The sequence below is a fragment of the Caballeronia temeraria genome (genome assembly GCF_001544795.2).
GTDB lineage: Bacteria > Pseudomonadota > Gammaproteobacteria > Burkholderiales > Burkholderiaceae > Caballeronia > Caballeronia temeraria.
In genome coordinates this window covers 171,723-229,393 of record NZ_FCOI02000012.1, presented here as the reverse complement: position 1 = coordinate 229,393, position 57,671 = coordinate 171,723, and the positions used below count along the sequence as shown (strand labels likewise).

General features: G+C 62.1%; 50 protein-coding genes and 1 riboswitch (2 of these 51 cut by a window edge). Of the genes, 26 read left to right on the top strand and 24 right to left on the bottom strand.

Going from position 1 to position 57,671, the window contains the following annotated elements:
* The 4 genes from AWB76_RS19175 to AWB76_RS19160 all read left to right on the top strand — a co-directional run.
* Positions 1-246: the 3' portion of a hypothetical protein gene (locus AWB76_RS19175; protein ID WP_061161708.1), read on the top strand. The gene continues 12 nt to the left of window position 1, outside the view; the window shows 246 of its 258 coding nt (coding positions 13-258); its start codon lies off the left edge, out of view; it ends in the stop codon at positions 244-246.
* Positions 247-284: 38 nt separating this feature from the next.
* Positions 285-542, top strand: coding sequence for a hypothetical protein (locus AWB76_RS19170; protein ID WP_061161707.1), 258 nt, complete (start codon positions 285-287; stop codon positions 540-542).
* 125 nt (positions 543-667) lie between these two features.
* Entirely contained in the window at positions 668-1,369 is a 702-nt protein-coding gene (locus tag AWB76_RS19165) for an SDR family NAD(P)-dependent oxidoreductase (protein ID WP_061161706.1), read from the top strand.
* A 118-nt stretch (positions 1,370-1,487) separates the two neighbouring features.
* A complete protein-coding gene (locus tag AWB76_RS19160; protein ID WP_061161705.1) occupies positions 1,488-2,192 on the top strand; it encodes a GNAT family N-acetyltransferase in 705 nt (234 codons plus the stop codon).
* 4 nt (positions 2,193-2,196) lie between these two features.
* On the opposite strand, the gene atzF is transcribed toward AWB76_RS19160, so the two are convergent.
* From atzF to AWB76_RS19125, 7 genes are all read right to left on the bottom strand, one after another.
* Positions 2,197-3,996, bottom strand: coding sequence for an allophanate hydrolase (gene atzF, locus AWB76_RS19155; RefSeq protein WP_061161704.1), 1,800 nt, complete (start codon positions 3,994-3,996; stop codon positions 2,197-2,199).
* A gap of 44 nt (positions 3,997-4,040) precedes the next feature.
* A complete protein-coding gene (uca, locus tag AWB76_RS19150; protein WP_061161703.1) occupies positions 4,041-7,622 on the bottom strand; it encodes an urea carboxylase in 3,582 nt (1,193 codons plus the stop codon).
* A 161-nt stretch (positions 7,623-7,783) separates the two neighbouring features.
* Positions 7,784-8,428, bottom strand: coding sequence for an urea amidolyase associated protein UAAP2 (locus AWB76_RS19145; RefSeq protein WP_061161702.1), 645 nt, complete (start codon positions 8,426-8,428; stop codon positions 7,784-7,786).
* Between the two features lie 13 nt (positions 8,429-8,441).
* Positions 8,442-9,149 carry an urea amidolyase associated protein UAAP1 gene (locus tag AWB76_RS19140; protein ID WP_061161701.1) on the bottom strand — a complete coding sequence of 236 codons (708 nt, stop codon included), beginning with the start codon at positions 9,147-9,149 and terminating at the stop codon, positions 8,442-8,444.
* Positions 9,150-9,166: 17 nt separating this feature from the next.
* On the bottom strand, positions 9,167-9,940 hold the full coding sequence (locus tag AWB76_RS19135; protein WP_061161700.1) for an ABC transporter ATP-binding protein: 774 nt from the start codon (positions 9,938-9,940) through the stop codon (positions 9,167-9,169).
* Positions 9,937-10,752, bottom strand: coding sequence for an ABC transporter permease (locus AWB76_RS19130; protein ID WP_061161699.1), 816 nt, complete (start codon positions 10,750-10,752; stop codon positions 9,937-9,939). Before AWB76_RS19130 ends, AWB76_RS19135 begins: the two co-directional genes overlap by 4 nt.
* A gap of 30 nt (positions 10,753-10,782) precedes the next feature.
* Complete coding sequence (locus AWB76_RS19125; RefSeq protein ID WP_061161698.1) at positions 10,783-11,847, bottom strand: putative urea ABC transporter substrate-binding protein; 1,065 nt, start codon at positions 11,845-11,847, stop codon at positions 10,783-10,785.
* 58 nt (positions 11,848-11,905) lie between these two features.
* Positions 11,906-12,014: riboswitch (guanidine-I (ykkC/yxkD leader) on the bottom strand.
* Positions 12,015-12,297: 283 nt separating this feature from the next.
* Here AWB76_RS19125 and glyA point away from each other — a divergent pair.
* From glyA to AWB76_RS19095, 6 genes are all read left to right on the top strand, one after another.
* A complete protein-coding gene (gene glyA / locus AWB76_RS19120; RefSeq protein ID WP_061161697.1) occupies positions 12,298-13,545 on the top strand; it encodes a serine hydroxymethyltransferase in 1,248 nt (415 codons plus the stop codon).
* A 102-nt stretch (positions 13,546-13,647) separates the two neighbouring features.
* Positions 13,648-14,262 (top strand): helix-turn-helix domain-containing protein, encoded by a 615-nt coding sequence (locus tag AWB76_RS19115; RefSeq protein ID WP_061161696.1) that lies wholly within the window; start codon positions 13,648-13,650, stop codon positions 14,260-14,262.
* 27 nt (positions 14,263-14,289) lie between these two features.
* The gene (locus tag AWB76_RS19110; protein ID WP_061161695.1) at positions 14,290-14,838 is read left to right on the top strand and encodes a GNAT family N-acetyltransferase; all 549 of its coding nucleotides are present in this window, start codon (positions 14,290-14,292) and stop codon (positions 14,836-14,838) included.
* A 100-nt stretch (positions 14,839-14,938) separates the two neighbouring features.
* On the top strand, positions 14,939-16,069 hold the full coding sequence (locus AWB76_RS19105) for an FAD-binding oxidoreductase (RefSeq protein ID WP_061161694.1): 1,131 nt from the start codon (positions 14,939-14,941) through the stop codon (positions 16,067-16,069).
* A gap of 12 nt (positions 16,070-16,081) precedes the next feature.
* The gene (locus AWB76_RS19100; RefSeq protein ID WP_061161693.1) at positions 16,082-17,287 is read left to right on the top strand and encodes a M24 family metallopeptidase; all 1,206 of its coding nucleotides are present in this window, start codon (positions 16,082-16,084) and stop codon (positions 17,285-17,287) included.
* A gap of 13 nt (positions 17,288-17,300) precedes the next feature.
* A complete protein-coding gene (locus AWB76_RS19095; protein ID WP_061161692.1) occupies positions 17,301-17,903 on the top strand; it encodes a dimethylsulfoniopropionate lyase in 603 nt (200 codons plus the stop codon).
* A gap of 61 nt (positions 17,904-17,964) precedes the next feature.
* On the opposite strand, the gene AWB76_RS19090 is transcribed toward AWB76_RS19095, so the two are convergent.
* Positions 17,965-18,984, bottom strand: a complete 1,020-nt coding sequence (locus AWB76_RS19090; protein WP_061161735.1) for an alcohol dehydrogenase — start codon at positions 18,982-18,984, stop codon at positions 17,965-17,967.
* Positions 18,985-19,259: 275 nt separating this feature from the next.
* Between AWB76_RS19090 and AWB76_RS19085 the strand changes: the two genes are divergently transcribed.
* Complete coding sequence (locus AWB76_RS19085; protein ID WP_244173401.1) at positions 19,260-20,666, top strand: MFS transporter; 1,407 nt, start codon at positions 19,260-19,262, stop codon at positions 20,664-20,666.
* Between the two features lie 36 nt (positions 20,667-20,702).
* Here the strand turns inward: AWB76_RS19085 and AWB76_RS19080 are convergent, their stop codons facing one another.
* The 5 genes from AWB76_RS19080 to AWB76_RS19060 all read right to left on the bottom strand — a co-directional run bounded on the left by AWB76_RS19080 (position 20,703) and on the right by AWB76_RS19060 (position 25,850).
* A complete protein-coding gene (locus AWB76_RS19080; RefSeq protein WP_061161690.1) occupies positions 20,703-22,124 on the bottom strand; it encodes a purine-cytosine permease family protein in 1,422 nt (473 codons plus the stop codon).
* A 78-nt stretch (positions 22,125-22,202) separates the two neighbouring features.
* Positions 22,203-23,366: an acetylornithine deacetylase gene (gene argE / locus AWB76_RS19075; protein WP_061161689.1), complete on the bottom strand. Its 1,164-nt coding sequence runs from the start codon at positions 23,364-23,366 to the stop codon at positions 22,203-22,205.
* Positions 23,359-24,036, bottom strand: a complete 678-nt coding sequence (locus tag AWB76_RS19070; protein ID WP_061161688.1) for a DUF1028 domain-containing protein — start codon at positions 24,034-24,036, stop codon at positions 23,359-23,361. Before AWB76_RS19070 ends, argE begins: the two co-directional genes overlap by 8 nt.
* A complete protein-coding gene (locus AWB76_RS19065) occupies positions 24,033-24,476 on the bottom strand; it encodes a RidA family protein (RefSeq protein ID WP_061161687.1) in 444 nt (147 codons plus the stop codon). Before AWB76_RS19065 ends, AWB76_RS19070 begins: the two co-directional genes overlap by 4 nt.
* Before the next feature lie 33 nt (positions 24,477-24,509).
* On the bottom strand, positions 24,510-25,850 hold the full coding sequence (locus tag AWB76_RS19060; protein ID WP_061161686.1) for a flavin-containing monooxygenase: 1,341 nt from the start codon (positions 25,848-25,850) through the stop codon (positions 24,510-24,512).
* A gap of 176 nt (positions 25,851-26,026) precedes the next feature.
* On the opposite strand from AWB76_RS19060, the gene AWB76_RS19055 reads away from it, so the two are divergent.
* The 6 genes from AWB76_RS19055 (at position 26,027) to AWB76_RS19030 (ending at position 32,628) form a co-directional block, all read left to right on the top strand.
* Positions 26,027-26,953, top strand: a complete 927-nt coding sequence (locus AWB76_RS19055; RefSeq protein WP_061161685.1) for a LysR family transcriptional regulator — start codon at positions 26,027-26,029, stop codon at positions 26,951-26,953.
* A 155-nt stretch (positions 26,954-27,108) separates the two neighbouring features.
* Positions 27,109-28,257, top strand: a complete 1,149-nt coding sequence (locus AWB76_RS19050; protein WP_061161684.1) for an aromatic ring-hydroxylating oxygenase subunit alpha — start codon at positions 27,109-27,111, stop codon at positions 28,255-28,257.
* A 19-nt stretch (positions 28,258-28,276) separates the two neighbouring features.
* Entirely contained in the window at positions 28,277-29,458 is a 1,182-nt protein-coding gene (locus AWB76_RS19045) for an ABC transporter ATP-binding protein (RefSeq protein ID WP_061161683.1), read from the top strand.
* 1 nt (position 29,459) lies between these two features.
* Positions 29,460-30,506: an ABC transporter substrate-binding protein gene (locus AWB76_RS19040; RefSeq protein WP_061161682.1), complete on the top strand. Its 1,047-nt coding sequence runs from the start codon at positions 29,460-29,462 to the stop codon at positions 30,504-30,506.
* A gap of 26 nt (positions 30,507-30,532) precedes the next feature.
* Positions 30,533-31,786 (top strand): ABC transporter permease, encoded by a 1,254-nt coding sequence (locus tag AWB76_RS19035; protein WP_061161681.1) that lies wholly within the window; start codon positions 30,533-30,535, stop codon positions 31,784-31,786.
* A 14-nt stretch (positions 31,787-31,800) separates the two neighbouring features.
* The gene (locus AWB76_RS19030; protein ID WP_061161680.1) at positions 31,801-32,628 is read left to right on the top strand and encodes an ABC transporter permease; all 828 of its coding nucleotides are present in this window, start codon (positions 31,801-31,803) and stop codon (positions 32,626-32,628) included.
* 138 nt (positions 32,629-32,766) lie between these two features.
* Here the strand turns inward: AWB76_RS19030 and AWB76_RS19025 are convergent, their stop codons facing one another.
* Entirely contained in the window at positions 32,767-33,495 is a 729-nt protein-coding gene (locus AWB76_RS19025; protein ID WP_061161679.1) for a Crp/Fnr family transcriptional regulator, read from the bottom strand.
* A 776-nt stretch (positions 33,496-34,271) separates the two neighbouring features.
* On the opposite strand from AWB76_RS19025, the gene AWB76_RS19020 reads away from it, so the two are divergent.
* The 3 genes from AWB76_RS19020 (at position 34,272) to ppnP (ending at position 36,952) form a co-directional block, all read left to right on the top strand.
* Positions 34,272-35,126 carry a class II aldolase/adducin family protein gene (locus tag AWB76_RS19020; protein ID WP_061161678.1) on the top strand — a complete coding sequence of 285 codons (855 nt, stop codon included), beginning with the start codon at positions 34,272-34,274 and terminating at the stop codon, positions 35,124-35,126.
* Between the two features lie 76 nt (positions 35,127-35,202).
* The gene (locus tag AWB76_RS19015) at positions 35,203-36,525 is read left to right on the top strand and encodes an MFS transporter (protein ID WP_061161677.1); all 1,323 of its coding nucleotides are present in this window, start codon (positions 35,203-35,205) and stop codon (positions 36,523-36,525) included.
* A 106-nt stretch (positions 36,526-36,631) separates the two neighbouring features.
* The gene (gene ppnP / locus AWB76_RS19010) at positions 36,632-36,952 is read left to right on the top strand and encodes a pyrimidine/purine nucleoside phosphorylase (protein ID WP_061161676.1); all 321 of its coding nucleotides are present in this window, start codon (positions 36,632-36,634) and stop codon (positions 36,950-36,952) included.
* Between the two features lie 12 nt (positions 36,953-36,964).
* On the opposite strand, the gene AWB76_RS19005 is transcribed toward ppnP, so the two are convergent.
* Positions 36,965-38,131: a mandelate racemase/muconate lactonizing enzyme family protein gene (locus AWB76_RS19005; RefSeq protein WP_061161675.1), complete on the bottom strand. Its 1,167-nt coding sequence runs from the start codon at positions 38,129-38,131 to the stop codon at positions 36,965-36,967.
* Positions 38,132-38,220: 89 nt separating this feature from the next.
* On the opposite strand from AWB76_RS19005, the gene AWB76_RS19000 reads away from it, so the two are divergent.
* On the top strand, positions 38,221-39,171 hold the full coding sequence (locus AWB76_RS19000; protein WP_061161674.1) for a LysR family transcriptional regulator: 951 nt from the start codon (positions 38,221-38,223) through the stop codon (positions 39,169-39,171).
* An 18-nt stretch (positions 39,172-39,189) separates the two neighbouring features.
* Here AWB76_RS19000 and AWB76_RS18995 read toward each other — a convergent pair whose 3' ends face one another.
* The 3 genes from AWB76_RS18995 to AWB76_RS18985 form a co-directional block, all read right to left on the bottom strand.
* Entirely contained in the window at positions 39,190-40,554 is a 1,365-nt protein-coding gene (locus tag AWB76_RS18995) for a type II toxin-antitoxin system HipA family toxin (protein WP_082864470.1), read from the bottom strand.
* Between the two features lie 19 nt (positions 40,555-40,573).
* On the bottom strand, positions 40,574-40,942 hold the full coding sequence (locus AWB76_RS18990) for a helix-turn-helix transcriptional regulator (RefSeq protein WP_208606585.1): 369 nt from the start codon (positions 40,940-40,942) through the stop codon (positions 40,574-40,576).
* A gap of 259 nt (positions 40,943-41,201) precedes the next feature.
* Positions 41,202-42,218 carry a 1-aminocyclopropane-1-carboxylate deaminase gene (locus AWB76_RS18985; RefSeq protein ID WP_061161732.1) on the bottom strand — a complete coding sequence of 339 codons (1,017 nt, stop codon included), beginning with the start codon at positions 42,216-42,218 and terminating at the stop codon, positions 41,202-41,204.
* Positions 42,219-42,362: 144 nt separating this feature from the next.
* Here AWB76_RS18985 and AWB76_RS18980 point away from each other — a divergent pair, with 144 nt between their 5' ends.
* The 3 genes from AWB76_RS18980 to AWB76_RS18970 all read left to right on the top strand — a co-directional run bounded on the left by AWB76_RS18980 (position 42,363) and on the right by AWB76_RS18970 (position 46,849).
* A complete protein-coding gene (locus AWB76_RS18980; protein ID WP_061161731.1) occupies positions 42,363-42,899 on the top strand; it encodes an Lrp/AsnC family transcriptional regulator in 537 nt (178 codons plus the stop codon).
* 83 nt (positions 42,900-42,982) lie between these two features.
* A complete protein-coding gene (locus AWB76_RS18975; protein WP_061161673.1) occupies positions 42,983-45,331 on the top strand; it encodes a penicillin-binding protein 1A in 2,349 nt (782 codons plus the stop codon).
* A gap of 342 nt (positions 45,332-45,673) precedes the next feature.
* Positions 45,674-46,849: a GDSL-type esterase/lipase family protein gene (locus tag AWB76_RS18970; RefSeq protein WP_082864469.1), complete on the top strand. Its 1,176-nt coding sequence runs from the start codon at positions 45,674-45,676 to the stop codon at positions 46,847-46,849.
* Between the two features lie 68 nt (positions 46,850-46,917).
* Here AWB76_RS18970 and AWB76_RS18965 read toward each other — a convergent pair whose 3' ends face one another.
* The gene (locus AWB76_RS18965) at positions 46,918-48,129 is read right to left on the bottom strand and encodes a glycoside hydrolase family protein (RefSeq protein ID WP_061161671.1); all 1,212 of its coding nucleotides are present in this window, start codon (positions 48,127-48,129) and stop codon (positions 46,918-46,920) included.
* A gap of 1,129 nt (positions 48,130-49,258) precedes the next feature.
* Here AWB76_RS18965 and AWB76_RS18960 point away from each other — a divergent pair.
* Both AWB76_RS18960 and murJ read left to right on the top strand, forming a co-directional pair.
* Positions 49,259-49,822: a serine O-acetyltransferase gene (locus tag AWB76_RS18960; protein WP_061161670.1), complete on the top strand. Its 564-nt coding sequence runs from the start codon at positions 49,259-49,261 to the stop codon at positions 49,820-49,822.
* A 172-nt stretch (positions 49,823-49,994) separates the two neighbouring features.
* Positions 49,995-51,380, top strand: coding sequence for a murein biosynthesis integral membrane protein MurJ (murJ, locus tag AWB76_RS18955; protein WP_061161730.1), 1,386 nt, complete (start codon positions 49,995-49,997; stop codon positions 51,378-51,380).
* A 3-nt stretch (positions 51,381-51,383) separates the two neighbouring features.
* Here the strand turns inward: murJ and AWB76_RS18950 are convergent, their stop codons facing one another.
* The 5 genes from AWB76_RS18950 to AWB76_RS18930 form a co-directional block, all read right to left on the bottom strand.
* Entirely contained in the window at positions 51,384-53,321 is a 1,938-nt protein-coding gene (locus AWB76_RS18950) for an acyltransferase family protein (protein WP_061161669.1), read from the bottom strand.
* A gap of 130 nt (positions 53,322-53,451) precedes the next feature.
* Positions 53,452-54,462, bottom strand: a complete 1,011-nt coding sequence (locus tag AWB76_RS18945) for a polysaccharide deacetylase family protein (protein ID WP_061161668.1) — start codon at positions 54,460-54,462, stop codon at positions 53,452-53,454.
* Between the two features lie 5 nt (positions 54,463-54,467).
* On the bottom strand, positions 54,468-55,556 hold the full coding sequence (locus AWB76_RS18940) for a hypothetical protein (protein ID WP_244173400.1): 1,089 nt from the start codon (positions 55,554-55,556) through the stop codon (positions 54,468-54,470).
* 42 nt (positions 55,557-55,598) lie between these two features.
* Positions 55,599-56,618: a hypothetical protein gene (locus AWB76_RS18935; protein ID WP_061161666.1), complete on the bottom strand. Its 1,020-nt coding sequence runs from the start codon at positions 56,616-56,618 to the stop codon at positions 55,599-55,601.
* On the bottom strand, positions 56,618-57,671 hold the 3' portion of the coding sequence (locus AWB76_RS18930; RefSeq protein ID WP_061161665.1) for a glycosyltransferase family 4 protein. 110 nt of this gene lie beyond the right edge of the window; only the last 1,054 of its 1,164 coding nucleotides appear in the window; its start codon lies off the right edge, out of view — the gene reads right to left on this strand; the stop codon is at positions 56,618-56,620. The genes AWB76_RS18935 and AWB76_RS18930 overlap by 1 nt, the downstream gene beginning before the upstream one ends.

The window sequence follows — 57,671 nt, the reverse complement described above, 5'->3', positions numbered from 1 at the left end:
GAATCCCTCGCAGTCAGCAAAGAACTCGACCGTGAAGAAATGGGCGCCATCGTCGGCGGCTCGAGCATCTTCCAGAACAACGGCATCAACTCCAACTACAACGGCGGCTTCTCGTTCGCGAGCCCGCAGACCAATGTCGCGCCGGTGACGCAGGTCGATGCCTCGACCCACACGAACGTCGATCTGACCAATGTCACGAAGTCGCTCGACGCGGTCGGCAGCGTGCTCGGCGGTGTGAAGCTCTAAGCCCTCGTTCAGCCATTCACGTCATCAGGAGAGACATCATGTTGAAAATCGAAAACCTCGCCGTCAGCAAGGAACTGGGTCGTGCTGAAATGGGCGCAATCGTCGGCGGTGCGAGCATCTTCCAGAACAACGGCATCAACGCAAACTCGATCACCGGTTTCGCGTTCGCCAGCCCGCAAATCAATGTCGCTCCGGTCACGCAGGTCGATGCATCGCAGTACACCAACGTCGATCTGACCAACGTCACGAAGTCGCTCGACGCCATCGGCAGCCTGCTGCACGGCGTGAAGGCTTGAAGAACTGAAGGCTTCATCGTCGACGGGAGAAGGAACCATCTCGGTTCCTTCTCCTTTTTCACGTGTCGCGCACCGATTTCGCTTCGCGGCTATCATCGGCTTCACCTCCGTCCGAGCGTGAAACCATGAGCACACTTCCCTACAGCAGCGCCCTCATCATCGGTGCCGGACCCGGCATCAGCGGTTCGCTTACCCGGCGTTTGCGCGCTGAACACATCCCGGTGGTCATCGCGGCGCGCAATGTCGACAAGCTTTCGACGCTCGTCGATGAAACCGGCGCGATCGCGCTGCCCGTCGATGCCTCCGATGCCGGCGAGATGGAAACGCTCTTTGCCGAGACCGAGGCCCGCATCGGCGCGCCGGAAATCGTGATCTACAACGCGAGCGGACGTGTTCGCGGACCCATCGCCGAACTCGATCCGGCCGCGGTCGCGCGGGCCGTCGCGGTGTCGGCGCTCGGCGCGTTCAACGCGGTCCAGCAGGCGGCGCGGCGCATGATTCCGGCGGCCAAAGGCGCGATCCTGCTCACCGGCGCAACAGCGGGCGTCAAGGGTTTTGCGCTGTCCGCGCCCTTCGCGATGGGCAAATTCGCGTTGCGCGGCCTCGCGCAGAGCGCCGCGCGCGAACTGGCGCCAAAGGGCATTCACGTCGCGCATTTCGTGATCGACGGCGGCGTGCGCGCGGAGCATCGCGCCGATCCGTCCGACGCGCCGGACAGCACGCTCGATCCCGATGCCATCGCGCAAACCTATCTCGATGTGCTGCGCCAGCATCGCAGCGCGTGGACGTGGGAAATGGAGTTGCGGCCGTGGGTGGAGAAGTTCTGACGGGCTACGCGCTCGTCTGGCGCGAATGCCCCTAAAAATGTCATTTCCGACAATAGCCGATTCACTCCGTTTTGCCTAAAGTGACCGATACCCGATCACGTCAGCAACCGGAGCACACATGAGCCGTCCGACTCACGCAGCACTCGACCGCCCCATCTGGAGCGCGCTCACCACGAAGCAGGCGCATCTCGGCCAGGGCGACGCGCTCGCGCGGCGTTTTCATCCCGATGTCGCGCCGTTCGCGGCGGTCGCATCGGAAACGCCGGACGCGTGGCGCGCGCTGCACGCGCTCATGCAGCCCGGCGAGCTTGTCGCGATCCTGTCGACGGATACGCTCCCGGGCATAGACGCATTGCAAGCGAAGCGCGTCGGCACGATCAATCAGATGATCGCGACGCAGCGCTTCACGCAGATCATCGACGACAGCGACGTGATCGCGCTCGGCGCCGCCGATGTCGACGACATGCTCGCGCTCGTGCAACGCACGAAGCCCGGCCCGTTCGGCAGGCGCACGCGCGAAATGGGCCGCTACATCGGCATTCGCGAGCATGGCGAACTCGTCGCGATGGCGGGCGAGCGCATGACAACAGACGGTTATGTCGAAATCAGCGCCGTGTGCGTCGATGAACGGTGTCGCGGGCGCGGGCTCGCCGGACGGCTCATGAACATCCTGCGCAAGGAAATCGGCGAGCGCGGCGACACGCCGTTCCTGCACGTGTTCAGTCACAACGAAGGCGCCATCGCGCTGTATGAACGGCTCGGCTTCGGAGTGCGCCACGCGTTCGCGCTCACGCAAGTCGGTCACGCCGCATCCGCCGATTGAACCCTCACGCGGCGCGATCGAGCCACGCGCGCCAGCCGCCGTATCGCGTGATGTCGACGGCGCCTTCGAGCGCGTGCGCCTCGCACACGAAGCCGGTTTCCCAGCGGCCGTCCGCGAGTTCGACCTTGCCGAGCGCGAGCGGCGCGGGAATGCCCGCGAGAAACGAACCGACTTCCGCGCTCGGCAAATCCCAGACTTCGATTGCGATCGCCGCGCCGTTGGCTTCATCGCGCGTCATGCCGGGCCGTGCAATCGCGCCGCCCGCGAGCGCAACCAGCCGATAACGCGGCGCGCTGACGGTCGCTTCGACGAGGCGTGCGCCGCGCGTCGTCAATTGCCCGTTGAGCGGCAGGCCCGCGAGATGCGCGCCGCACACGACGAGCTTCATGCGGTCGTCACGCGCGGCGTGCGCGGGCGCATCCGTATCGTGTCGCGCATGTCCGGCGAGCGGGACGGCGAGCTTGCGATGCAGCGCATCGGCGACGCTCAGCAGATATTGATCCGTGAAAGCGCGTCCAAAGAGCGTCACGCCCCACGGCAAGCCGTTCGCCATGAAGCCCGCGGGCGTCGCGACGGCGGCGTAATCGAGCAGATTCATGAAGTTCGTGTAATGCCCGAGCAGCGAATTCGCGCCGATCGGATCGCGCTCCAGTTCATCGAGCGTGACCGCGCGCGGAATCGATGGCGTCAGCACGCAGTCCAGCTCCGCGAGCACGGCATCGCAACGTTGCTTCGACGTCTGCAGCCGGTATTGCGCGCGGAACGCATCGACGGCGCTCGCGCCCGGCGCTTTCGCGAGGACGTCGCGTATCACGGGCAGCACGGCGCCGGGCTGCGTTTCCAGCAGCACGTCGGTCACGCTGTAGCGTTCCGCGACCCACGGCCCTTCGTAGAGCAGACGCGCGGCTTCGATGAACGGCGCGAAATCGATATCGACCGCCTCGCCGCCGATCGCTTCGAGCGCCGCGCGCGCGTTCGCGAAGAGCGCGGGGCTTTCATCGCACCCGGCGAATTCGAGCTGACGCGGCACGCCGAAGCGAAAGCGCGCGATCTTGCCGAACGCCGCCGCATCGTTCCATTGCGGATTCGCGCGGCTGTACGCATCGGCGGGATCGTGGCGCGCGGTGAGCGCGAGCAGTTCGCTCGCTTCGCGCGCGGTCGCGGTGAAGTACGTCACGCAATCGAGCGTGCGGCACGCGGGCACGACGCCCGCCGTCGACAGCAGCCCCTTTGTCCCTTTCGTGCCGACGAGATTGTTGAGCGCGGCGGGCACGCGGCCCGAGCCGGCGGTATCGGTGCCAAGCGCGAAGCTCGCCACGCCGAGCGCGACGGCCAGCGACGACCCCGCGCTCGATCCGCCCGACGGATAGTTCGCGAGCACGCTGTTGCGGCACTTGCCGTAGGGCGAGCGCGTGCCGTTGAGACCGGTTGCGAACTGATCGAGATTCGTCTTGCCGATGGGCACCGCGCCGAGCGCGATCAATTGCGCGACGAGCGTGGCCGAGCGGCCGGGCATGTACGCGAAGGCGGGGCACGCGGCTGTGGTCGGCACGCCCGCGAGATCGATGTTGTCCTTGATCGCGAACGGCACGCCGTACAGCGGCAGCGCGTCGATATCCTGTTCGTCGAGCGCCGCGAAATACGGCTCGATTTCTTCATCGCTCAGAAGATGAATGAACAGCCGATAGTCCGGGTTCAGCATTGCGGCGCGCTCGCGCAACGTGCCGATGAGTGCGCGCGGCGTCGCGCGGCCTTCGCGATAAGCGGCGCGCAAAGCCGGAAGACGCAAGTCGAATGTGTCCATGTCCGATGATTCCCCAGATGCGTTGTTGTCATGAGACGCGCACGTCATGCGCGCTGCTCGATCACGGCGACGCGCTGCCCCGCGCGCACCGACACGCCCGGCGCGACATGGATCTCGCCGACAGTGCCCGCGCAAGGCGCGATCACGGATATCTCCATCTTCATCGACTCGATGACGACGAGCACATCGCCCGCTTCGACGCTCGCGCCCGGTTCCACGCGCACTTGCCACAGGTTGCCCGCGATTTCGCTGTCGACGGCGATCTGACCATCCGCGAGCGGCGCGATCTCCGCCTCGACGGCGACGGTTTCATCGAGCGTCGCTTCGTCGCTGCCGGCTTCGTGCCAACGCTGCCGCTCCGCCGCGAACGCTTCCTGTTGATGCGCGCGAAACGCCGTGATGTCATCCGCTTCGCGATCGAGAAACGCCTGATAGTCCGCGAGAGACAGCTCTGTCTCCTCGATCTTCAGCGGATAACGACCGAGTGGAAACGTCTCGCGGATGCGCAGAAGTTCATCGGCGGAGACTTCGTAGAAACGGATCTGATCGAAGAAGCGCAACAGATACGGACGGCCCGCGAAATCCGCGACTTCGCGATAGCGGTTCCACATCTGCAGCGTGCGGCCGACGAACTGATATCCGCCCGGCCCTTCCATGCCGTACACGCACAGATACGCGCCGCCGATGCCGACCGAGTTCTCCGCCGTCCACGTGCGCGCCGGGTTGTACTTCGTCGTCACCAGACGATGACGCGGATCGAGCGGCGTCGCGACCGGCGCGCCGAGATAGACGTCGCCCAGGCCCATCACGAGATAGCTCGCATCGAACACGACGCGCTTCACGTCGTCGATCGAATCGAGACCGTTGATGCGGCGAATGAACTCCAGATTGCTCGGGCACCACGGCGCGTCCTTGCGCACGGTGGTCATGTACTTGTCGATGGCGAGCCGGCACGCGGGATCGTCCCACGACAGCGGCAGATGCACGACGCGCGACGGCACCCGCAAATCCTGTTGCAGCAACACGCCGCGCCATGCGCTAGCGATGTGTTCGAGCAGCGTGTCGAGCGGCAATCGTTCCGGCTGATAGTGAATCTGCAGCGAGCGGATGCCGGGCGTGAGATCGACGACGCCGGGCAACTGCAACGCTTCGAGCGATTGCATCAGCGCATGGCCGCGAAAGCGCAGCACGAGATCGAGCTCGGACGGACCGATTTCGAGCAGCAGATGCGTGTCGCCGGAAAGACGCGCGACGAGCCGTTCATCGCCCTCGTTGATATCCGATACGATCGGCGATCGCAATGTCGTTTGCGGCGCCGCAGCTGCGTCGGCGGGCCACGATGAAACCGCCGCGCGCGCCGACGCGATATCGACCGGTACGAAGCGCACTTTGTCGCCTGCCTTCAACTGCCCGATTTGCCACAGATCCGCTTCGATCACGGTGACCGGACACACGAAGCCGCCGAGACTCGGGCCGTCCGGACCGAGAATCACGGGCATGTCGCCGGTGAAATCGATCGCGCCGACCGCGTACGGATTGTCGTGAATGTTCGACGGATGCAGCCCTGCTTCGCCGCCATCGGTGCGCGTCCATTCCGGCTTCGGTCCGATGAGACGCACGCCCGTGCGGCTCGAATTGAAGTGGACTTCCCACGCCGTATTCAGAAAGCGCTCGATGTACGGCGCGCTGAAGTATTCCGGCGCGCCATGCGGTCCGTAGATCACGCGCAACACACGCACGTCGTCGAGACGATGCGCGAGTGCATCGGGCAAGGCCGCGCCTGCATCGCGATTCGTGAGTGCGTGCAGATGCAACACGTCGCCCGCACGCAGCGCGCGCCCGCCATGCCCGCCGAACTGGCCGAGCGTGAAGGTGCTGCGGCTGCCGAGATAGCGCGCCACATCCAGCCCGCCGCGCACGCACAGATACGCACGCGCACCCGCGCCGCGAATCGTGCCGAGCGCGAGCGTCGAGCCGGCCGCGATGAAGAACGTCGTGTTCATCGGCTGCGCGATGTCATCGAGCATGACGGGCAGCGTCGCACCCGTCACGACGACCACCGCATCCGTGTTGAAGCGCAGCGTGGGACCGCTCATCGTGATTTCAAGCGCGGCGGCATCGTCGTCGTTGTCGAGCAGACGATTGCCGAGGCGCAGCGCGCGATCGTCCATCGGTCCCGATGGCGGCACACCGACGGCCCAGTATCCCGGACGGCCCGGATAGTCCTGCACCGTCGTCTGCGTGCCGCCGCTCACCACTTCCATCGTCGATGCGCGATAGCGCAAGTCTTCGAGACAACGCGTCCACGGATGTCCGCTCGCGAAAGGCGCATCCGCGAGAATCTGCCGCAGATAAGCGCGATTCGTTTCGACGCCATAGATGCGCGTTGCTTCGAGCGCGGCATCGAGCGCGTGGCGCGCTTGGTCGCGCGTCGGTTGCCATGCGATGAGTTTCGCGAGCATCGGATCGAACCACGGCGGCACTTCGCAACCGGCTTCGATCCATGTGTCGATGCGCAGCGCGCCGCCATCGGACGATGGGAACGACACGTCGGTCAACAGCCCCGGACAAGGCTTGAAATCGCGGCCCGGATCTTCTGCATAGAGACGCGCCTGGATCGCATGGCCGCGCGGCGCGAGATCGCGCATGAGCGTATCGAGCGGCGGCAAAACGCCCGCCGCGAGCTCGATCATCCAGCGCACGAGGTCCACGCCCCACACCTGTTCGGTCACGCCGTGCTCGACCTGCAAGCGCGTATTCACTTCGAGAAAATAGAAGCGCGCCGCCTCGCTATCGTAGACGAATTCGACCGTGCCCGCCGAGCGATACGACACCGCGCGCGCGAGGCGGATCGCGGCATCGCAAAGCGCGGCTTCCATGCCATCGGGAAGATTCGGCGCGGGCGTTTCTTCGAGCACCTTCTGGTTGCGCCGCTGCACCGAGCAGTCGCGCACGCCGAGCGCGATGGCGTCGCCCTTGCCATCGCCGAACACCTGCACTTCGAGATGCCGCGCGCGTTCGATGTACTTCTCGAGAAACACGCCCGCATCGCTGAAATTGTTCTGCCCGAGCCGCCTGACGATATCGAACTGCGCGGCGAGTTCGTCACCGGAACGGCACACGCGCATGCCGATGCCGCCGCCGCCCGCCGTGCTCTTGAGCATCACCGGATAGCCAATGCGTTGCGCCGCTTCGAGCGCCGCGCCGATATCGTCGACGAGGCCGGTGCCTTCGAGCATCGGCACGCCCTGTTCGGCGGCGATCGCGCGCGCGGTGTGCTTCAGGCCGAATGCGCGCAATTGCGCGGGCGTCGGCCCGATGAACGCGACGCCCGCCGCTTCGCATGCTTCCGCGAACGCGGCGTTCTCCGACAGAAAGCCGTAGCCCGGATGAATCGCCTGAACGCCGTGTTCGCGCGCGATGTCGAGAATCTTCGCGATGTCGAGATAGGTGACGCTCGCGGCGCCGTCGCCGAGGCTGCATGACGTATCGGCGAGATTGACGTGACGGCTCGCGCGATCCGCCTTGCTATAGACGGCCACGCCGTGGACGTTCAGTTCGCGCAATGTGCGCAGAATGCGGCACGCGATCGCGCCGCGATTCGCGATGAGGACTGTGTCGAACATGAGTGGATGTTCAATGCGTGGGCGGGCCGTCCCGCCACGTGGGCATGCATGCCGGGGTCGTCCCCGGCATGTCGATGTTCAGTGCTTCGCGCGGCGTTCCATCGGCAGAAGACGTTGCGCGCGTGCCTTCATCATCGTGTAGAGCCAGCGGCGCAAGGTGCTCAGTTCCATATCGTCAGCTCCGCCGGCGTCGGGTTGTACGCGTTGCATGGATTGTTCAGTTGCGGGCAGTTCGAGATCAGCACGATCACGTCCATCTCAGCGCGCAGCTCGACGTATTTGCCCGCACCCGAAATGCCGTCCTCGAACGTGAGGCCGCCATCGGAGGTCACCGGCACGTTCATGAAGAAGTTGATGTTCGCGGCGATATCGCGCTTCGAGAGGCGGCCATCGTGCGCGCACGCGCGCAGATAGTTGTCCCTGCAACTATGCATATAGCGCTTCTCCAGCGCGTAGCGAACCGTGTTGCTTTCCTGCGCGCATGCGCCGCCGAGCGTGTCGTGCCGGCCGCACGTATCGGCGACGATCGTCAGCAGCGGATTGCCGAGATTCGAATAGAGCACCGTGCCCGTCGTCAGATACAGGCTTTGCTGGCGTCGCAGCGTGCGCTGCGCGTCGTAGCGCTCGCGCGGATCGGCGGCGTTATAGAAGAGCGTATCGATGGCCTGATTGCCTTCGACATCGCGAATGCGCAGCGTCTGCCCCGCCTTCAGTTCCTTGAGCCACGGCTCGCCTGCGGGCAAGGTTTCGCGAAAGGCCGCGTCGGCGGGATCGAGCGTGCTGGCCGTGAGTGTGGATGTCGTCATGCGCGTCGCTCGCTCAGAGAAAGAATCGTTCGGTATTGATGAAGCCGCGCGTGTTTTCATCGCACGACGTGCGGCAGATTTCCGCCACATCCGGCGACGCGTTGTTCAGCGTGAGCTTCACCGGCTTCGGCGCGTATTCGGGATTCGGATCGAGCGGATGCTGAATCGCGGTCAGCACGACGAGCGTGTTCATCGGCGCATACAGTTCGATGTAATCGCCCGCTTGCGAGTTGCCTTTAACGAAGCTCAACGCGCCCGCATCGGTTACGTCGACGCGGCTGAAAAGATTCAGCGTCATCAAAAGATCCGCGATGCCGAGTCCCCACTTGCCGAGTTCGACGAGCAAGTTGTCCGTTCCGTTGCGATGAAACGCGTTGCGCATTTCCTGATAGCGGCCTTCGCCATATTTCTCGAACACTTCCGCAGCATTCGATACACCCGCGAGGCTGTCATGCCAGCCGCACGTATCCGCGACGATCGCGGCGAGCACGCGGCCCATGTCCGAATAAAGGCAGTGGCCTTTCGTGAGCTTCGCGGTGTGCTGGCACTTGAGCGTGTCGGGCAGATTCAGGCGCTCGCTTTTTTCGGTTGCATTGAACATCAGCATGGCGACGTTCGCGCCGCCGCGCACATCCGTGATGCGCAGCGACTGGCCGCGCTTCACGATCAGCGACGCATGACCGCCGCCGGGAATCGTCTCTTCGAGCAGGGTTTCGTTCATGTGTTATGTCCTTTCGTTCATGCGGGCACGGCGAGCAGCGAAGGCATGTCCATCGCCGTCTGCGGTGCGCGCACGCCGTTGCGTTCGAGCGGAATGTCGTACGTGATGCGCGCGCCGTATGCCTGCGGCGCTTGCGGGTCGATGCGCACCTTGTCGAAGACGAGCACGCGGCTACCGAGCGTGAAGCCTTCCTTCAGATCATGCGTGACCATGAAGACGGTCAGCTTCGCTTCGCGCCACAGGCTCGTGAGCAGTTCGTGCATGTCGCGGCGAATGCCGGGATCGAGCGCGCCGAAGGGTTCGTCGAGCAAGAGCACGCGCGGCTTCATCACGAGCGCTTGAGCCAGCGCGAGACGTTGCTGCATGCCGCCGGAGAGTTGATGCGGATACTTGTCGAGCGAATCGGCGAGGCCGACACGCGCGAGCATCGCGACGGCTTCATCGCGTGCGAGACGCCTGCGCGTGCCGAACAGCCGTCCCGTGAAGCGCGCATGCGGCAGTTCGAGGCCGAGCATTACGTTGCGCAGCACGGTGAGATGCGGGAACACCGAATAGCGTTGGAACACGACGCCGCGATGCGGGTCCGGCTCGCCCGGCAGAGGCTCGCCGTCGAGCAAAATTTCACCGCGCGTCGGGCGTTCCTGGCCGAGCAAGAGGCGCAGGAAGGTCGACTTGCCACAGCCCGATGCGCCGACCATCGAACAGAATTCGCCTTCCGCGATACGCAGATTGAGCCGCTCCAGCACGACCTGATCGTCGTACTGCTTCCAGAGGTTGCGTATCTCGATCATGCGCGGCCTCCGTTGTACCAAGGGAACGCCCATTGCGTGAGACGGCGCAGCGCTTCGTCGATGAGCCACGCGAGCAGCGTGATCCACGCGACATACGGCAGGATCACGTCCATCGCGAGGTAGCGGCGCACGAGGAAGATGCGATAGCCGAGGCCGTCCGTCGATGCGATCGCTTCCGCGGCGATTAGAAAGAGCCACGCGGAACAGAGCGCAAGACGCAGCGCGATCAGAAGACGCGGCAGCAGTTGCGGCACGATCACGCGCAGGATCAGCGTCCAGCTCGACGCGCCGAGCGTCTGCGCCTTGATCCACAATTCCTCCGGTATTTCGCGCGTGCGCTGCTGCAGATCGCGGATCATCATCGGCGTGATGCCGATCACGATCAGCACGACCTTCGACAGCTCGTCGAGGCCGAACACGATGAAGAGAATCGGCAGCACGGCGAGCGGCGGGATCATCGATATCACCGTGATGAACGGCGAAAGCGTCGCGCCCGCGAGCGGGATGCTGCCCGTCACGATACCGAACACGAGCGCGATGGCCGCACTCGCGACGAGCCCGATGCCGAGCCGCTTCATGCTCGATATCGTGTCGCTCAGCATCAGATGCTCGCCGGTGCGCTTGTCTTCGGTGAACGCGTATTCGTTGAGCGCCTCCTTCATCTGCGCGGCGGACGGCAGCAGTTTGTCGTCGGGATTCGTCTGCAGACGCAGCGACGAGCCGGTGAAGTACACCGCCACGAGCACGATGAAGGGCAGCAGCAACAGCATCAGACTGCCGGTGCGGCCGGGATGTCGGTTGATGAGCCGCATGGGCCTCTCCTCGTCAGAATGCAGCGGCGCTCACAGCTTGCCTTGCGCGGCCATGCGCACATAGGTCGGATCGAAGCGCAGCTTCAGGTTGCTCTTGCTGCCGACGACCACGTTGTTGTCGAACGCCATGCCGACCGCGCCCGCATTCGGCGCGCCCTTGCCGAGCAGACCGTGATCGAACGAGAACTGCGCGACGCGCGTCATGATCTTCGGCATGTCCGGGCTCGTCGCGAAGTCGAGCGCCTGTTGCGGCGTGTAGAAGAGCGCGGTGGTCGAGAGCTGCGACCTGTAGCCGGCGAGATCGGTGCCCGAGGCTTTCGCCATCGACGTGAGCGCGGCTTCGCTATCCGGCGACGATCCGTGCATCGTCTGCATGATCTCGAACCATGCGCCCGTGAGTGCTTTCCCGAGCGCGGGGTTGTCGTGCAGCGTCTTCGTGTTCACGACCATCATGTCCATGATCTCGCCCGGAATGCGGCTCGAATCGAACACTTCGGTGACGTTGGGCTTCGCCTTCAGATCGGCGAGCATCGGGTTCCACGTGACCGCGTTGTGCACGGCGGTCGTCGCGAATGCGCCGGAGATATCGGCATCGGACGTATTGACGGTCTTGATGTCGCGTTCGCTCATGCCCGCCGATTCGAGCGCGCGCGCGAGCAGATAGTGCGACACCGAAAGCTCGACGAGATTGACCGGCTGGCCCTTGAGATCGGCGACCTTCTTGCCCGCGCCCTTGACGAGCACGCCGTCGTTGCCGTTCGAGTAGTCGCTGACGATCAGCGCGGTGCTGTCCACGCCGCCCGTCGCGGGAATGGTGAGCGCGTCCATGTTGGTCATCGCGCAGCCATCGAACTTGCCGGCCGTGTATTGATTGATCGATTCGATGTAGTCGTTGAGCTGCACGACATCGACATTGATGCCGTACTTCTTCGCCCACTTGGACATGATGCCCTGCGTCTTCGCGTAGCCCCACGGCATCCAGCCGGCATAGATGGTCCAGCAGACCTTGAAGTCCTTGCGGGCCTGGGCGAACGAAGGCGTGGAGAAACACAGGGAGAGAGCGACGGCGGCAGCGCCGAGAAAGCGAATGCGCATGAGGTTGACCTCGCAGGAAACGGTTATCGACGGCAGGAGCGGCGCGACGCATCGCGTTCTCTCCCGGGCTTTTGTCCCGCCGTGTAACCTCGTTCGAGGTCGACAACTCTCGGACCAGCGTCGCGCATCGAACGTCGATGCGGACCGGAACCCTAGTCGTCCATTTGCCAGATTGTGACTACTAAACCGGATGCTGCACCGGCTCCTGAAACGCACTATGCGATAAGCGTGCCAACGCCGAAAATACGTGACCTTGGCGCACTGAGGGCCTCTTTCATGCACTGATGCGGCGCGCAGCCATCGACGCGCACAGGCACGGTGCACCAGCCAGGTGCCTGCATTCCAGCGCAATGTCGAAATTCTTCTATCCGCGCGCGCCGGCTTTCGATGGAATACGGGACAGTCACGCGTTCCGCAGCAACCCGCTTCTCTCTCACTTGGGTAACCATCATGTTCAATCGCGCATCCAGCAGAGTTGAAAACGTCGATCCGGAACTCTGGGCGGCCATCACGAATGAAAACCGACGCCAGGAAGATCACATCGAGCTGATCGCGTCGGAGAACTACACCAGCCCCGCGGTGATGGCCGCGCAAGGCTCGCAGCTCACCAACAAGTACGCGGAAGGCTATCCCGGCAAGCGCTACTACGGCGGTTGCGAATATGTCGACGTGGTGGAGCAGCTCGCGATCGATCGCGCGAAAGAACTGTTCGGCGCCGAGGCCGCGAACGTGCAGCCGAATTCCGGATCGCAGGCCAACCAGGGCGTCTTCTTCGCGATGCTCAAGCCCGGCGACACCATCATGGGCCTGAGCCTCGCGCACGGCGGCCACCTCACGCACGGCTCGCCGGTCAACATGTCGGGCAAGTGGTTCAACGTCGTGAGCTACGGTCTGAACGAAGCCGAGGACATTGATTACGAAGCGGCCGAGCAGCTCGCGAACGAGCACAAGCCGAAGCTGATCGTCGCGGGCGCGTCGGCGTTTGCGCTGAAGATCGACTTCGAGCGTCTCGCGAAGATCGCGAAGAGCGTGGGCGCGTATCTGATGGTCGACATGGCGCACTATGCCGGCCTGATCGCGGCGGGCGTATATCCGAATCCGGTGCCGCACGCCGATTTCGTCACCACGACCACGCACAAGAGCCTGCGCGGCCCGCGCGGCGGCGTGATCCTGATGAAGGCCGAATACGAAAAGCAGATCAATTCCGCGATTTTCCCGGGCATTCAGGGCGGTCCGCTCATGCACGTGATCGCCGCGAAGGCTGTCGCGTTCAAGGAAGCGTTGTCGCCGGAATTCAAGGAGTATCAGCAACGCGTCGTCGACAATGCGCGCGTGCTCGCTGAAACGCTCGTGAAACGCGGCCTGCGCATCGTGTCGGGCCGCACGGAAAGCCACGTGATGCTCGTCGATCTGCGTGCGAAGAAGATCACCGGCAAGGCTGCCGAAGCTGCGCTCGGCGCTGCGCACATCACGGTCAACAAGAACGCGATTCCGAACGATCCGGAAAAGCCGTTTGTCACGAGCGGCGTGCGCCTCGGCTCGCCGGCGATGACTACGCGCGGCTTCGGTACGAAGGAAGCGGAGATCGTCGGCAATCTGATCGCCGATGTGCTGGAAAGCCCGGAAGACGCGGGCAATCTCCAACGCGTTCGCGAGCAGGTCGCCGAATTGACGAAGCGTTTCCCGGTCTACGGCTGATCCGAATCCACGTAGTGCCATCGACGGGCTCCGCTGTCATCGTGCAGCGGAGCCCGCTTTCGCTTGACACGGCGATCTAGTTTATTGGAAACTGCATCCACTATGCTAGATACAGCCCGGCACACTCCCGACGATACCGCCGAAAGCGACATCAACCAGCGCATTGCGGACCGCGTGCGCGCGTTACGCGCGGCGCGCAGCTATACGCTCGACGCGCTCGCGGCGCGCTGCGGCGTCAGCCGCTCGATGATCTCGATGATCGAGCGCGGCGCGGCCAGCCCGACGGCCGTCGTGCTCGACAAGCTCGCGGCGGGGCTCGGCGTATCGCTCGCGAGCCTCTTCGGCGGCGAGCAGGAAGGCGCGCCGGCGCAACCGCTCGCGCGTCGCGGCCAGCAACTCAAATGGCGCGATCCGGAATCCGGATACACGCGCCGAAATCTTTCTCCGCCGGGCTGGCCATCGCCATTTCAACTCGTCGAAGTCGACTTTCCGGCCGGCGCGCGCGTCGCCTACGAAACGGGCGGGCGCGACTCGACCATGCATCAGCAAGTCTGGGTGATGAGCGGACGCATCGACATCGTGATCGGAGACGCGCTTCACGCGCTCCAGCAAGGCGATTGTCTCGCGATGCGGCTGGATCGGCCGCTCATCTTCAGCAACCCGGCATCGAAAGCGGCGCGCTACATTCTCGCGATCGGCGACGCGCCCGCGACCTGATTCATCTTCAGCCTGAACGGATATCGAATGAACACCACCGAACCGCGCGACCACGTGCGTCTCATCGACTGCAACGAGGCCGAGCACGCGCCGGCCATCCTCGAGATTCTGAACGAAGCCATCGTCAATTCGACCGCGCTGTACGACTACGTGCCGCGCCCCGCCTCGGCCATGTCGACGTGGTTCGCGGCGAAGCGCGCGGGCGGCTTTCCGGTCGTCGGCGCGGTCGATGCATCGGGCAAGTTGATGGGCTTCGCGAGCTGGGGCACGTTCCGCGCGTTTCCCGCCTACAAGTACACGGTGGAACATAGCGTCTATGTGCATCGCGATTGCCGTGGCCTCGGACTCGGCGAGCGTTTGCTACGCGAACTGATACGGCGTGCGAGCGAAGCGCAAGTGCATGTGCTCGTCGGCTGCGTCGATGCGACGAACGCTGGCAGCATCCGTCTCCATACGCGGCTCGGCTTCAGGCACTCGGGCACCATCACCGAGGCGGGCTTCAAGTTCGGCCGCTGGCTGGATGCGGCGTTCTATCAGCTCAATCTCGAAACGCCCACGGAGCCGGTCGACGGCTGACGCATAACATGAAGTAATGGAAGACGGAAAATAAAGCGCGTTGACGGTGTTTCTACGCGAATCGATACTGCGCTCATCGCAATCGCACTCGTTTCGCGCCATGAATTCGGTCGACAGAATCTTCGCTCCCGCACTCGATCTCGACGATCGCCTCGCCGATGCCGCCACGTGGGAACACGGCGGCAGGCTCTGGCCGAGCGCCGAACAGCAGACGCTGACGTGCTGCCGCGTCATCGACGAAACGCACGACATCAAGAGCTTCGAATTCCGCACCGCCGATGGTTTGCCCGTGCGCTTCGAGCCGGGCCAGTTCATGACCGTGTCGGCGAACGTGCATGGACAATCGGTCGAGCGCTGCTACACGATCTCGTCCGCACCGACGCGCCCGTTTCTGCTATCCATCACCGTGAAGCGCGTGCCGGGCGGAATCATGTCGAACTGGCTTCACGACAACATGAAGCCCGGCTGCCACTTGCGCGCATACGGCCCTTCAGGCGCGTTCACGCCGACCATCGCGCCCGCGGCGAAATCGCTGTACTTGTCGGCGGGTTCGGGCGTCACGCCGCTCATGTCGATGACGCGCGCGAGCATCGATCTCGGGCTGGATCGCGACATCGTTTTCATCCATAGCGCACGCACGCCTGCCGATATCGTATTTCGCGATGAACTGGCGCGATTCGCGAAGCTTTCGCCGCGTCTGCGCGTGTTCTTCGTGTGCGAAGGCATCGGCGACGATGCAGCGTGGAACGGTCCGATCGGCCGACTGAGTTTGCAGTTGCTTATGCAATGGGCGCCCGATTATCTCGAACGCGAAGTCTTCACCTGCGGTCCGGCCGGATACATGAGCGCGGTGCGTACGCTGCTTCGCGAAGGCGGCCACGATCCGGCGCGCTATCATCAGGAGAGCTTCGATATCGGCGCGGGAGTTGCACCCGAACCCGCACAAAAGGAAGCCGGCGCGGCACAAGAAACCTTCACTGTCAAACTGTCGCGCTCATCGAAATCATTCACGATGAATGCTTCGCATACCGTATTATCGGCCGCGAAGAAGGCGGGCGTTGCGGTGCCGTCGTCGTGCAGTCAGGGCATGTGCGGAACCTGCAAGACCAAGGTGCTCGAAGGCACTGTCGACATGAAACACAACGGCGGCATCCGCGACAGGGAAGTCCAGAAGGGATTCCGTCTGTTGTGCTGCAGCCGCCCGACTTCGGACCTCGTGCTGGAACTGTGAGGAGACGCATCAATGGCGGAAGGGCAACTCATCGAAGATCATGCACGGACCCTGCGCGACGTCAGAACCTATCGGCTCGCGCGCGTGCTGGAGCAATTGAAACGGCACGAATGTCCGGCGATTCTGCTATACGACCCGGTCAACATCCGCTATGCGACGGACACGTCGAACATGCAGATCTGGACCGCGCGCAATCCGTCGCGCTACATCATGGTGTTCGCCGATGGCCGCATCGTCGCGTGGGAGTTTCATCGCTGCGAGCATGTGTGGGACGGGATTGAACTGAACATCGAAATGCGCGGCGCGGTGAGCTGGATTTATTTCAGCGCGGGCAACGAGACCGAAAGCCGCGCTGAAGTCTGGTCGAACGAAATCGTCGATGTATTTCGTGCGCACGCACGCGGCGACTGCCGGCTCGCGGTGGACCGGCTCGATCCGATCGGCGCGGCGCTGCTCGTGAAGAGCGGCCTCACGCTGCTCGACGGCCAGGCGATGATGGAAGACGCCCGCGCGATCAAATCGGCGGGCGAACTCGTGTTGATCGGGGAATCGCTGCGAGTGTGCGAGCAAGGCATCGAACGCATGCGTCGCGAGCTTCGGCCCGGCATGACCGAGCAGGAGCTATGGGCGCATCTGCACTTCGAGAACATCCGTCACGGCGGCGAGTGGATCGAGACGCGGCTGCTCTCATCCGGCGAACGCACCAATCCGTGGATGCGCGAATGTTCGTCGCGCGTGCTGCGAAACGGCGATCTGCTCGCCTTCGATACCGACATGGTCGGCCCGTACGGTTACTGCTCGGACATCTCGCGTACGTGGACCGTGGGCGATACGCGTCCATCGGACGAGCAGCGCAAGCTATATGAACTGGCGTATTCGCAAATCCATTTCAACATGGATCTGCTGCGTCCCGGCATGACGTTTCGCGAGTACTCCGGGAAAGCGTGGACGATTCCCGAGCCGTATGTGAAGAACCGCTATAGCTGCGTGGCGCATGGCATCGGCATGGTCGATGAATGTCCGGCCATCGCGCATCAAGTCGATTGGGACAGCGCGGGTTATGACGGCGTATTCGAAACGGGCATGACGCTTTGCGTGGAAAGTTATATCGGCGCGGAGGGCGGATGCGAGGGCGTGAAGCTGGAGCAGCAAGTGGTGCTCACCGAGCACGGTTGCGTGCCGCTCACGACATGCAGCTTTGAAACCGACTGGTTGTGATGGAGAGCGCTTGATGACTTGTCGTGCCGGGAATGTGGCGGCCTTCATCGCCATAGCACAGAAGCTGTTTCAGTCGGAGAAGCTGCCGGAGGCCGGACGCGGCGTCGCGGCGCGCGTGTTCGAGCGGCTGCAGACACCATCCGATGACGGCACGCGGTACGACACACGCTATCCCGCATGCGATTGGCTCGACGCGGCGCTCGCGCCTTTCATCGGCGACGACAGCGGCTTCGGCGCGGCCGCGCGCGCGATCAAGGCGCTCGGACCGGATATCGGATGGGCGCGCCGTTCATCGGGCGTCAACGGCAGCGACGGGTATATCGACGCACACGTGAACGGCATGATCTGCGGTCCCGGCGGCGCGGAAAGCCGCTATGACGTGCAACTCGGCTTTTCGCTGATGGTGCCGCATACGCGCTATCCGGATCATAGCCATCCGCCCGAGGAAGCTTATGTGCTGTTCACGCCTGGCGAGTTTCGGCAGAACGGTGGCGAGTGGTTCGATCCGGGCATCGGCGGCGGGATTCATAACGTTCGAAACAACCCGCACGCGATGCGCTCGGGCGATGTGCCTTTTCTCGCGATATGGTGTTTGTTGACGAGGGACGATGATTAAGTCGTCTTTCCTCGGCTACATCGCTTGACTGAAGCCCCGCCAGGCGGGGCATCGGCCAACTTCACTTTCCCGGCGTCAACACGACCCTGAAGCGCGCCTTGCCGCTCATCATCCGCTCATATGCCTCGGCCGCGCGCGATAGCGGGAATTCCTCGATCATCGGCTTCACGCCCGAGAGCGCGCTGAACGCGAGCGTTTCCTGCGAATCCGCCGCCGTGCCGGACGGCCAGCCCTGCACCGAGTTGCGGCCCATGATGAACTGCGTGATCGGCACCTCGACCGGTTCCTCCGATATCCCCACCATGATGAGCTTGCCATTCAGCCCCAGCCCGCCGATGGTCGCGCTCATCGCCTTGCCGCTCGTCGCCGTCGCGAGAATCACGCGCGCGCCGCCGAGTGCCTTGAGCGCGTCGGCGACGTTCTGTGCTTCGCTGTCGATGTAATGATGCGCGCCGAGTTGCTTCGCGAGCGGCGCCTTGTCCTGTCCGCGCGCAATGGCCACCGTCTCGAAGCCCATCTTGCGCGCGAATTGCACGCCCAGATGACCCAGCCCGCCGATGCCGAGCACCGCGACCACGTCGCCCGCGCGCGCGCCGCTGTTGCGCAGCGCATTGAAGGTGGTGATGCCCGCGCAAAGGAGCGGCGCGGCATCGACATCGGAGAGATCGTCGGGCATGCGCGCGAGCGCTTCCTGCGGCGCCACCATGTAATCCGCGTAGCCGCCGTCGTAGCTGATGCCCGGCACGAGCGCGCGCTGGCAAAGCACGAAGTCGCCGTGGCGGCAATGTTCGCAATGGCCGCAATGCCCGCCGTGCCAGCCCACGCCGACGCGCTGCCCCTTCTCCCAGCCCTCCACGTCCGCGCCCAGCTTCTCGATCACGCCGGCGATCTCGTGGCCCGGCACGCGCGGAAATTGCAGACCCGGCCATAGCCCTTCGACGGTCAGCGAATCGCTATGACAGATTCCGCACGCCTGCACCTTGATGAGCACGTGTCCGGCGGGCGGCTCCGGCACCGCGCGCTCGACGACTTCCAGCGGACCATTCGCTTTCGTTACCTGCACTGCCTGCATCGTTGGCATCGCTTGCTCCTTGTGATGGGAGAAATACGCGCGGCGCACCTCGCGCGCCGCAGTCGGATGACACGGCCCGGCAAATCGCACTCCCGACCGTATCGTCGAGAAAACGTCGGAGATTGCGATTGTGACAGGGATCGGCGCAACGCATCGGTCACGTGCGCGGCGACCCGAAGCATGCGGAAACAAAAAGGAACATCGGAGAGCGCCGGAGGCGGTTACCATCGTCGTTCGCAGTACGCGCCGAAACCGCAATTATGAGAGCGACCTCCAAGGCTGTCATGTCGAAAATCGAAGACGCAACTACAGACGTTCACGCAAGCGATTCATACGAGACACGCGAGACATACGAAACACACGACGAACCGAACGGCGAGACGAACCCGGACTCCGAAGCGTCGGCCGTCGTGCGCACCGGCCCGCTGACCGAAGCCAAGCTTTTCGGCCGCCAGACGCCGCCCGCAGCAACCGCCCCGGCCGATGCCCTGCCGCACGTTCAACACGTCGCCGGAAGCAGCTATCGCGCGTTGACAGGACTTCTTTGCAGCTATGCGCTGCTGATCGTCGGCAACGGTCTCTTTCAGACGCTGATCCCGCTGCGCATTCTGCAATCCGGTTATCCGACGATCGTCATCGGTCTGGTTCAATCGTGCTACTACGCCGGCTTCATTCTCGGCGCGGTGTTCAATCGCAGGCTCATCGACCGGATCGGGCAGCATCGGACGTTCGTCGCGTTCTCGGCGGCTGCGTCCATCCTCGCGCTCGCGTTCGGCGCCGCGGAGTCGCCGTGGACGCTCGGCGCTGTGCGTCTCTTGACCGGATTCGCGTTCATGGGGCTGTACACGTCGATCGAAAGCTGGCTCAACGGCACGGTCGAGAATGAAAAGCGCGGCCAGGTCTTCGGCTCGTATGCGGCCATCAACTATCTCGCGGTGGGCACGGGACAGTTCCTGCTCATTGTCGGCGCGGGATCGGGCGGGCAGCAGTTCTCGATCGCCGCGGCGCTCTTCGCCGCCGCCGTCATGCCGGTGACGTTGCTGGAAGGCTGGCCCGTGAAAGTCGCGGATGAATCGCTGCATCGCGTGCCCGCGCGCACGTGGCGCGAAAGCGTGCGCGAGATGATGGCGTCAGCGCCGCTCGCCGTACCGGGCTGCATCCTCGCCGGCCTCATCTACAGCAGTTTCTACTCGATGATGCCCGTCTATCTCAAACGCGCGGGCTTCTCGACGAGCGAACTCGCGACCTTCATGGGCATCGCGCTCATCGGCGCGCTCGTGCCGCAATGGCCGATGGGCCGCCTCTCCGACAGAATCGACCGGCGTCGGCTCGTCTACTGCACGGCATCGATTTCGGCCGCGTTGAGCCTCGTGCTCTTCTGCTTCGACGTGCGCGCGATCACCTGGGTCGCGACACTCGTCTACGTGGCCGTGACGTTCACGCAGTACGGGCTCATCGTATCGCACGTGCAGGATCGGACTGAGCCGCAGCATCGCGTCGCCATTTCCGCGTTGCTGCTCGTGTTGTTCTCGTTCGGCGGCATGTCGGGACCGGCGCTCGCATCGACATTGATGACGATCGTCGGACCGAGCGGGCTCTTTCTGTTCAATGCGCTGTCGTGCGCGCTGCTTGCGTTGAGTGCGCGGCGCGCGCTCGGCATTCACTTGCGATCGTCGCAAGCACAAGCATAAAGGGGACGATGCCGAAGGCATCGTCCGTATCTTCACTTACCGCGCGGCATTCGACGCCACGTGCGCATTGTTCTGCCTGCGCCGATAACTCGTATCGCGCGACGCGAGCCAGTAATAAACCGGCGACGTCAGCAGCAAGCCGACGACCCACGAAAGATCCGCGCCATCGAGATACTTCGGCACCGGGCCCGCGTACATTGGCGTATTCATGAACGGAATCTGCACCGCGATGCCGATCGCATACGCAATCAATGCCTGCGGATTGAAGCGTCCATAGATGCCGCCATCCACCTGAAAGATCGACTGGATGTCGTACTTGCCCTTGTGGATCACATAGAAGTCGATGAGATTGATCGCGGTCCACGGCACCAGCACGACGAGCAATGCAAGCACGAGATCGACGAGATTCCCGACGAAGTTCGTCGACGCACCGATCGCGCCATAGCAGCACGCGACGAGAATCACCACCGACAACACGGCGCGCGACTTTGCCGTCGGAATCCAGCGATACGCGAACGTCTGCAACGACGTAATCACCGCGAGCACCGCGCCATACAGATTCAACGCGTTGTGGCTGATGACGCTCAGGAGAAACAGCACGAGCATCGGCAAGCCGAGCGGTCCGGTGGCGAGCTTCACGGCGTCCATCGCATCCGCGCCGGGCGGCACTGCCAGCACCGCGACCGCGCCGAACACGAAGGCCAGCGTCGAGCCGATCGTGCAGCCGAGATATGTCGCCCAGAACGTCGATGCAACGCGCACATTCGCGGGCAAGTAGCGCGAATAGTCGGACACGTACGGCGCGAATGCGATCTGCCACAGCGCGGAGAGCGAGACCGTCGCGAGCCAGCCGGCGAAGTTGAAGCCGCCGCGCGTGAGGAAATCGGTCGTCGTGACATGCGTGAGGATGTACCCGAAGCCGATGACAATGCCGATGCCCAGCACCCATGTACCGATGCGGTTCAGAATATGAATGAACCGGTATCCGATGATGCCGATCAACCCCGAGCCCAGCGCGCCGATCACGATGCCCACGGGCACCGACACCGTCGACTCGATGCCATGCAGCGATTTCCCCGCAAGCACGATGTTCGACGCGAAGAAGCCCACATACATGACGCCTGCAATGACGGTCACGAGCAGCGCGCCCCACGAACCGAACTGCGCGCGGCTCTGGATCATCTGCGGGATGCCCATTTGCGGACCCTGCGCGGAATGCAGGGCCATCAGCACACCGCCGACCGCCTGACCGACGATGATCGCAACGATGCCCCACAACAGGTTCAGATGAAAGATCTGCACGCCGAGCGCGCCCGTCACGATAGGCAAGGGCGCGATATTGCCGCCGAACCATAACGTGAACAGGTCGCGCACTTTACCGTGGCGATCCTCGGGCGGCACGTAGCCGATGGTGTGCTTCTCGATCAACGGAGAAGCATTGCGTTGGGCAGTAGTCAAAGTCGTCTCCAGTTTGTTCGCGGCAAAGCAATGCCCTGACGCGCGAAGCGCCGGTTTCCTCTGCGGCGTTTTAGAAAATCAGGCTGTGGTCGAGAGATGGTCCGCGAGCCGAATCAGCATCGCGTCGCAATCGTGGAGTTGTTCGAGCGTGACGAACTCATCGGGCTTGTGTCCCTGATCCATGCTTCCAGGACCGCATACGACGGTCGGAATGCCCGCTTCATCGAAGAGTCCGCCTTCCGTGCCGAACGCAACCGTGCCGAATTCCGCCGATCCGCTCAATAGCGCGACGAGACGCGCCGCTTCGCTTTCCGGCGATGTCGCCAATGCCGGATATGCGGAGAGCGGTTCGAGGCGGATGTCGGTATCGGACTTCACGGCGCGCATTTTCGGCAGCAGCTCATATTTTGCATAGGATTCCAGATCATTGGCGACTGTGTTCGCATCGAAGCCCGGAAGCGCGCGTACTTCGAAATCGAATTCGCATTCGGCCGGCACGATATTCAGCGCCCGACCGCCTTTGATGACGCCCGTCTGCACCGTCGAAAAAGGCGGATCGAAACGCTCGTCGTGATGCTCGGGCTGCGCCAGTCGCTCGCCCATTTCGTCGAGACGATTGATGAGGCGCGCCGCATATTGAATGGCGTTCACGCCGTACGGCGCATACGCCGAGTGACAAGCCGCCCCTTTCACCTGACAACGCATCGCGAGCTTGCCCTTGTGTCCGAGCACCGGCTTCAACGACGTCGGCTCGCCGATCAGGCACAACACAGGTTTGTGCGCACGCTTTGCGAGTTCCGCGAGCATCGGACGCACGCCGAGACAGCCAACTTCCTCGTCGTATGAAAAGGCCAGATGCACGGGTAGCCTCAGTTCGCGCTTCATCAACATCGGCACCGCGACCAGCACCGATGCGAGAAAGCCCTTCATGTCCGCCGCGCCGCGGCCAAACAGCCGGCCATCCTTTTCGGTGAGACGAAAGGGATCGACGGTCCACGGCTGGCCATCGACAGGCACGACATCCGTATGACCCGACAGCACGATGCCGCCGCGATCGCGCGGACCGATCGTCGCGAAGAGATTCGCCTTCGTGCGCTCCGCGTTATAGAAGAGCTCGCTTTCGACGTCGAATTGCGCGAGGTAATCGCGTAGGAACTCAATCAGCGCGAGATTCGAATCGCGGCTGACGGTCGCGAAGCCGATCAGCTTTTCGAGCAGATCGCGGCTCGTCATGTCACTCATCGCCCGGCACTCCGTAGCTCGGCGCGGCGGTCGGGTTCAATGCGCGCGTTACGTAATCCTGCATCTGCGGTTTATATGCCTGCCAGAGGCCGTCCAGCTTGCCGATAGGATGGTCATCGGCCCAGTCGACACGCAGATCGACGAGCGGCCAGCTTTGCTCGCCCGCGATCTTCAAAGCCGCCGAGTGCACCGGCCCCGCTTCGCCGCCCGCCGCGACGGCCGCGTGCATCGCCGCGAGCAGTCGATCGGCAAGCTGGCCCGATGCGTTCTCGAATGCGGGAATCATCGCTTCGATCACATGGACGCCCGCAAGCATGTTGCCCGCCGCGACGCATTGCTTTCCCGCGACCGCGTGATACGTGCCGAGCGCCTCCTTGCCGCTGAAGAACGCGGTGCGGCCTTGCGCATCGACCACCGTCACCTGCCGATACTCGCTCCATTGGTTCACGCTCAGTGCGCGATCGAGCGCCTCGACGGGATTGAGCTTCGCGCCTTCCATATGATCGAGAATTTGCGGACCGAGCGCGGGCAGCGTGACGTTCTGCGTCGCGACCACGCCGACGCCCGCACGCACCCACGGACAACGCGCACCCACCGCGATGCTCGATGAACTGATCGCGATGCCGAGCTGGCCGGTCTCTTCACATCGTCCGACGATGGAAAATGTCATGCGCGCTCCTGAGACGGCGTCCATCCATCAGGAATGACGGCGATCACATCGATCTCCATTAACCATTCGGGCTGACCGAGCGCGACGACCGTAAGTCCCGTCGATATCGGGAACACGCCCTTCAGCCATTTGCCGACTTCGCGATACACCGGTTCGCGAAAGCGCACATCGGTGAGATAAGTCGTCGTCTTGACGATGTGCGAAAGATCGCTGCCCGCTTCTTCGAGCAATTGCTTCACGTTCTTCATGGCCTGTTCCGCTTGCGCGCGCGGATCGCCGAGACCGACGAGATTGCCGTCGAAATCCGTGCCGATCTGACCGCGCACATAAACGGTATTGCCCGCGCGCACGGCCTGGCAAAGATCGTTATCGAGCGTCTGATTCGGGTACGTATCCTTCGTGTTGAACATGCGGATACGGGTATGCGTAGGTTGGCTCATCGAATGCACCTTGATACTGGATGTGTTGTTTGATCAGCTGACGCCCATTTCGCTGACCTTGTGGACGCGCGATGCATCCGGCACGGTTTCCTCGCGCTTCGTTTCCACGCGACGTTGCGGCTCGTCGTAATAAGCCAGGTATTTGCGCTGCGTGACGATGTGATCGGCAATATGCTTCGCGTCGTGCCAGACGCCCCAGATGAATGCGGAGCCGCGACGCGAAAGCCACGGCAAGCCGAGGAAATAGATACCCGGCTCTTTCGCGACGCCGCGCTGATGTTTCGGCTTGCCCTTTTCGTCGAATGCATCGACTTGCAGCCAGGTGAAATCGACGGCATAACCTGTCGCCCAGATGATCGACGTGACGCCTGCTTTCGCGAGATCCAGCGACAGCAGCGGATGGGTCATGCATTCCGGATCGGCGGGAATCGTGCGCGCTTCAGGTTCTTCGGGAAGATCGAGGCCGTTGCGTTGCGCGTAGGCATCGGCGGCGTCGAGCAATGACAGATAGTTTTCGTCGCCGCGGCGAATGTTATCGGCGAGATCGGATTCGAACGTGACGAGCGTATCGTCGAACGATTTCGTCAGACCAACGAGCGTGATGCCCTGATGCGCGAGACGCCTGAAGTCCACCGTATGACCGCCACGCGCCCCGCTTACCGCGATCGTCACATGCTCGCGGCCGGGCTTCATCACTTCCGCGTCCCATTCGCCCAGCACGCCGAGCCACCAGCAGAAGTCGCGTCCGCGATATCCGCGCGGCGGACGATCATGCGCGCCGACCGACAAATAGACGTTGCGGCCCGAGCGCTGCAATTCATCGGCGATCTGCACGCCCGACGAACCCGCGCCCACCACGAGCACGCCGCCTTCGGGCAATTGCTGCGGATTGCGATAGTCAGCGGAATGGATTTGCGTGAGCTTCGCGGATGTCGGCGCGATCGGCGGAATCACGGGACGTTGAAAGGGCCCCGTCGCGACGACGACGCGATTCGCTTCGATCGTTCCATCAGACGTATCGACGGTAAAACCCGGACGTCCGGCATTGCGCACGACCTTTTTGACTTCCACGCCGGTGCGAATGGGCGCATCGAATTTTTTCGCGTACTGCACGAAGTATTCCGCGACCTGTTCTTTCGCTGCGAAACCATTGGGGTCGAACTCCGCGAACTCCAGATTGGGGAAACGATCGTGCCATGCGGGACCATTGGCGACGAGCGAATCCCATCGGCCCGTGCGCCAGCGCTCGGCGATACGATCGCGTTCCAACACGAGATGCGGTACGCCGAGCTTGCTCAGATGTTCGCTCATCGCAACACCGGCCTGGCCGGCGCCGACTACGAGCGTGTCGATAGACGTTGTTTCCACTGTCATGGCTATGTCCCTTCTGAAAGGCCGTTGTATCCGTGATGTCTTCGTGAAAATCTACGCGTCTCTATCGAATTCGAAAAATATATTTAAAAAATGCACGGCATCGGATTTAGCTATGCAATGATTTTTGAGCACTTCACAATGCGGTCCATCGAAGCCCGATTTCTGGAATGTCATCGATGGAAAGTCATCCTCTGCGCTATTCGCTGCGGCAGTTGCGCTATTTCGTGGTCGCGGCGGAAGCGTTGTCCTTCACTGCCGCCGCGAAAAAACTCCATATCTCGCAGCCGTCGATATCGACCGCGCTCGCCGATCTCGAAGCATCCTTCGGCGTGCAGCTATTCATTCGCCATCATGCGAGCGGCCTTTCGCTCACGCAAGCCGGTCGCGATCTGCTCGGGCAAGCGCGCAATCTGCTGAAGATCGCCGAAGAACTGCAAATGGCCGCGAAGGAAATGGATGGCGGCATGACCGGTTCCATCGCGCTCGGCTGCCTCGTGTCGCTTGCGCCGCCGTTGATGCCGGGTCTCATCAGCCGCTTCACGGCCGGGCACGCGGGCATTTCGTTTCGCACGGTCGAGGCGCATCAGGACGGCTTGTTGCGCGGCCTGCACGACGGATCGCTCGATATCGCGCTCACCTATAGTCTGGACCTGACCGAAGACATCGCCTTCACGCCGCTGCTTTCGTTGCCGCCTTATGCGATCTTGCCGAAGACGCACAGGCTCGCGCGGGCGCGCAAGGTTTCACTCGCCGATTTGCAGTCGGAGCCTTACGTGATGCTGGATTTGCCGCACAGCCGCGAATATTTCGCCGCGCTTTTCGATGCGGTCGGCAGCCGCCCGGTGCCGGCATTCCGTTCATCGCAGCCTGAAGTCGTGCGCGGCATGGTGGCGAACGGTCTGGGCTATAGCATCCTCAATTTTCCGCTCAAATCGAATCGCACGGTGGACGGCGAGGACTTCGTGATTAAGCGCTTCAAGGACAACGTCAACGCGACGACGCTGGGCATCGCGCAATCGCGCACGATGCGTCCACGGCAAGTGGTGCACCGCTTCACGTCGTTCTGCGAGAACTACATCAGGCGACTGCATATCGACACGTGAAGTTATCCGGGCTGCATAGATAAAAGCTTTGCTTTGTATCCGAAAACAATATTTTGGCTGGCAATTTGGCTTGATAGATTGGTGTCCATGTCGAGCGCAACGCGGCGCAAACCCGCACTAGCCCGCTCTCACGGACCAGAATCAAGGAGCGCTTCATGGCCAGTCCGGCAAGCACGATCGCAGCGCAAACACTCGTCGGCCAATTGCGGTCGAATTGTGAACGATCATTCAGCGATGCGCGCGCCATGCCGCCCGGTGTCTATACGTCGCCCGAGTTTCTTGCTCTTGAAGAACACGAAATCTTTGCGCGCGAATGGCAATGCGTCGGCCGCGCAAGCGCACTGAAGGAACCCGGCGATTATTTGACGGCACAGATCGGCGCACAGCCTATCGTCGTATTGCGCGACGAGCACATGCAACTCAAGGCGATGTCGAATGTATGCCTGCATCGCATGTCGGTGCTGCTCGAAGGGCGCGGCAACAAGCGCCGTATCGTGTGTCCGTATCACGCGTGGAGCTATGGTCTCGATGGCGAATTGAAGGGCGCGCCGCTCATGGACCGGCAAGAAGGCTTTTGCAAGGAAAGCTATAAGCTGCCTGCCGTACGCTGCGATGAATGGCAAGGCTGGATCTATGTGACGCTCGATGAAAACGCGCCGCCCGTCGGAAAACAGCTCGCCGAATTAAGCGAGCTTATCGGCGCATATGGCATGACGGACTACATCGAAACTTTCTATGAAGAGCACGTGTGGGATACGAACTGGAAGATCCTCGCGGAAAACTTCATGGAAAGTTATCACCTGCCGATGCTGCATCGCGCAACCGTAGGGCCGCATTCGAAACTCGAAGAGATGGAATGTCCGCCGGGTTATCCCGCGTTCAACTATCACTGGATCACGAAAGAAGCAAGCTTGCCTATCGGCAATGCGCATCCGGATAACACGCGTTTAACGGGTCACTGGCGCAAGACGACTGCATTGCTCGCGATCTATCCGACGCATCTCGTCGCCCTCACGCCGGGCTACTTCTGGTATCTCGTGCTGCAGCCGCGCGGCGTGGGGCAAGTGCATATCCGTTTCGGCGGAGGTCTCGCGCCTGAATTCATCGCCGATCCTGAAGCAAACGCGCACATGTCGACATTGAAGAAGCTGCTCGACGAAGTGAACGCGGAAGACAGGCGTGGCGTGGAAGCGGTGTTTCGCGGCGTGCACGCGCCGCTCGCGAAGCCCGGCAATCTGAGCCATCTCGAACGGCCCAATTTCGACTTCGCGCGCTATCTCGCGGCGAAGCTCGCACAGCACTGAAAGACAGGACGCGAACACGATGTCAGACCCTTCCTTCATCTCCTTCTCGGGCGTGAGCAAATCGTATGACGGCGCGCATTACGTCGTGGAGGACTTGAACCTCGACGTGCGCAAAGGAGAGTTTCTTTCGCTGCTCGGACCGTCGGGCTCGGGCAAGACGACCACGCTCATGATGCTCGCGGGCTTCGAAACGCCAACGCAAGGCGAGATCCGTCTCGATGGCAGGCGTCTCGACGACAAGCCGCCGCATCAGCGCGACATCGGCATGGTGTTTCAGAACTACGCGCTCTTTCCGCATCTGACGATTGCGGAGAACGTCGCGTTTCCGCTTTCGGTGCGGCACGTGAGCCGCGCCGAGCAGAAGACGCGTGTGAAGCGCGCGCTCGAGATGATCGAATTGCCGCATCTCGCGAACCGGCGTCCCTCGCAGCTTTCGGGCGGTCAGCAACAGCGCGTCGCACTGGCACGCGCGCTCGTATTCGAACCGAGCGTCGTGCTGATGGACGAGCCGCTCGGCGCACTCGACAAGCGCCTGCGCGAAACGATGCAATACGAAATCATGCGGCTGCATCGCGAACTGTCACTGACGATCGTCTACGTGACGCACGATCAGGCCGAAGCCCTGACGATGTCGGATCGCGTTGCCGTCTTTTCCGATGGCCGCATTCAGCAAGCCGCGACACCAAGCGAGCTATACGAGAACGCGCAGAACGCATTCGTTGCGAACTTCGTCGGCGAGAACAATGGACTCACGGGGCGCGTCGTCAGTGCGAACGACGAATGGGCGACGCTCGCGCTATCGGATGGCAGCGTGATTCGCGGACGATGCGAACACGGCCTGCGCGCCGGCGACGAAGCGATGCTCGCGCTGCGCCCCGAACGCGCGCACATTCCCGGCGCGGAGGGCACGCAACCCGACGAGCACAGCAACGTCGTGCGCGCCTGCGTCGAAGAACTCGTGTATTGCGGCGATCATCATCGCGTGCATCTGAAGCTCGGCTCGCGCGATTCCATCGTCGTGAAAGTGCCCAATACGCAGCGTCACGCGTTGCCCTCGGCGGGCAGCACGATAGATATCGCGTGGCGTCACGACGACTGCAAGATTCTCGCGATGATGGCGCCGAAGAATGCCCCCGCGATTGCCCCGAGCACACCGCCCTCACCTTCTCTCATCTCGACCGCACCCGCAGGAGCCAACTGACATGCGCACTCATATCAAAGCACAATGCGCCGCACTCACAGTATTTGCATTTGCCACTATCTCGACACAGGCAGCGGAAACGCTGTCCGTCGTGACATTCGGCGGCGCATACGAAGCCGCCGCGAAGAAAGCCTGGTTCGAACCGTTCACGCAAGCGACTGGCGTGAACTTCTCGACCGAATCGTATGACGGCGGCCTCGCCAAGCTCTCCGCGATGGAGCAGGCGAAGAACACGACGTGGGACTTGATCGACCTCGAAACCAACGACGCGATCACCGCGTGCGATGAAGGCCTGCTGCAGAAGTTCGACAAGAAGACGCTCGGCAAGACGAGCGATTTCATTCCCGGCTCGATCAGCGATTGCGCGGTCGCGAGCATGGTGTGGTCCACGGTCTATGCCTACGATGCGAGCAAGCTGAAGACCGCGCCGACCACCGTCAACGACTTCTTCGATTTGCAGAAATTCCCTGGCAAGCGCGGTCTGCGCAAGTCGCCGAAAGTGTCGATGGAATGGGCGCTCATCGCCGATGGCGTCGATCCGAAAGATGTCTACAAGGTGCTCGGCACGCCCGCGGGCGTCGATCGCGCATTCAAGAAGCTCGACACGATCAAGAAGAACATCGTGTGGTGGGAATCGGGTGCGCAGGCGCCGCAGCTGCTCGCCGATGGCGCGGTCGTGATGGTGCAGGCCTATAACGGCCGTATCGACGATGCCGCGAAGAAGGACAACAAGCCGTTCAAGGCCGTGTGGGACGCGCAAGTCTACGACTTCGAATGGTGGGCGATTCCGACCGGCGCGAAGCACGCCGATACGGCCGCGAAGTTCATCGTGTCGCAAGCTCAGCCGAAGGCATCGGCGGAACTCTCGAAGTACATCGCGTATGCGCCGCCGCGCAAGGATGCGGTTGCGCTCGTCGACAAGCAGCGTCTCGCCGACATGCCGACCGCGCCGGACAACTTCAAGCGCGCCGTGCAGATCAACGCGAATTTCTGGGCCGACAACGCGGACCAGATCAACAAGCGCTTCCAGGTGTGGCTCACGCAATAACGCGATTCAAGGACTAGAGGAACGCCATGCCTGCATCGATCCACGCGCACGCCGCCGGTTCTCCGACGAGAGCCGATGGCCGCGCCTCGTATCAAAGAGCGCGCCGCCGCGCATCGGTGCAGGCGTTGTTGCTTGCCTTGCCGCTGATCGTTTTTTTGCTGTCGACGTTCATCGCACCGATCGCGTTGTTGCTTGCTCGCAGTGTCGAGAACAAGGAAGTGCCGGACAGCATGCCGGCACTGACGCGCGCGCTCGATGCGTGGGACGGGCGCGGCGTTCCCGATGAACACACCTTCGCGCTGCTCGCTGCGGGCCTCAAGGATGCGCAGCAGAGCGGCCAGCTCGGCACCGTTGCGCGCAGGCTCAATTTCGCGCTGCCTGAGTTTCGAAGTCTACTGATGCGCACTGCGCGCTCCGTGCGCGACGAGACGCCGCCCGCGTGGAAGCCCGCATTGATCGAGATGGATGAGCGATGGAATGCGCCGGAAACATGGCGTCTGCTGAAGCGTGCGGCCGCATCGCCGACGCCGGACTATCTGCTCGCCGCCGTCGATGCGCAAGTGACACCGCAAGGCAATGTCGCGTTCGTGGCGGATAACGCGTCGGTGTATCGGCAAGCCTTTTTGCGCACGATATCGATCAGCGCGTCCGTCACGCTGTTGTGCCTCGTGCTCGGTTATCCGGTCGCGTGGCTGCTCGCCAATCTGCCGGCGCAAAGCAGCAACCGTCTGATGCTCTTCGTGATCGTGCCGTTCTGGACTTCGCTGCTCGTGCGCACGACGGCGTGGTACGTGTTGCTGCAACCGGGCGGCGTCATCAATGGTCTGTTGATGGGACTCGGCCTTGCGACGCATCCGGTGCCGCTCATCTTCAATCGCACGGGCGTGTTGATCGGCATGACGCACGTGCTTCTGCCGTACATGATTCTCGCGATCTTCTCGGTGATGAAGGGTGTATCGCCCGTGTATCTGCGCGCGGCGCAGTCGCTCGGCGCGCATCCGTTCACTGCGTTCGTGCGCGTGTATATACCGCAGACATTGCCGGGCGTCGGCGCGGGTTGCTTTCTCGTTTTCGTGCTCGCGCTCGGCTACTACATCACGCCTGCTTTGCTCGGCGGTGCAGGCGATGAAATGATCAGTCAGCTTATCGCGCTGCAAACGAATACGCAGCTCAACTGGGGACTTGCGGGCGCGCTCTCGGCGTATCTCGTGATCTTTACCGCGATCTTCTATTTTCTGTTCAACCGCATCGTCGGCGTCGACCGGTTGCGCTTCGGTTAAGGAGCCTTTCTTCCATGGCGGAAAAACGCAACAAGGTGCTGACCGAACGCATCGCATCGCGATGGGTGCGCGTGCATACCGCACTCGTGCTGTTCTTTCTCGTCGCGCCGATTCTCGCGATCATTCCTTTATCGTTTAATTCGGGGTCTTACTTTTCTTATCCTTTGCAGGGCTTTTCGCTGCGCTGGTATGAGCAGGCGCTCACTAGCCCGGACTGGCAGCGCTCGTTGTTGAACAGTATTGGCATCGGCGCGGCATCGACGGTGATCGCAACATGTCTCGGCACGCTCGCCGCGCTCGGCCTCTCACGTTCGCAGTTTCCGCTGCGCTCGGTGATCATGCCCATCATCATTTCGCCGATGATCGTGCCGATTGTTGTCGTCGCGGCCGGGTTCTATCTGATCTTCGCGCCGCTCGGGCTCGTGAATTCTTATCCCGGCGTGATTCTCGCGCATGCGGCGCTTGGAACGCCTTTTGTCGTGATTACCGTGACGGCTTCTTTGCTGTCGTTCGATCAGAGCCTTTTGCGCGCTGCATCGGGTCTTGGCGCGAAGCCCTGGACCGCGTTCAGGCGCGTGACTTTGCCGCTTATTACGCCTGCTGTGGCTACCGGTAGCGTATTCGCGTTCGCGACCTCGTTCGATGAAGTGATCGTGATTCTTTTTATCGGTGGGCCGGATCAGCGGACGGTGCCACGTCAGATGTGGAGCGGTATCCGCGATTCCATCGATCCTTCGATTCTCGCCGTTGCGACGATGTTGATCGTGTTTGCCGTGGTGCTGTTTGCGAGTATCAATTGGTTGCGGGGGCGGGCGGCGGCGGCCAGTCGTGCGCTTGGGTGAATTGGGCTTTTTATCTTCGCAGTGGTTTGCTTTTTTTCGCTGGATCCCGGTTTCTTTTTGGTTTATTAACACTGCCCCTGTGCGGGGCAGAGCTAATAAACCAAAACGAAACGGGATCCGGCAACAAACAAAAAACCCTCAAACAACAACCTCAGCCCGTCTCGGCAACATCCGATCAAACTCACGCTTGACGATGCCATAACACTCACAGGCCCGCTCTTCGAGCCCAGCCCGATCCAGAATCTTGATACAGCCACGGCTATGATGAATGAGCCCGGCATCGTGCAGCTTGCCGGCTGCCTCAGTGACACCTTCACGGCGCACGCCAAGCATATCCGCGATCATCTGCTGCGTCACACGCAGTTGATCCGACGGCGTGCGATCCGTCTGAATCAGCAGCCAGCGGCACAGTTGCTTCGACAGCGAGTGATGACGGTTGCATGCAGCCGTCTGCGCCACTTGCGTGAGCAGGGCTTGCATATAAAGCAGCATCACGCGGCGCAAAAAGTCCGAACGGCCGAAGTGCTCGCGCAGCGCCCCCGCGCTCATGCGATATGCGAAACCCGCGCATTGCACCTGCACGCGCGTCGGCATGGTGTCGCCGCCCGTCAGTACCGGAACGCCCGACATGCCTTCGCGTCCCACTGCCGCGACTTCAACGGAGCCGCCGTCTTCCATCGTATGCAGCAGCGAAATGATCGCCGTGGTCGGGAAATAAACGTGGTGAATGCGTTGACCGGAATCGCACAGCAACTGCTCCGTGCGCAGTTGAACAAGTTCGAGATGAGGCGCGATGGCCTGCCATTCCTGCGCCGGAAGCGCGCCCAACAGATGATTGCCGTGCAGATCGGATTGAAGAGTCAACATTTTTTTAGTCTCGTGCGTGTGCGCTTCGCGCTTTTGATTTCTTCTGGCTCGCAACAGGATTCGCGTATGCATCTGACGGCGTACATCGAACCCTGTTGCGACCAGCCCCGTAGCACCAACACGCCGTTTGTTCTTTGTTCGGTATCGCGGCGATGTTCGTGCGTGGTCATACATTAGCGAGAGGTGTGCCAGCGACCGCCAATCCTTATACCAACAGGACTTTGCGCGATTCCCCACGCAACGCGCCCAGAACGTGCGCTCAAGTACGAAGAAAATTGATTCAAACGTGAAAAGCGACCTTCATACGGATCGCGCTCGACAGCCGACGAATGCCAAACGTTTTCGTCTGGCTAATGTCCCGCCAGTACAGGGGTCTCGTCAGTGGGTCGATCGGCCGATATACGTTGCGAGCACGTCCGAAAGCCTTGTCGTACCAGAAATCGGCCATGCGCGAAAAATGTTGCAAAGGTGGTTAACGGCGGCCCGCGCTATTTTTTAAGCCCTTGAGCATCGCAACCCGAAAGCCTTATGCGGCGGGGCTTCGCGGGATTTATCGATGTTCTTCGCTGCACGCGCACATGCTCCTGAACGGTTTCGCGACGCAGCGAAAAATGTTGCATCGCCTGAACCTCGACGGATTTCGATTTAAGCGCGCGTTTCAGATTAACGATGCATGAATGTGACTCATGCAACGTTGAACAACGTTCGTTTGTGCGCAAGCATCGCTCGCGGCACCATGCGTGACATACCTACTCTGATCCGCATGGAGCGAAAAGATGAGCGACGTCATGGAGACACCCGCAAAGACCGCCGAGCAAGCCATCGACCTCAAGGGCCGCGTGTCGATCTATCAACCCGAGCAGGAAGGCCTGATTTTCCCCGAGCTGCCGGCGTTTTCCAGCCACGCCGAACATCGACAGTATTTGAAGGAGCGTCTCGTCGCCGCGTGCCGTGCGTTCGCGCTGCAGGGCTTCGACTACGGCTTCGCGGGCCATCTCACCGTGCGCGATCCGGAGCATCCGTCGCTTTACTGGACCAATCCGATGGCCGTCCACTTCGCGCAAGTGAAAGTGTCGAACCTGATTTGCGCCGATCATCAGGGCAATGTGGTGGAAGGCAGCTACGCGCTCAATCGCGCGGGCTTCGTGCTGCATGCCGCGGTGCATGAGCAGCATCAGGACATCGTCGCGATGTGTCACGCGCATACCGTCTACGGCACCGCGTTCGCGGCGCTGGGCAAGCCGCTCATTCCGATGTCGCAGGACGCGTGCGCATTCTTCGAAGACCACGTCGTGATCGGCGATGAAGCCGGCAAGGTCGCCGTCGAAGTGAAGGGGGGCAACAAGGTCGCGAATGCGTTCAAGGGCGTGAAGGCCGCGATTCACCAGAACCACGGCCTGCTCACGGCGAGCCGTCATAGCATCGATTCTGCGGCGTTCTGGTTCATCGCGCTCGAGCGCTGCTGCCAGCAACAGTTGATGATCGAAGCGACGGGCATCACGCCGAAGCTCGTCCCCGAAGACCGCGCGCGCTACAGCCGCGAACATGTGGGCAGCGATTACATCGGCTGGCTGCACTTCCAGACGATCTGGAACGATCTTGTCGCGACGCAGCCCGACATGTTCGACTGACCTTCCCTTTTTATTGCAGCACCTCGCCTTCGGAGAAAGGCGAGGCGATTCCCACATAAGATTCGGAGACATCCCCATGAGTACGTCGAGACCAGCGTTCCCGGCGTCGCCTGAGTATCAGCGCGCGGACAACTCGGAGTCCGCGCTCTACGCGAAAGTGACGTGGCGCCTCATTCCCCTGCTGTTCCTCTGCTACGTCGCGGCGTATCTGGACCGCGTGAACGTCGGCTTCGCCAAGCTGCAGATGCTGAAGGATCTCGGCTTTAGCGAAACGGTGTACGGACTGGGTGCGGGCATCTTCTTCATCGGCTATTTCATCTTCGAGGTGCCGAGCAACATCATCTTGCATAAGGTCGGCGCGCGGCTCTGGATTGCACGCGTGATGATCACCTGGGCGATCATCTCCGCCGCCATGATGTTCGTGCAGACGCCCACCACGTTCTACGTCCTGCGCTTCCTGCTCGGTCTCGCCGAAGCGGGCCTTTTTCCTGGCGTCATCCTTTATCTGACGTACTGGTATCCGTCCGCACGGCGCGGCAGGATCATCGCGCTCTTCATGACGGGCATTCCGATTTCCGGCGTGATCGGCGGTCCGCTGTCGGGCTGGATTCTTCACGCGATGAGCGGCACGCACGGTCTCGCGGGCTGGCAATGGCTTTTTCTGCTCGAAGCGATTCCGTCGCTCGTGCTGGGCTTCGTCATCATCTTCATGCTCGACAAGGGTATCGAGCAGGCGAAGTGGCTCACCGATGACGAGAAGAAAGTGCTCACCGCCAACGTCGCGGCCGATGCGGACGGCGTCGAATCGCACTCGTTCAAGGACGGCTTCACGAACCCGATGGTCTGGGCGCTGTCCGTGATCTATCTGTTCTTCATCATGGGCCTGTATGGCGTGGGCTTCTGGCTGCCGACGCTCATCAAGGGCTCGGGCGTCAAGGACCCGCTTGCGATCGGCATGCTCACGACGCTGCCCTATGCGGCCGCCGCGATTTCGATGATCGTCGTCGGACGCAGCTCGGATGCGCGCCGCGAGCGTCGCTGGCACGTCGCGGTGCCGGGTCTGATCGGCACGGCGGGATGGATTGCGGCGGTGATGGCGGGCAGCGGCAACGTCACGCTCGCGATGGTCGGCCTCACCGTCGCGACGATGGGCGTCATGACCACGCTGTGCCAGTTCTGGTGCCTGCCGACCGCGATCCTCGCGGGCGCCGCAGCGGCGACGGGCGTCGCGGTCGTGAACTCGTTCGGCAATCTCGCGGGCTTTATCAGTCCGTATGTGATCGGCTGGATCATCGACAAGACGCATTCGACGGATCTCGGCGTGTACACGCTCGCGGCGTGTCTCACGATCGGCGGCCTGCTCGTGTTGCTGATGCCGAAGCGGCTGGTGAATCGCTGATTTTTCCGGCAGCGCTTGCCTGAGTCGGGCGATGCGGAGAAGGCCGCATCGTCTTTTTTTGTATGATGGCGGACCATTCCTCGCAACCAACGAAAGGACCACCACCATGACCGCTGCAACGCAATTCGACCAGGTTTCCGTCATCAAGCGCGCCAACGTCTACTTCGACGGCAAGTGCGTGTCGCATACCGTTCTCTTCGCCGACGGCACGAAGAAGACGCTCGGCGTGATCCTGCCCGGCACGCTCAACTTCGGCACCGACGCGCCCGAGCTCATGGAAGTGCAAGCCGGCCAATGCCGCATCCGCCTCGACGGCAGCGACGAATGGAAGACGTATGGCGCGGGCGAATCGTTTTCGGTGCCGGGCAAGAGCCGCTTCGATATCGACGTCGTGGAAACGCTCGATTACGTTTGCAGTTATCTCTGATTCTGATAGACCTTACCCGGCAATCTTCCGCATCTCTGCGATGAGATCCGCCTTTCCCTCGAATCCGATGCCGGGCAGATCCGGCATCGTGATATGGCCGTTCTCCACCTTCACGCCATCCGGAAAGCCGCCATACGGCTGAAACAGATCCGGATACGATTCATTCCCGCCCAGCCCGAGTCCCGCCGCGATATTCAACGACATCTGATGCCCGCCGTGCGGAATGCAGCGGCTCGCCGACCAGCCGTGCTGATGCAGCATGTCGAGCGTGCGCAGATATTCGACAAGCCCGTAACTCAGCGCGCAATCGAACTGGAGCCAGTCGCGGTCGGCGCGCATGCCGCCGTGGCGGATCAGATTGCGCGCGTCCTGCATCGAGAACAGATTCTCGCCGGTGGCCATCGGCTTGTCGTAATAGTTGCGCAAGGTCGCCTGCAACTCGAAATCGAGCGGATCGCCCGCTTCCTCGTACCAGAAGAGATCGTATTGCGAGAGCGCTTTTGCATAGCGGATCGCGGTGTCGAGATCGAAGCGGCCGTTCGCATCGACCGCGAGCTTCTGGCCGTCGCCGAGCACGCTCAGGATCGAATCGATACGGCGCAGGTCTTCATCGAGCGACGCGCCGCCGATCTTCTTCTTCACCACCGTATAACCGCGATCGAGATAGCCGCGCATCTCGTCCTTCAGCTTTTCGTGATCCTGTCCCGGATAGTAATAACCGCCCGCGGCATACACGAAGACCTTGCGATTCGGCTCGCCGTTGCCATAGCGATCCGCGAGCAACTGAAACAGCGGCTTGCCCGCGATCTTCGCGACCGCGTCCCACACGGCCATGTCGATGGTGCCCATCGCGACCGAACGCTCGCCGTGACCGCCGGGCTTCTCGTTCCTGAACATCGCTGCCCAGATCTTGTGCGGATCGAGATTGTCGCCGTGCTCGTCGATGAGCGTATCGGCCTCGGCTTCCAGCACGCGCGGGATGAAGCGTTCGCGCATCAGCGTGCCTTGTCCGTATCGGCCATTCGAGTTGAAGCCGTAGCCGATGACAGGCTTGCCGTCGCGGATGACGTCGGTCACCACGGCGACGAGGCTGATCGTCATCTTGCTGAAGTCGATATATGCATTGCGGATGGGCGAGCTGATCGGAACGGTCTTCTCGCGGATTTCAACGATTCTCATGTCTTCGCTTCCAGTGTGTTGGCCAGACTAGGATAGCCCCGTCCGCGAGCGTTAGAATTCACTGAATTTCATTTCATATTTCACCGAAAGTGAATAGCGACGCCGCTTCCGACTTCGATTTTTTTATCCTGCTCGCGAAGCTCAAGAGCCTCTCGGGCGCGGCGCGCGCGCTCGATCTCACGCCGCCGGCCGCGACGAAGCGGCTCGGGCTGATTGAGCAAAGACTTGGCGCGCGGCTCGTCAATCGCACGACGCGCAGCGTGAGCCTCACGCCCGAGGGCGAAACGTATCTGCGTTACGCGCTCCAGATTTCGGGCCAGGTACGCGAGATGGAAGAAGCGATCTCCGGCGCGCGCACCGATCCGAAGGGTCTGTTGCGCGTGAACGCGACGCTCGGCTTCGGACGCACGACCATCGCGCCGCTCGTGTCGGAGTTCGCGAAACGCTTTCCCGCCGTCGAAGTCCAGTTCGAAGTGACGGATCGTCCGGTCGATCTCGTCGAAGGCGCGTTCGATCTCGCGATACGTTTCGGCGAGCTGCCCGACAGCCGGCTGAGTGCGCGTCGCATCATGAGCAATCGGCGGTTTCTGTGCGCATCGCCGAAATATCTGGAGCGTTTCGGCACGCCGGAAAAGATCGAGGATCTCGCGCGGCATCGCTGCATCATTCATCGGCAAAACGACGACGCGTATGGCGTGTGGAAGTACATGCGCGGCGACAGCATCGAAGCGCTGAAGGTGAAAGGGACGTTGTCGAGCAATGACGGCGATATCGTGTTGCGCTGGGCGCTCGACGGCCACGGCATTTTGATCCGCTCGGAATGGGATCTCGCGAAGTACGTGCAGAGCGGGCGGCTGCGGCTCGTGCTGCCGGAAACGGTGCTGCCGTCGGCGGATCTGTTCGTCTACTATCCGAGTCAGAGGAATCAGACGGCGCGGGCGCGCGCGTTCATCGATTTTCTGGTCGAGCGGTTCAGGGCGCCGTTCGTGCCGGTGGAAGTGGGAAAGAAGCGCGGCGGGCGCAAATCGCCCGGTTTGTAATGACGTGGACTCTTCCGTTCAGTCGAGAAGCAGATGCTGCTTCTGACGAAAAGCCATTTCGTCCTCTGGAAGATCGGCTTGATCGGCAAACTCCGGCCATCTCCGGATCGCCATGCGCACCTCGTCGATGACGGACCTGGCCGTGCCGACCTTGAAGCGGTCCGCTTCCACGAGCAGATCGTCGACCGTGAAATCCCTGAACTTCCCGTTCACCGACATCAAATGCTGGCTCGTCCACTCGCCTGACGGGTTGTGAGCAAACGTGACGTCATAGGCGGGCGCGAATTCCCAGCTTGCGCTTCCCTCGCGAAGCAGGAACGAGAAGTTTTTCGTGTGGTCGTCGCAGTTGCGCCCCATCACGTTGAACACCATGCGGCGGAATGCTTCCTCCATGGCTTCATAGGGCAGGTTCAGTTGCGTCATGACGGAGAAGAGCTGCGAATACGAGTTGGTGCCCTTCGTCTTGTAGTCGACATGCGCCATCGCGCATAGTGTCTGCATGTGATTGCGCCCGCTCTTTCCCTCGCGGTCGAAGCGTCGCGTCATGAAATGGGCGCGTCCGTTCTCTCGCAACAGGCGGCAATCGCTCATGCTGATGCCTGCCGCGCGCGCCATTAAATGATAGGCATACTCGACACGGCCGTAATGCTGCGACGCGCCCAGTTCGTGGTCATCGCCCATTCCGTCGAACTTCAGCAGCCAATGCTCGAAGCCGTCCGGCGCGTCGAGCTGGCCGGAGCGGATTTCACCGGTTTCCGGATTCAGCGCGATGACTGCCTTGGCGCGCGCGCCGCCCGCGGAAGTGCCCACGTCGATGATGCTGCGCAGCGCGGCGTTCGAGTGGACATCGTCATCCATGACGCCCTTGACCGCCCGGCGCGCTTGCTCGACGAGCGAACTAAGCTGTATTGCGGTGGGTTTGTGCGTCGCCGGACCGCGCGCGGGCTTGAAAACCAGCGCTCCCATCGCACGATTGCTCATATAGGCCAGCCGGTCCAGCGCGGTCACATCCCTTGCGGCGATACCTTGATCGGCCATGTATCGATTGATCAGCGCATTGCCGAAATCGTCCGGCAGCGCGTCGCTCAACATCGCGGGCAGCCGCTTGTAGGTCGCCTCCGGCAGGTCCGTGAAGATGTAGCTTTCGTCCGACACCGGCATCTGCAACGGCGACGGCTCTATACCGTTGGCCGCAAATTCCGGGGTATAGCCGAACACATAGAAGCCGTACTGCGGGTCGAGCGCGACCGAGCCGATGTGCTGATTCCACAAATGCACTTCCACCAGATCGACGTGCCGGAAAGGACGCGTCCTCTGCGTCGCTTTCTTCGGCGCGGTCTTCGTCGATGTTGATTTTTTCGTTGCGGGCTGTTTCGTGGCCATGCGTTCCCTTGCCGGTGAGCTATCGGTCCTCAGGCTTCTCGTCATCGGTCCTCGATGCAGCGGCGCGCGTCCGCCCGGCCGCCCGGAGCTTGACCGCGGGACTCGTTGCGCGAATACGCTGCGAGGCGCGGGTGGTCATCGTGAGCGGATTGATCGTTGCGACCGGCGCGACCGTTTGCAACCATGACTCGCGACCGAGCGCACGCACGATGCTCAGAAGCGTCTTGACCGTCGACCCCTGACCCGCCTCGAGATTGCGCAGGGCGCGCACACTCACTCCCGCTCGTTCGGCAAGCGTTTTCTGGTCCCAGTTCTTGTTGAGCCGGAGGCGTTTGAGCTTCTCGCCCAAGTCGGCTTCCATCTCACCCAACGTCTGGTTGACGTTCATGGTTGCTCCAACGATGACTTGCCCTCGTGGCAAGGTTTCGACGTGAAATGCCTGTACTTGTCTCCTATGATAAACCGATCGACAAAGAGGAAAAATCCTAAAGGCAATTTCTTGCCTCTTAACCGCAAAAATCGCGGTTAAGAGGCATATTTCCATCTTTTATGAAAACGAGTTAGTTTTCGATAGACAGGCACAAATTCGCCTCTTAACTCGGAAATTGATCGTTAATCGGCATATTTCTGCCTCTTATGATCCAACATCAACCATTGCGAAACAGATAGCTATAAGCATTGAGCGCAGGCACGCCGCCGAGATGCGCGTACAGCACCTTCGAGCCTTCGGGAAACTCGCCGTTGCGCACCATTTGGATCATGCCGTCCATCGACTTGCCTTCGTAAACAGGATCGGTCAGCACGCCTTCTAACCGCGCGCACAGACGGATCGCCTCCAGCGTGCCTTCGTTCGGCAGGCCGTATTCAGGACCGCCGAAGCGCGTATCGAGAATCACGTCATCGCGCGTGATGTCCTGCCCGAGATCGACGAGTTCAGCCGTGTGCTTCGCGATGCGCAGAATCTGCTCGTGCGTCTGCTCCGCTTTCGCCGATGCATCGATGCCGATCACGCGCCGCGCCCGCCCATCCGCCGCGAAGCCGACGACCATGCCCGCCTGCGTGCTGCCCGTCACCGAGCACACGACGATGTAATCGAACTTGAAGCCCAGCTCCGTTTCCTGCGCGCGCACTTCCTCCGCGAAGCCGACAAAACCGAGACCGCCCAGCGGATGCTCCGAGCAACCCGCCGGAACCGGAAACGGCTTGCCGCCCGCCGCGCGCACGCTTTCCATCGCGTCCTGCCAGCTTTTGCGGATGCCGATATCGAAGCCATCGGCGACGAGGCGCACGTCCGCGCCCATCATCCGCGACATCTGGATATTGCCGACGCGGTCATAGACGGCATCGGAGTAATTGACCCAGTTTTCCTGCACGAGCACGCACTTCATGCCGAGATGCGCCGCGACCGCCGCAACCTGGCGCGTCTGGTTCGACTGCACGCCGCCGATGGACACGAGCGTGTCGCAGCCTTCCGCGATCGCCTCGGGAATCAGATATTCGAGCTTGCGCGTCTTGTTGCCGCCGAACGCGAGGCCGCTGTTGCAGTCCTCGCGCTTCGCATACAACTCGACCTTGCCGCCGAGATGCGCGGAAAGACGCTTGAGCGGCTGGATGGGCGTCGGTCCGAAGGTGAGCGGATAACGCGGGAAACGTTGCAGGTTCATGGTCGGCATCCTCGTGATGGTGGGACTGCATGAACGGAATCGTAGAGATTCTCGTGTTCGGCCGGGTTGCAAAAAAATTGGCTTCAGCCTAACGTTTTCTTATGCAAACGCCCGTTGGCCGACTTTTATTTCGCATCGAAGTACATTGAAGCAATGAAAAAAACCACACCCGCCCCAAACCCGCATCCGGCAAGCGTCCAGACGGATCGCGTCGATCGGGCGATCCTGCGTCAGTTGCAGCGCGATGCATCGATCTCGAACGTCGCGCTCGCGGAGAAGGTCAATCTGAGTCCGCCCGCGTGCCTGCGCCGCGTCGAACGGCTGCGCGAAGCGGGCCTCATCCGCGCGACCGTCGCGCTGCTCGATCCGAAAGCGCTCGATGCCGGCATGCTCGTTCTAATCGGCGTGATCCTCGACCGCTCGACGCCCGACTCCTTCGACGCCTTCGAAAAAGCCGCGCAGAAAGTGCCCGGCTGCATGGAATGCCACGTCGTCACGGGCGAGTTCGACTTCTTCATGCTGATCCGCACGCGCGACAGCGAGAGCTTCAACCGCTTGCACGCCGAAAAGCTGCTCTACCTGCCCGGCGTGCGGCAGATCCGCACTTTTGTCGTGCTGCGCGAGGTGCTCTCGACGACGGCGTTTCCGATCGGCGAATCGGCGGGAACGCGCGCGGTGTAGCGTCAAAGACACTTTTGCAAAAGACCTGCTGAAAAATTACGCTACGATTCAGGGTTTTCCATGTCTGGGCAGCCCGTTTCGTTGTGACCGCGTCCGATTTCAAAGCCCTGGCCAAGGCGATTCTGGCTCGCCTCGCGTCGCGGCTGCGTCCGCATCTGCGTGCGCGCACGCTGCTCCTGTTGCCCGCGCTCTTTCTTCTCTACGTGCTGGTGCTGATTCCGTTCACGCCCGGCATCCGCGATATCCGCAAGGCCAAGGTCGACCAGCCCGCGCAGATCTATTCCGCCGACGGCAAGCTGCTCGCCGAATTCAAGCCGACGCATCGCGAATGGGTGAGCCTCAGGCAGATATCGCCGCAAGTGATCGACGCGCTCATCGCGACGGAAGACCGGCGTTTCTATCAGCACCACGGCATCGATTTCCGGCGCACGGCGGGCGCGGCGCTGCATACGTTCTCGGGCGACCGGCAAGGCGGCTCGACGCTCACGCAGCAGCTCGCGCGCAATCTGTATCCCGAGGAAATCGGCCGCTCGCAGACGATCACGCGCAAGCTGAAGGAAGCGATCACCGCGTTCAAGATCGAGGCGCTCTATTCGAAGGACGAGATCCTCGAAACCTATCTGAACACGGTGCCGTTTCTCTACAACGCGTACGGCATCGAAATGGCCGCGCGCACGTACTTCGACAAATCCGCCGGCCAGCTCGACGTGCTCGAGAGCGCGACGCTCATCGGCATGTTGAAGGGCAACAGTTACTACAACCCGGTGATCAATCCGGAGCGCGCGCTCGACCGGCGCAATATCGTGCTCGGGCAGATGGTGAAGTTCGGCCACTTGCCGGCGGCGAAGCTTGATGCGCTCATGAAACGTCCGCTGCGCATCGACTTCGAACGGCAGACGGAAGAGCCAGGCCGCGCGCCGCACTTCGCGCAGCAGTTGCGCAAATGGCTGATCGGCTGGGCCGACGACAACGACTACAACATCTATTCCGATGGTCTCGTCGTGCGCACGACCATCGATTCGCGCTTGCAGTCGATGGCGACGAGCGCGCTCGCGCTGCAAGGCAATCAGTTGCAATCGATCGCCAATGCGGCGTGGGGCGGACGCGCGGGCTGCGCGAATGCGAACGCGGATCTCGCGCATGCGTTCATCCGCGAGTCGGACCCGTATCGCGCGCTGCGCACGAGCGGAGAAAGTGACGCCGACGCCGTGAAGAAACTCGGCTCGGACCGCGCGTTCATGCAGGCGCTGTGCGAGAACAAGACGCGCGTGCAGGCCGCTTTCCTCGCGATCGATCCGCGCAACAGTCAGATTAAGGCGTGGGTCGGCAGCCGCGACTTTACGCAGGACCCGTTCGATCACGTCGCGCAGGCGCGCCGCCAGCCCGGCTCGACCTTCAAGCCCTTCGTCTACGGCGCGGCATTCGAGCGCGGCGCGAAGCCGACCGACACGTTCGTCGATCAGGCCGTCGAAATTCCGATTCGCGGCGACGAAATCTGGCGCCCGACCGACGACTCGCCGCCGTCGGGCCGTCCCGTGAGCCTGCGCGACGGCATCGCGTATTCGAAGAACCGCATCACCGCGCAACTGATGGAACAGGTCGGGCCAGGACGCGTGGCGCGCCTCGCACGCGACATGGGCGTGCGCGAAAGTCATCTCGACGTGGTGCCGTCGCTCGCGCTTGGCACGAGCCCGGTCACGCTGAAGGAGATGGTGTCGGCGTACGGCACCATCGCGAACGACGGTAGTTATATAGAGCCGCTGCTCGTCACGCGCATCGAGAACAAGGACGGCGAGGTCCTCGCGCAGTTCGAGAGCGCGCCCGAGCGTGCGCTGTCCGTCGATGCGACCCGCAAGCTCGTCGACGTGATGCGCGACGTCATCAATCGCGGCACCGGCACGACGATCCGCACGCGCTTCGGCATCCGCGCGGACGTGGCCGGCAAGACCGGCACGACGCAGGACAACGCGGACGGCTGGTTCATCCTGATGCATCCGCAGCTTGTCGCGGGCGCGTGGGTCGGCTTCAACGACAGCCGCGTCACGCTGCGCAGCGATTACTGGGGACAAGGCGCGCATAGCGCACTGCCGATCGTCGGCGATTTCATGCAGCGTTCGCTGCGCTCGCATCTGATCGATGCACGCACGCGCTTCGACACGCAGGAAACGCCGGGCATCTTCCAGACGATGCTCGCGAGCGTCACGACCTGGTTCGACGAGACGTTCTCGAAAGCGCCGAAACCGGCCAAGCCGAAAACGGCTCAGACGACGGCGCAGCATCCGGTGCGGGCGAAGCGCGCGCCTTCGGAGCCGGTAGCCGAAGTGACCGAAGAACCGCCGCAGCCGCCGGTCTTCACGACGATGCCGCCGATCCTGCCCTCGCCCGATGCGAGCGCAAGCGATGCGGCGCCCGCCTCCGCCGCCCAGCCGTAACGTTCACGATGCCCGCATATGAAGCGGGCGTCAGAACGAGACGGTTAGTTGCAGCGTATCCATGCAAAAAATCGGCTTTCCTCCGATATGAGCGTGCGCGCACAGTTCACGCGCGCAAATGGTGCTCCGATTCACCAAGGCGAAACAGAGCAACGCACGATTTCGCCGCGCACAACGGCGTGATGTGGCCACACACGCCGGTCAAACGAGTGGAAACCGGTCCCGCCGAGCTTCCCCTTACCGCAGACGGCCTTCGCGTGACGCGAAACCGTCCACTTTCTACCCGACTGGGTTTCGGAGAACAAGTTGAACAAGCGATTTCCTCGCCTCAGGCGAGCCCTCGTGGCCACGGCGCTCACCTTGCCCGTTGCATCGTCCAGTTTCGCGCAGAGCATCAGCGCCACCTTGCCGTGGACCGGCACCTGGAGCACCGCGCCGATGATCACCGGCGACGGCGGCTTCAACAATCAGACGATTCGGCAGGTCGTGCACACGAGCATCGGCGGGACGGCCGTCGGCGTGCAATTTTCGAATCAGTACGGCAGCGACCCGCTCGTGATCGGCGACGTGCACATCGCATTGCGGGCGAGCGGCAAGCGCACCGTGGCCGGCACCGACAAGGCCGTCACATTCAGCGGTCAGTCCTTCGTCACGATCCCGCCGGGCCGCGTGATGATGAGCGATCCGGTCGCCTTTCAGGTGCCCGCGCTCACGGACATCGTCGTCAGCGCCTATCTTCCGCAACAGACGCCGATGGAAACGACCGGTCACATCGAAGGCCTGCAGGACGTGTACATCGCGCCCGGCGACGTGAGCGCCGACACCGAGTTCACCGGCGGCGTGGTGAATGCGCTCGGCGCGCAGTCCTACTACTTCCTCACCGATGTCGTCGTGCAGAACGCCAGCACGACGGGCACGGTGGTCGCGTTCGGCGCGTCGATCACGGACGGCATCGCTTCGTCGCCGAACACCAACGGCCGCTGGCCCGATCTGCTGGCCGCGCGTTTGCAGCAGGCCGGCATGACGATCGGCGTGTTGAATCAGGGCATCTCCGGCAACGATTTCTTCACGAACGGCGCCGGCGATGCAGGCCTCACGCGCTTTCAGCGCGACGTGCTCGACCAGTACAACGTCAAGTGGGTCATCATTTCCGACGACGCCGTGAACAACCTGATCGGCGGCTCGCCACCGACCGCCGCGCGCCTGGAGAGCGCGTTCGCGCAACTGACGCAGAGCGCGCACGCGGCGGGCGTCAAGGTGATCTGCTCGACGCTCACGCCGTTCGAGGGCGTGTCGTCGTGGACGGCGGACATCGAGGCGACGCGCGCGGCGGTCAACGCGTTCGTCGCGACATCCGATAGCGGCTGCGACGCCGTGCTCGATCAGGCCGCCGCGCTAGGCGATCCGGCCAATCCGCCGGCGATGCTCGGCGCGTACGACAGCGGCGACCATCTGCACCCGAATCAGGCGGGCTTGCAGGCCATCGCCAATTCGGTGAATCTCGGCTGGTTCAAGTAAGCGGCGCGAAAAGCAAAAAACGCCATGCGGAAAACCTTCCCGCATGGCGTTGTTCCTTTCGTCGCCGATTACGACTTGACGATCGTCGGATTCTGAACGTTGATCCGCGGACCGTTGTTGTCCCACTGCTCGACGATCAGCGGGTACTTCCACTTCGGATTCGTGCTGCTGATCTGGCCGTTCACGATGTAGCCGTTGAGCGACAGACCCTGCACAGCGAACGAACCGCCCTGGCTCGTCGTGTCGACGTGGTTGTTGATCGCGATCGTGACCGTCTTGCTGATCGGACCCGGCAGCGAGCCGAACCACACGTTGATGCCGCCGCCCTTGCAGTTCGCCGTCGTCGGGCTGTTGATCGTGATGCTCTTGAACACGGCCGAGTTGTCGTTCGGTTCGAAATCGAGACCGCATGCCGGCGCCGTGCCGTTGATGTTCTGCCACACCGGGCTGTTGAACGTGATCGTGTCGCCCGAGATGATCGACACGCCCTGACGGCGGCAGCCGTCGGCTTTGTGGTTGTCGACGAGCAGGTTGTACGTCGGCGTGTTCTTCTTCGTCTGGCTGTCGTTGATGTAGATGCCGTCGCCCCACGTGTTGATCGTGGTCGGCGCGATCAGGTGCACGTTCTGGCCGCCGATGATCGAGAAGCCCATGCCGTGCTCGCCGCCCGAAGCCGAATTCAGCTCCTTGCTGCCGTCGAGATACGCATTCTCGACGATGACGTTGCTCACGTCTTCGATGAGCATCATCTGATAGATGTCGGCGTTGTGCGGCAGCAGCTTGATCGAAGCGCCCGACGCGAAGCGGATGTGGCTGTTCGTGCGCAGCTTCAGACCGGTCGTGTCCATGCGGACCTGACCCGAGATCACGAGAATCTGGCCGACAGAACCGTCGATGGCGGCCTGCAGCGCGGCGCGGTCGTTGGTCTTGCCATCGGCCTTCACGCCGAACGACGAAGCAGCGATGGTGCCGGCGGTGCTGGTGCTGGCGGCGTTCGTCGAGCTGGCCGCGGCGGGCGCGCTCGCCGTCGTCGTGGCGCTGGCCGACGAGGCCGAGCTTGCGGGCGTCGCCGGGGAGGCGCCGCTGCCGGTGTTGCGCTTTCTCCAGCGATCTGCGACCGAATCAGCGACCGAGTTGTCGCCGCCGCCGCCGCAGGCGGCGAGAACGAAGGCGCCGCTGCCCGCGATGAGCGAGGTCAGCAGCTTGCGACGGGTTGCGATGCGGGAGTCGACGACGGTGTTGTCTGCCTGGGTGTCTGCCTGAGTGTTATTCGAAAGCATGAGTCTTTCCGGTTTGATCGTGCGTTCTCGACGGGCGAACCCGTTCTTGCGGCAACGGCCGCACGCAACGTTTCTTTATGGGCAATGAGATAACCAACGCAAGTCAAGCAGGCGCAAACGATTGCGCCGGCCAGCGTTCCACAGCCGCACACGGCGACTCCGAAAGGCATCTCGGCGAAAAACAGGGCGACTTCGGGATTGGAAAAACCAGATATCCGGATGAACCATTCACCTCGTACCCGATGGTCCCGCGAACGGGCTGATGGGCACTAAGTCTCGACGGCAGTAATTACCGTCTTTTTTAAATACTACAGATTGTTACCAGGCGCTTCTACCCGACACTTGTTACTAAATGTACGCTTGTAACTTTTTATTTTCCTTTTTCGCGACTTTAATGCTGACTGTTTTCTCTTTTAATCCGCCAAGAGTGAATTAATCTACGCGTTTTTAAATGTTAATACCGTAGATGAATAACACCACTTTAATCCGCATTCAATACGACGATTAATATTCTTATGAAGATTAGATTTTCGCCATACGAACGATCACTCCCGGATTGCGTGCCAGATCGTGCCGGGAGGCCCCGTAAGGGCTGACGGGGCGCCTTTCGTATGCCGAAACGGGCACAGTTGGCGACATCGTTTCGCTTTATTGATCGCCTAGCCCGCTGACGGTTAAGACCGCACGCACCAAAACCGTCCGTCGCGCAGGTCTTTATTGCCAAAATTACATGTAAGTAAGCTGCGCTGAGCGCTTTTTTTACCGGTCTCCCGATTTTGTAAGTGCTGCCTCAAAAATTTTTTTATTCAAAAGACAAAAGACCCTACAGTAGTAACCCCTATCGGGTTTCTACGAGGGTGGTTGAAACTGCCGTTCTGCCGCGTGTTGCCGGCCATACGGATCAGATTCTAATGATCTGATTAAAGAAGATCGATTTATTCATCAGAAGAAAATCGCCGGATTGAAAATCCTTTCCTTTTGCGTTTCGGTCATATGTTCCTTTTCGCACCGAAAATTCCGGACAACTGTTCTACTCTCAGGCTGACGTCGTTCGCCGCGCGCACGACGGGAGCGCCGATTACGGCCCGAGGTATTACAAGAAATTACGCAAACCAGCGGATCCGCTGCGATGAAGACCTTCGACCTGATCAAAAGCGATCTCTATCGCTACACCGGCGAGTACAGCCTGATGGCGCTCATGGAGCAACTGATGCTCAACGAGGGCTTCAACTACATGTTCTGGCTGCGGCTGGCGAGCGCGGCGTCGTCGCGGCCCGTGAGCCTCGTGCTCAACCACATCGTGCGCCTGAAGCAGCGGCGCTTCGGCTTCGTGATCAGCCCGCGCACGAAGATCGGTCCGGGCTTTTATATCAGTCATATCGGCACGATCGCGGTCAATCCGACGGCTGTCATCGGCGCGAACTGCAACATCTCCCAGGGCGTGACGATCGGATCGAACGAAGGCAAGGCGGCGACCATCGGCGACAACGTGTATATCGGGCCGAACGTCTGCATTGTGGAGGACGTGGTCATCGGCGATAACGTCACGATCGGCGCGGGCAGCATCGTGACGAAGGACATTCCGCCCAATGTCACCGTGGCGGGCTGTCCGGCGCGCATTCTCACCGACGATGCCACGCTGCACCGGGCGGCGCGCTACATCATGCGTCCGTGGCCCGCGAGCGCGGCATGAAGGACGCGCTTCATCGGCACTGCGGGGTGCCTTAGCGAACAGTCACGCCGCCCGTTTTCCTGCACGCTCTTCTCTCTCGCGCGAAAGCCGCCGGCCTTCGCGTCTTTCGTCGTCTGGTGATTTCGTCGAGGACGGGCCACGCGACGAGCGGCTCCCACGCAGGAGAGGAATGGTGCTGAGTGCAGCAGTGCAATCGGTGAGACGACGTCTCGGCGGTGTCCATCAGGATCACAAGCGAATCGCCAGAAGCGCCGTGGTCCTGCTGATCTTCGTCATCGCCGGGAAGTGCATCGGCGCGTCGAAGGAAATGGCGATCGCGTATCGCTACGGCATCAGCGGCACGGTCGACGCCTATCAGTTCGCCCTCACGCTCGTCACCTGGCTGCCGACGATGCTCACGAACGTGCTCGCGGTGCTGCTCGTTCCCACGCTCGTCTCGCTCAAGGAAGACAAGTCGCAGCACAACGGCTTCCTCGGCGAGCTCGAAGGCACGGGTCTCGTCATCGGTCTCGCGTCCTCGCTCCTGCTCTGGCTTTTCTGGCCTTATCTCGCCAATGTCATCGCGGGCAGTCTCGCCGAATCCACGCGTGACATGTGCCGCGCGATGATTCTCAGCATGACGCCGGTCGGCGTGCTGACCTTCACGATCTGCATCTCGTCGTCGCGGCTGCAGGCGTCGGGCAGGCACATCAACACGTTGCTGGAATGCGTGCCGGCCATCGGGTTGCTCGTCTTCGTGCTCGCCGCGCGCAATAACGAGTCGATCTTTCCGCTCGTCATGGGCACCTCGCTCGGCTTCGTGGTGCAGGCCGCGTGGCTGCGCGTGCTGGCCAAACGCGCCGATACCATGCCCGCGCGGCCGCGCGTCTCGGTGCGCGCCAAGCAGTGGCCTTCGACGATCCGCTCGATGGGCATGCTCGCGATCGGCGCGGTGGTCGCGAGTTTGTGGCTGCCCATCGACCAGTACTTCATGGCGCAACAGGGCGACGGCGCCATCGCGACGCTCGGCTACGCGAACCGGCTGCTCTCGCTCGTCCTCAGCATGGGCGCGCTCGCGATCACGCGCGCGACCTTGCCGATTCTCGCGGAGATCCTGCATCGCGGCGATCATGCGCGCGCGCGCAGCACCGCGCTGAAGTGGTCCGGCATCATGACGATGCTCGGCCTCACCGGCAGTCTCCTCGCCTATGCGCTCGCGCCCTATGTCGTGAAGCTGCTCTTTCAGAAGGGCGCATTCACCGCCGACGATACGATCGCCGTCACCACGCTCTTTCGCTACGGCCTGTTGCAAGTGCCGTTCTACTTCGGCATGTGCGTGCTCGTGCAGTTGTTCGCGAGCGAAACGCGCTATCGCGCCATCTCGGTCATATCGGTGATCGGCTTCGCGACCAAGATCATCGGCAACGTCATTCTCGTGCGTTTCTACGGCGCACAGGGCGTGCTGCTCGCCACCGGCATCGGCGCGATGGCCGTGCTCGCGTGCTACATCTTCTGGACACGCTTTGCGCCGCCATTCACCGGCAATGAGGCGCAAGACGATCCCGGTACGCCGCAATAGAACTCAACCCTGCTCGAAGACGCGCCGGAACATCGGCACGAGGAAGCGGTTGCCGTATTCGCTCATGTGATGGTAGTCCGAGTAGAGCGGGCGGCCATCGTGCGAACCCATGCACTTGCCGTCCGGGCACAGATACGGACGCGGGTCGAGCAGATGGATGCCGCACTGGTCGTGCGCCTGACGCATCGCCTGCAGCAGCGCGCCGTTACGCGCGACGTAGTCGGACATGCTGATCGACAGATCGGGCGCCTTCGGGTCCCTCATCTTCTCGCGGGCGAGCGTCAGCGGAACATTGAAGTCGAACTCGGGGATCGGCTCCACCAGATAAACGGGGCGGATCTTCGAGATGCGGCAAACGGTCGAGAGCAAGTGCTCGCGATACTGCTCCGTCGAGAACGGCGTCGACGTCTGCGCCGGCTGATCCGGATTGACGAACGCGAAGTCGTCCATCGTCGGACCGGACCAGTATTGCGACCAGTGATTCGCGATGATCACCGGCGTCTTCGCGGTCTGATCGCGGCTCAGAATATCGATGTACTTGCGGTCCTGATCGAAGCAGTCGCCGTTGCCGCGACGAATGCCGTAGATCGTCGGGCAGCCTTCGATCGTGATCAGCAGCACATCGCCGGGCTTGCCGTTGGGCACGGCATCGACGACGGCTTCGGCAATCGCTTCCGCGTGACTGTCGCCGAGCACGACCACGCGGCTTTCCTTCTGCCGGTTCGCGACATCGCACGGATCGATCATCATGTGACACTTCGTGCGATGCGGATTCGTGTCGTACGTCTCGCTATCGGCGATGAACACCGAACGGTCGAAGCGGTTCGGCACGCCTTGGCTCGCATAGATGCTGCCGCCGCCGATCGCGAGCAGCAGCGTGAACGCGAGAATCGGGCGCAGCGTCATGAAACGCGGGAACGCGAGCGCTTCGCCACGGTCCGACGGCCTTCTGGTCTTCGACTCGACGAGCGCATACGACAGATAGCCCATCACGAAGCCGCCCGCGATGCCGGCCACGCGCCAGTGCAGCGAACCTTCCTTGTCGAAGTACGTGAGCGCGACGACGAATGGCCAATGCCACAGATAGACCGAATACGAAATCTTGCCGATGAACTGCGCGAGCGGATTGCCCGTGAACATCGAATGCTTGCGTCCCGCGAGAATCACGAGCGCGGTGCCCGCCACCGGCACGAGCGCGAGATAGCCGGGCCACGCGGAGTTTTCGTTGAAGGTGAGCGTGCCATATACGATCATCGCGAGACCGGCGAACTCCATCGCCCGGCGCGCAGGTCTGCCTGCGGTCAGCGGGAACAGATACACGAGACCGCCCGCGAGCATTTCCCATGCGCGCGTCGGCAGCAGGAAGAATGCGGCCGTCGGCCATTTCGTGGGATCGGAGAGATAGACGCACACCGCCAACGATGCGAGCGCCATGCCGACGAGCGCGATCACCGTGCCGCGTTGGCCGAAGAGCTTGCGCACGAGCAGAATGCCGAGCGGATACAGCAGATAGAACTGCCACTCCACCGAAAGCGACCACGTGTGCAGCAGCCATTTCAGATGCGAACGCGTGTCGAAATAGCCCGCTTCGCGCCAGTAGACGATATTCGAAAAGAAGCCGAGGCTCGATCCCACCGCTTTGCCGAATGCACGAAACTCGGAAGGCAGGAACACGAGCCAGCCGAACACGCCGAGCGCGAAGCATAGAAACGCGAGCGCCGGAATGATGCGCCGCGCGCGATCGCCATAGAATTCGAGCACCGAGAACCGGTCCTTCGAGAGGCGTCTGAAGATGATGCTCGTCATCAGATAACCGGAGATGACGAAGAACACGTCGACGCCGAGAAAGCCGCCCTTGAAGCCGGGCACATCGAAGTGGAACAGGACGACCGCGAGAACCGCGAACGCGCGCAGGCCGTTGATGTCGTTACGAAAGTTCATCGCGCTTCCCCTAATTTCTTCTTTTGTGCCGCGCACGCTTCAGCGCAATGCAATGGTCATCGCCATTGCATTGCGCCCGCCGTGCGGGTCATTTTCTAGCGTCTTATCGTTAGCTTTACTGATTACATCGTCAAACGAACAACCCGAACTCCATTTCCGCAAGCCGGCTCTCTTCGGATTGCGCCGCCCGCGCGACTTCCGCCATGGTCGCGGGCCGCATGCCGTAGGTTTCTCTCAAGTACACGTGATGCTTGAGCACCGCATCGAGAACCGCGAGATTCTCGGCAAGATTCGCACCGAAGTTATGCGGATGCCACCACAAGTGAAACGAGCGCCCCGTGCGCGCCGCCGACGTCATCGACTGCTTGATCCGATGAATGCGCAGCCAGTCCAGCGCACGCTTGTTGCGCGCGTACGGACGCAGGAAGCGGCTCGAGCGCACGTCGATAAGGCCGCGCGAAGGGCGCGGATCGAACGCGTGATCGCCCGACAGATTGATGTACGCATCGGCGAGACGTGCCGCGCGGCGTACAGCGGCTTCGTCGGCGCGTGAGGTCTCGCGATACATCCAGTTGCGCTCCGTGCCGCGGTATGCGACGAGCCCCTGCTCCGCGCACACCGAGAGATATGCGTTGTTCACCTGATTGCGCGGAAACACGATGCTCGCGGGCGGATCGGCGAGACGCCGGATCGACGCGACGGATGCCTGCATGTCCGCTGCGAACTGCGCCTTGTTCTGCCCTGCTTCGAGTGCGTAGTAATGGCAGAACGTGTGGCTCGCGAGCTCGCTGCCTTCGGTATCGACGATCTGTCGAGCAAGCGAGAGACCGTAGTGATAGGGATCGCTTTTCTCGTCGGCGCCGATCGAATCGAGGTAGCCGTTCGCATACGGGCTCAACTTCGTATCGGTGTAGGTCGGCCGGACGTCGGGCAGATTCGCGAGCAGATCCCTCTTGTTATCGAAGAGCAGCATGCCGACCGTCGCCCACGTCGCCTTCACGCGATGCTTCGTGAACATCGCGAGCATGGCCGGAATCGCCTCGCGCACGCCGAGGATGTTCTGTCCGTACGTAGCGATCGTGCGATGGTCGCGCACGCCCCACATCAGTTCGAAATCGAGCGAAATCAGGAAGTAGGACATCGTCGTCAGGGCATCAGGAAGTAGTGATAGACGCCTTCGAAATAACTCTTCGTGGCGTCGGCGGCGACGGCCACGAACACGCCGAAGGTGATGACGAGAACCATCGCGTTCTTGAACTTGATCTCCGGCGCAAGGAACGGCAGGAGCAAGGGCACGCAGTACCACACGCGGCCCTTCGCGAACGGAAACACGAAGAACGCGACGACGAGATACACGAACAGCCCGACATGCATGATCGAGACGCGCGTGAACGCACGCTGGCGTTCCGTGTCCTGTGCGCGCCACGTCGAGTAAAGCACCATCACTGACGCCATCGTGTAGAAGAACAGCAGCGACAGCAGCTTGATCGTGAAGTTTTCCTGGTAGCCCGAGTATTCGTCGATACGCCGGCCGCCGTAAGTCGCGAACAGGAACTTCGCCGCCGACGCGAGCACGATCGCCACCACGCTCACCGCGACGATCGCCCGCGCCTTCTTCTGTTCGCCGAAGAAGCCGGCGGTCAGCAGAAACGCCGTGGGCACCGCGAAGGTCGTGTGCACGAAGCTCGCGAGTCCCATGCCGATCGTCGGCTTGTTGAAGCGGCATGCGAACAGCATCGCAATCGCGAGCCCGAAGCCCTGGCGAATCTGGAACAGGCCGACCGTGGCGAGCGCATACGGAATGACGAGCCACAGGATCAGACCGATGAGCGGCCGGCGCGTCTGCAGCAGCGAATACATCACGACGACGTTGAGCAGCACCACCGTAATGCGGATGCCGCCCTCGGGCGTCACGCCGAACGCATTGAGAAAGATGACCCACGAGCGCCAGCCCAGCTCCTCGGTGATGAGGCTGATGAGAAAGCCCATGTCCGACTCGCGGTTCTGATAGAACTGCACGAGCCAGTGCCAGTCCGTCGAGCGGAAGTACTGGATATACGCTTCCTGGTCGAAGATGAGGCCGACGCTGCGCTCGCGGAAGGCGACGACGGAAAGCGCGGTGGCCGCGAGCACCAGGAACGCCCATCCGGATGGCGTCATGAAGTACGCGAATCCGGTCATCCGCCTGATGGGTGCGCTCTGCTGCGCCGTGTTGTTCATTGTCGTTGCCTGCATCGTATTGGCCTTTTTCGCTTTATTTATTGTGTGGGCGCGCGTTCACTGCACGAGCCTCAGGTTGGTGACGATGATCTCCGGTCCTGCCTTGTCGTAATCGATGCTCTCCACCGTCGAGAGCTTCGGACTCACCCATGTCGGCGAATGGCTCGCGATCTGCCCGGACACTCTGCGCCCGTTCAGCTTGAGCGACGACACGGCGAACGCCGCATCGCTCGCGCCTTCATCGCGATGATTCGTGATGCCGATATCGACATGCTTGGGCATCGGTCCGACGATCTCTTCCAGCCAGACGATGATTCCGTACCGGCAGTTGCGCGTCGTCGGATTGACAATGCGGATGTTCTCGAGGATGTCCGCATTGCTGTTCGGCTCCGCGTCCAGACCCGCTTCCGGCTGCGTGCCGCCGATGTTCTCCCACAGCGGATTCTCGAACACGATGTTGCGTCCGCTGATGATCGACACGCCCTGGCGGCGGCAGCGGTCCGCGTGATGATTCACCACGCGAATGCCGCTGCTGTACTTGAACCCGACGTTGTAGCTATTGGCGATGTAGATGCCATCGCCCCAGCACCCGATCGTCTTCGGCGAGATGAGCGTCACCTCCGTGCTTCCGGCGATCGAAAAGCCCATGCCGTGACCGTTTTCGCGCAGCTCCGGCTTGGCCGCATTCAGTTCCTTGCTGCCGTCGAGCACCGCGTTCTCGACGCGCACGTTGTTCACGTCCCACAGACGAAAGATCGAATAGAACGACGTGTTGTGCGGCAGCAGCTTGATCGACGCACCCCGCGCGAATCGCACGTGGCTGTTGCGCCGCAGATCGAGCCCCTTGTCGTCGATACGGCACTTGCCCGTGATGAGCAAGGTCGAATCGACGGATCGATCGATGGCCCGCTGCAGCGCGACGCGATCGTTGGTCTTGCCGTCGCCCTTCACGCCGAACGATTTGTCGATGACGACATCGCGCATCTGAGCCGCACGCGCGCCGATGCCCGCCGCGCCCGCACCACCGGCGACGGCGCCCATCAGCAGCGACTGGATCACGCGACGCCGGCCGACCATTACGCTTTTTCTCCCGTCATCGTGCGCGGATACGCCGCGCCCTTGCCTTCATCGCCGCGCGAGCGCGCGCCGAGTTGCGCAAAGATCGCGTCCCACTGGCGCAGGATTGCCGGCGACGAATAGCGCTGCCGCACCGACGCCGCCGCCTTGCGGCCCAGTTCTGCGCGCAACGCTTCGTCCGACATCACGCGCCGCAATGCCTCGATGAGCGCAGCCTTGTCGCCGGGCGGCACGAGCAGGCCGTCCTGGCCATCGCGCGTGAGTTCGCGCGGGCCGCTCTTGCAATCGAACGCGACGGTCGCGAGGCCGAGCGCCATGCCTTCGAGCATCGCCATCGGCAAACCTTCATAGCGCGACGACAGCACGAACGCATCCGAGCGCGCCATCTCTTCCCACGGCGTCGTCGTCTTGCCGGGCATCAGCACGCGTTCGCCCACCTTCAGTTGCGCGACCTGCGTTTCGAGCACCGCGCGTTCCGGACCTTCTCCCCAGATCCACAAATCCCAGCCTGGAAACTCGGGCGCAAGCGTCGCAAACACATCGATAAGCATATCGAACTGTTTTTGCGTGTTGAGCCGCCCGACCGCGACGAGCCGCTTGCGCGCGCTCTTCTCGACGGTCTCGGGCTGCAACAGCAGCAGTTCGTCCGGTAGCGGATTGGGCACCACTTCGATACGCTTCACGCGCGGCACCATCTTCCGGAACGACGCCTCCATGTTATCCGTCAGCAGCGTGAGCAGATCCGCGCTCGGATAAACGAAGCGGCACATCTGGCTCATGAGTTGCGAGCGGCCGTCGGCGGACGGGTCGATGTGCTCGCACGCGATCACCGGAATGCCGAGCCCGCGCGTCGCGAGAATCGTCGTGATGTTCACGTTCGAGAGAAACGATACGACCACATCTGGCGCGCTTTCGCGAATCAGCGCACGCAGCGCGCGAAACCGCGCGGGGTATTGGAGCATGCGCGCGCCGGCCTTCACGCGATCGGCGAGAAACACGCAGCGCACGTTGTCCGCGAGCGGATAGAAGCACGCGCCACGGCCGCTGTACGTG

Excerpts from the sequence above, each read along its gene's own strand:
- AWB76_RS19115 (WP_061161696.1), top strand. The coding sequence starts at position 13,648 with ATGCTAGATACAGCCCGGCACACTCCCGACGATACCGCCGAAAGCGAC.
- AWB76_RS19005 (WP_061161675.1), bottom strand. The coding sequence starts at position 38,131 with ATGAGAATCGTTGAAATCCGCGAGAAGACCGTTCCGATCAGCTCGCCC.
- AWB76_RS18985 (WP_061161732.1), bottom strand. The coding sequence starts at position 42,218 with ATGAACCTGCAACGTTTCCCGCGTTATCCGCTCACCTTCGGACCGACG.
- atzF (WP_061161704.1), bottom strand. The coding sequence starts at position 3,996 with ATGGACACATTCGACTTGCGTCTTCCGGCTTTGCGCGCCGCTTATCGC.
- AWB76_RS19160 (WP_061161705.1), top strand. The coding sequence starts at position 1,488 with ATGAGCCGTCCGACTCACGCAGCACTCGACCGCCCCATCTGGAGCGCG.
- AWB76_RS19140 (WP_061161701.1), bottom strand. The coding sequence starts at position 9,149 with ATGAACGAAACCCTGCTCGAAGAGACGATTCCCGGCGGCGGTCATGCG.
- AWB76_RS19045 (WP_061161683.1), top strand. The coding sequence starts at position 28,277 with ATGTCAGACCCTTCCTTCATCTCCTTCTCGGGCGTGAGCAAATCGTAT.
- uca (WP_061161703.1), bottom strand. The coding sequence starts at position 7,622 with ATGTTCGACACAGTCCTCATCGCGAATCGCGGCGCGATCGCGTGCCGC.
- AWB76_RS19070 (WP_061161688.1), bottom strand. The coding sequence starts at position 24,036 with ATGACATTTTCCATCGTCGGACGATGTGAAGAGACCGGCCAGCTCGGC.
- AWB76_RS19145 (WP_061161702.1), bottom strand. The coding sequence starts at position 8,428 with ATGACGACATCCACACTCACGGCCAGCACGCTCGATCCCGCCGACGCG.
- AWB76_RS19135 (WP_061161700.1), bottom strand. The coding sequence starts at position 9,940 with ATGATCGAGATACGCAACCTCTGGAAGCAGTACGACGATCAGGTCGTG.
- AWB76_RS19095 (WP_061161692.1), top strand. The coding sequence starts at position 17,301 with ATGACTTGTCGTGCCGGGAATGTGGCGGCCTTCATCGCCATAGCACAG.
- argE (WP_061161689.1), bottom strand. The coding sequence starts at position 23,366 with ATGAGTGACATGACGAGCCGCGATCTGCTCGAAAAGCTGATCGGCTTC.
- AWB76_RS19110 (WP_061161695.1), top strand. The coding sequence starts at position 14,290 with ATGAACACCACCGAACCGCGCGACCACGTGCGTCTCATCGACTGCAAC.
- AWB76_RS19015 (WP_061161677.1), top strand. The coding sequence starts at position 35,203 with ATGAGTACGTCGAGACCAGCGTTCCCGGCGTCGCCTGAGTATCAGCGC.
- AWB76_RS18935 (WP_061161666.1), bottom strand. The coding sequence starts at position 56,618 with ATGGTCGGCCGGCGTCGCGTGATCCAGTCGCTGCTGATGGGCGCCGTC.
- AWB76_RS19085 (WP_244173401.1), top strand. The coding sequence starts at position 19,260 with ATGTCGAAAATCGAAGACGCAACTACAGACGTTCACGCAAGCGATTCA.
- ppnP (WP_061161676.1), top strand. The coding sequence starts at position 36,632 with ATGACCGCTGCAACGCAATTCGACCAGGTTTCCGTCATCAAGCGCGCC.
- AWB76_RS19030 (WP_061161680.1), top strand. The coding sequence starts at position 31,801 with ATGGCGGAAAAACGCAACAAGGTGCTGACCGAACGCATCGCATCGCGA.
- AWB76_RS18965 (WP_061161671.1), bottom strand. The coding sequence starts at position 48,129 with ATGCTTTCGAATAACACTCAGGCAGACACCCAGGCAGACAACACCGTC.
- AWB76_RS19040 (WP_061161682.1), top strand. The coding sequence starts at position 29,460 with ATGCGCACTCATATCAAAGCACAATGCGCCGCACTCACAGTATTTGCA.
- AWB76_RS19065 (WP_061161687.1), bottom strand. The coding sequence starts at position 24,476 with ATGAGCCAACCTACGCATACCCGTATCCGCATGTTCAACACGAAGGAT.
- AWB76_RS18960 (WP_061161670.1), top strand. The coding sequence starts at position 49,259 with ATGAAGACCTTCGACCTGATCAAAAGCGATCTCTATCGCTACACCGGC.
- AWB76_RS19055 (WP_061161685.1), top strand. The coding sequence starts at position 26,027 with ATGGAAAGTCATCCTCTGCGCTATTCGCTGCGGCAGTTGCGCTATTTC.
- AWB76_RS19060 (WP_061161686.1), bottom strand. The coding sequence starts at position 25,850 with ATGACAGTGGAAACAACGTCTATCGACACGCTCGTAGTCGGCGCCGGC.
- AWB76_RS19020 (WP_061161678.1), top strand. The coding sequence starts at position 34,272 with ATGAGCGACGTCATGGAGACACCCGCAAAGACCGCCGAGCAAGCCATC.
- AWB76_RS18990 (WP_208606585.1), bottom strand. The coding sequence starts at position 40,942 with ATGAACGTCAACCAGACGTTGGGTGAGATGGAAGCCGACTTGGGCGAG.
- AWB76_RS18995 (WP_082864470.1), bottom strand. The coding sequence starts at position 40,554 with ATGGCCACGAAACAGCCCGCAACGAAAAAATCAACATCGACGAAGACC.
- glyA (WP_061161697.1), top strand. The coding sequence starts at position 12,298 with ATGTTCAATCGCGCATCCAGCAGAGTTGAAAACGTCGATCCGGAACTC.
- AWB76_RS19035 (WP_061161681.1), top strand. The coding sequence starts at position 30,533 with ATGCCTGCATCGATCCACGCGCACGCCGCCGGTTCTCCGACGAGAGCC.
- AWB76_RS19130 (WP_061161699.1), bottom strand. The coding sequence starts at position 10,752 with ATGCGGCTCATCAACCGACATCCCGGCCGCACCGGCAGTCTGATGCTG.
- AWB76_RS19025 (WP_061161679.1), bottom strand. The coding sequence starts at position 33,495 with ATGTTGACTCTTCAATCCGATCTGCACGGCAATCATCTGTTGGGCGCG.
- AWB76_RS19125 (WP_061161698.1), bottom strand. The coding sequence starts at position 11,847 with ATGCGCATTCGCTTTCTCGGCGCTGCCGCCGTCGCTCTCTCCCTGTGT.
- AWB76_RS19170 (WP_061161707.1), top strand. The coding sequence starts at position 285 with ATGTTGAAAATCGAAAACCTCGCCGTCAGCAAGGAACTGGGTCGTGCT.
- AWB76_RS19050 (WP_061161684.1), top strand. The coding sequence starts at position 27,109 with ATGGCCAGTCCGGCAAGCACGATCGCAGCGCAAACACTCGTCGGCCAA.
- AWB76_RS18940 (WP_244173400.1), bottom strand. The coding sequence starts at position 55,556 with ATGCAGGCAACGACAATGAACAACACGGCGCAGCAGAGCGCACCCATC.
- AWB76_RS19090 (WP_061161735.1), bottom strand. The coding sequence starts at position 18,984 with ATGCCAACGATGCAGGCAGTGCAGGTAACGAAAGCGAATGGTCCGCTG.
- AWB76_RS18950 (WP_061161669.1), bottom strand. The coding sequence starts at position 53,321 with ATGAACTTTCGTAACGACATCAACGGCCTGCGCGCGTTCGCGGTTCTC.
- AWB76_RS19105 (WP_061161694.1), top strand. The coding sequence starts at position 14,939 with ATGAATTCGGTCGACAGAATCTTCGCTCCCGCACTCGATCTCGACGAT.
- AWB76_RS18945 (WP_061161668.1), bottom strand. The coding sequence starts at position 54,462 with ATGTCCTACTTCCTGATTTCGCTCGATTTCGAACTGATGTGGGGCGTG.
- AWB76_RS19165 (WP_061161706.1), top strand. The coding sequence starts at position 668 with ATGAGCACACTTCCCTACAGCAGCGCCCTCATCATCGGTGCCGGACCC.
- AWB76_RS19100 (WP_061161693.1), top strand. The coding sequence starts at position 16,082 with ATGGCGGAAGGGCAACTCATCGAAGATCATGCACGGACCCTGCGCGAC.